Raw genomic sequence first — 57,671 nt, 5'->3', positions numbered from 1 at the left:
ATAATCGAATGCACCAAGAAAAAACAAACGGTTTTCTCGCTTTCCCGTAACCTCTCTTTCTCCTACTGCGACGTTATAATTAATTTCATTGGCACGCAGTAAAGATGGAAGCGTTGCAACAGGGTAATAACGAACTGTTTTTGTTCCGTTATTTTCTTCAACTGTCACCGTAATATCACCATTACTCACTGGTGATATATCTTTTAACTGATAGGCACCCGCAGGAACCACTTGTGAGCTTAAAATATACCCATTTTGCGATATGGTAATTTTCGCATTCGAATTAACAACGCCAGAAATAATAGGAGCATAGCCTCGCATTTCCCAAGGACGCATATCTCTTTCAGAGCGTAAAGACAAACCATAAAAAACAAAATTAGGTAAAATAGATAAAGATGTTAACGTCTTACCGACAATAAAACTGCCTTGTATTGGCTTAATTGCAGTAGATATAGTGGCTTCAGACGTTTCAGTTCCTGAATCATTAAGGTAACTACTACGGACATAGGCCACCCATCGGCCAATGTTAGAATATAAATCAAAATCACCATAAACTTGAGTTTTTTCAGAAGACGTTTTTGATATATATCCTGAATAATTCACCTTAATGCCTGGAATGCCATAATCCCATTCTTGCTGATTTTTAGTCTCATCCAAAGCAATTTGAGGTACACTAAAAGACAAAGTCTGCTTTGCGTTATCAAACAAAACTTCGGCGCCTGGGTACTGGCTAATCTTGTAGCAGTTTCTCGCCGCGTCAAAATTATTTGCAAGCAAAGTCAGGTTAATCGGTAATGATAACTCTGATATCCAGTCTGAGTTTAAGCATAAAACCTCTTTATCCTCTGGTAAAATAATGAGTTCTTTTCGATTAATAGAACGACGATTAAAAATGACTTCAACAATATAATGACCTGCAGGGTATTTAACACTTTCATCAAAAACGCTTGCAGCTTGCGGTTGAACTCCTCCATGTAAGAAGTCCATATTTAAATTTGCATCTGCGTAAAATGGACTTACTAACAGGGATAACATAAAAGCATTAATCGGTTTTAAACGCATTGATATTATCCATAGCTATTTGTAAGTTAAAATAAGGGTCAAAGACCCTTTTTATTTATTAATATTAATTACTTATATGCTACGGCATATGTTGCGCTTGAAATCACTGTACCTTCAGTCACAGTTTGACCTGTCGTCGCTAACATTCTTGCTTTGAATTTCATGTTTCCAATAGCATCAGTACCATTGCCAAAATCAACGGTTTGGCTGTTATACGTGACATCTTGGTTAGGCGTTGTCGAGTTGGTTGCTGTCAGTTGGATTGACACGCCATTAGCAGTCCCTTTCATGTTTGCAAGGCCTGAGTTAGTAAACCCTGCGCTCTGCCAACCCACTTGGCCGCTAGTTTTTTTCAAGCATTCATCAGTACGTGGGACTAAATCAAACTCAACATAATCACCATTTTTATCTGCAGTGGTCATTTGGCCTAGATCGATAGTTGATTTAACTAGCCCACCCACTTCTGTATCGATATCACAGGTTTCTGATGTCACTGCGCCAATGAACTGAACTTCACCGGTATTAGCAAAGGTATATCCACTGAATAGCGCGCCACTTACCATTAATGGTAATAATAATTTTTTCATTAAATAACTCTCCATATTTGTATGCATATTAATTTTTTAATTAATAATCAAACTACGAAATAAAAACTTAAACATTAAGAATTATCATTTAACTCATTAAATGATAAAAATTCTTCCCAAGATACATCTAGTATTTTCAATATGTCATTTAACATTGTAACGGTAATGTTTGTTATTCCATTCTCATACCGGGATACTTGCTGCTGACTCACATTCAACATAACACCTAAATCCTTCCCGGTTATGTCCATGCGTTTTCTTTTATTTCTAATAAAACATCCAATTTTTTTATTAAAAATATTTGGTCTTATAAAACTAGAGTATTCATTCATTCCTACCCCCTATTTAATTATAAAATTCAAATATTCAACATAAGTAGGATTTCGCATAATATATTGGCACATGATATTAGAGTAAAAACGTTTGTGCCGATCGATAATATAATATTGATAGTTACCACCTATCACAATAGATTATTTGATCGGAAATACCGATCATCTAAATAAATAAAACTCAATTAACTAACTGATAATAAACGGTTGCTTTATTTTTTGATAATATATTTAATGTTATATTTTTAATTTTTTAATTACAAAATTTAACATATAAATTGATATTTTAAATTGATTATGAAATATAATATTACATATAGTTACATTTATTTTTATATAGAAACATGGGAGAGAAATAATATTAAAATAAAACCAAATAGCATTTAAATCATATTAACAAGGATAAAATGACAATATTTTCCAATGTAAAATTAAATATCAAAGGAATACCAAACTCATAACCCATTTTATGGGTAATGTAAAAATAAAAAAATTAACTTATTAAATGAGTATATTTTAGATAAGTAAAATGGAATAGTGATGCATTTGTTTCATAATGAAAACAAATTAAGCTGTTACACGAAAATGAATATTATTAGTGATTACCATTCTATTAAATGATAATCACTAATAAAAACTACAATTTACAAAAAAATAACAGTACCGAAATCAAAATTTATAAGTGCACCCCAACATATCGCTGATAACGTATTGGCTTTAGCTTGGTTAAATCCACCAACACCAAACCATCGATACAATCATTGAATGATGGGTCTGTACCAAAATCCATAAATTGCACGCCACCAGGCTCACATAGCTCAGTGTACTGCTTATAAAGTGTCGGGATAGAACAACCGATGTTATTTAATAAGCTTTTGAGTTTTACCAAGTCTTCTTGGTAATTATCACCAGTGAATTGCGCTAACACCTGCGGTAAAGAGGCTGGATAGGGCTTGTGGGATTGTGCCATTGACTGTTCAGCAGAAAAATATAAGCGGTAAAAAGTGATCAATAAATCACGCGCGGCGATAGGCATCGCCCCCGAAATGGAGACAGGGCCAAATAGATAACGGTATTGGGGGTATTTGGCTAAATAGGCCCCAATGCCTAACCACAAATAATCCAACCCACGTTTTCCCCAATATTTCGGCTGAATAAAACTACGGCCTAATTCAATACCTTGAGCAAGAATGGGAAGCATGCCTTCGTCATAGTGGAATAAGCTAGAACTGTAGATCCCCGCTAACCCTTTGGTTTCAATTTGCTTTTCAGTGGGGATAAAACGATAAGCGCCAACGATATCGAGCTCATCGTCATCCCACAACACCAAGTGATAATAATCGTCATCATAGCTATCTAAATCACGGCGCTTGCCTGAACCTTCCCCTACCGCACGAAACGAAATCTCACGAAGTCGCCCTAATTCACGCAATATGGGCGAGCGAACTTCTTGATGCCGTTGATAAAGGTAAATCGCTTTGCCATCTGGCGATGTCCCCAAACGCTCACAAGCCGCCAATGCTTTTTTCAGCTCAAGTCGGTCTTCAGGTAATGCAATTGCCGCTTCACTGCTAAACAGCCCTTCTTTTTCTTTTCCTAATAAATAGACATGGCGGCGAAAGCGTTCTGCCAATTCGTGGGCTTTCGTGTGGCCATCATACCAATGACTAAAAGGAATACGCCCCCCAACACGAATTTTGAGTTTTTTACCCCGTTGCTGAAACATTTCTCTGACTAACATCAACGTGGACAAAGGCTTGTAAACCAATGATGCAAAATAAAACAAATGGCTATTTCGCCCCTGAATATGCATTGGCACAATCGCAGCGCGCGCTTTCGCGGCTAAGCGTAAAAAACCCGTGCGCCAGTGATTATCGCGAATGCCTTTACTACTGAGCCGTGAAACCTCCCCCGCTGGAAATACAATTAGCGCCCCGCGGTTATCCAAGTGCTGTTGCATTGCTTCCACTTGCTGGCGATTGGTTCGGTTGTTGATATTATCAACGGTAATAAACAAGCTTTTTAGTGGTTCAATATAGTTAAGAAACTGGTTTGCAACAATTTTCACATCAGGGCGTACGGTTGCCACGGTTCGTAATAATGCTAGCCCATCTAACGAGCCTATTGGATGGTTTGCCACTAAAACAACAGGGCCTTCTGCGGGGATATTTTCCAAATCACCATCCGTTAATTCACAGCGAATATTGAAATGCTCAATGACTTGTTCAATAAGATCCAACCCTTTCAAATGGGGGTAGTCTTGGGCAAATTGGCTAAATTCTTTTTCGAAAAGGAGGCGTTTTAATACACTGCGTTTCCATGCAGGTGGGGCTTGATGTGGGTATATATCGTGGAGTAAGGCATCGACACTAAACATCATGTTATCTCCATCCGAGCTGAGTTACTGCGAACTTAAGTCAGATGCATGACAACATGATGGTAGTTTTATGACAAAGTGATGAAACAATGAACAGACTACGCCTGCTGGCGAGTTGCCGCTAGAACGATCTCACGGATACACACCGATTGTGGCTGTTGATAAGCAAAACGAATGGTATTGGCAACATCCTCTGCTGACAACACAAGTCCCCCCATCTCTTTTTTCCACTCTTGGTAACCTGATTTAATCCCTTCATCTGTGGTATGGCTAAGTAATTCTGTTTCAACCGCTCCCGGTGCAATGGTGATCACACGAACATTATGCGGGGCAAGCTCTTCGCGTAAATTTTCAGAAATACCGTGAACAGCAAATTTAGTGCCCACATACGCCACATGGTTTGGAAAGGTTTTTCGCCCTGCAACTGAACTGATATTAATAATCGTGCCACTTTTACGCGCAACCATGCCATCCGCAACTGCATGAATGCCATTCAACACGCCTTTAATATTCACCTCCACCATGATATCCCATTGATTTGGATCTTGATTAGTCATGTCACCTAAAAGCATAACACCTGCGTTATTGACTAAGCCATCAACTGGGCCAAACTGCGCCTCTGCTTCTTTAACGGCATTCACAAATGCGGTTCTATCCGTAACATCTATAGATTTACATAACGTATTAGGTAAATTTAATGCCAACATTGGCTCAATACGGCGTGCCAGTAATAAAAGTGCATGACCTTCATTGGATAACATTTTTGCCGTCGCAAGACCAATACCTGAGCTCGCGCCAGTAATCACCACTAATGATTTTACATTTTGCATATTGCGTCCATATAAATTTAATTGATGTCTAAAACCATGAGCAGACTATATTTCATCCGTAAGTTACATTAAAATGGTTTATTCTTCTCACAGACATCAAAAAAATCTATGGATTATCGCCAACTTCACGCCTTTATCGCCGTTTTCGAAGAACGCAATATCACCACGGCTGCACGACGGTTATTTCTCACACAGCCTGCGCTCTCAGCAACGATCAAAACGCTGGAAGATAACCTAGGCACTCAGCTGTTTAAGCGCTTACCAAGAGGCGTTGATGTCACTGAAGATGCACGAATTTTATACCCTCACGCACAACGCATGGTGGCTGAACTAGACACGCTGGCAAGCAGCTTTAAACGTGAAAAAAACCGCCAGCCTCTGCAAATTGGCATTGAAGAGGATATCGCTAATCAGCACATTTGCGCGTTCCTAAAACAAGTTCAAGACCCTGATTTTCATTTATTAATTGTCCTAGAGTCGGGTTGCAAAGGGGATATCCGTCTTGCTTGCGAAGAAATGCGCTGTGAAGATGAGCTGTTTATTCCACTCATTAGTGAGCCCTTTGTTTTAGCAATGTCACCTGAGCACCCGCTCGCCAGTAAAAAGACCATGACATCCGCTGAGTTACACGGATTGTGTTGGGTTATGTGCCCTGAGCTCACTTGGCACCAGCGTTTTTTACCGATTTACGGCGCGACGGCAAACTCCCCTTCCGCCCATGCCAGCACCTTTTCCCTCGCGCTTGGTCTAGTCGCGCTCAACTTAGGCGTAGCAATCGTGCCGCAATCCCTTGCCAGTGAACATGCCAATATTGTTTTTCACCCTTTGCCAACTCATGCACTTTCTCGGCGTATTGGCGTATGTTATGCCATCCAATCATTATCTTCCCCTGCGGTAGAGCAGCTTATCAACCATTTAGCTCGTCAATAGCCGTCGACACTTTTGACGATCACGGAGTTCGCCAAACGCTACAAGACGATGCTAGACAAATCAAAAACAATAAATTCAATCAGTTAGATAACAATAAATTTACCTTAAAAATTGGCATAAACCCTGCATTAGCTTAAGTGTTAAGGCGGCAATGACCGCTACATAAAAACACAGGAGCAATGTTGATGGAAAAAGTCATCACCGTCTGCCCGTATTGCGCCTCAGGCTGTAAAATATACCTGAAGGTGGAAAACGGGAAGATCATCGGCGCAGAGGGCGCAAATGGTCACACCAATGAAGGGGAGCTCTGCCTAAAAGGTTATTATGGCTGGGACTTCATTCACGATACGAAAATCTTAACGCCTCGCTTAAAAAATCCGATGATCCGTCGTGAGCGTGGTGGCAAACTTGAAGTGGTTTCATGGGAAGAAGCCATTGAATTTGCCAGTTCTCGATTACTGGCAATCAAAGAAAAATACGGCCCTAAAGCCATCATGACGACAGGTTCATCCCGCGGTCCAGGGAATGAAGCCAACTTTGTGATGCAGAAATTTGTTCGAGCGGCAGTCGGTAGCAATAATATCGACTGCTGCGCACGTGTCTGACACGGCCCTTCGGTTGCAGGTCTGCAGCGTTCGGTCGGTAATGGCGCAATGAGCAACTCAATTGTTGAAATTGAGGATACCAAATGTATTTTTGTCTTCGGTTACAATGCCGCGGACTCACACCCTATTGTCGCTCGCCGAATTTTAAAAGCGAAAGAAAAAGGGGCTCAAATTATTGTTTGCGATCCGCGTTATATTGAAACTGCGCGCATTGCAGATATTCACTTACCTTTGAAAAACGGGTCAAACATTGCGTTACTGAATGCGTTTGCCCACGTGATCATCGAAGAAAATCTGTATGACAAAGCGTTTATTGATGCACATACTGAAAAATTCGATGAATATCGTACCTTAGTCGCACCTTATACTCCTGAATCAGTGGAAGAAACGACGGGTATCAAAGCAGAAGACATTCGCAAAACGGCTCGCATGTACGCCAAAGCAGAAAGCGCGACAATTTTGTGGGGCATGGGTGTCACCCAATTCTATCAAGGTGTTGAAACCGTTCAATCCCTTACTAGCCTTGCGCTATTAACAGGGAATTTAGGTAAACCACATGTTGGTGTTGGCCCTGTTCGTGGTCAAAATAACGTGCAAGGTGCCTGCGATATGGGGGCACTACCAAATACTCTGCCAGGCTATCAATATGTGTCGGATACCGCTGCACTGGAAAAATTTGCCAAATTCTGGGGGATTGAAAGCATGCCTGCAGAAAACGGTATTCCACTGAGCGAAGTACCACACTTTATTGATGAGGGCGTATTAAAAGCCCACTATGTGATGGGGGAAGACCCACTACAAACAGAGCCAGACCTTGCCACTATCCGCCGTACCTTCGATAAGCTCGAGCTGTTGATTGTCCAAGACATCTTCATGACCAAAACTGCGTCGATTGCCGATGTGATTTTCCCTGCCACCTCTTGGGGGGAACATGAAGGGGTATATACCGCCGCTGACCGTGGTTTCCAACGCTTCTATAAAGCAGTTGAGCCTGTCGGTGACGTGAAAACAGACTGGGAAATCATCAGCCTAATGTCAACGGCCATGGGCTACCCAATGCACTACAACAACACCAAAGAAATTTGGGATGAGTTACGTGAATTGTGCCCGATTTACTATGGCGCGACCTATGAAAAAATGGCGGACTTAGCCTATATTCAATGGCCGTGTAAGACATTAGAAAGCCCTGGCACGGAGTATTTGTACGAAGGTGGTCAATTCGACACGCCAAATGGCAAAGGCCAATTCTTTACCTGCGACTGGCGTCCACCGATTGATCAAGTCAGCACGGAATACCCAATGGTGTTAGCTACAGTGCGTGAGGTGGGTCACTACTCCTGTCGCTCAATGACGGGGAACTGTAAAGCGTTGGCAGCATTAGCGGATGAACCTGGTTTTGTGCAAATCAATACCGCAGATGCAAAAGCGTTAGGGATAAAAGATCAGGAGCTGGTTTGGGTGGCATCACGGCAAGGCAAAGTCATTACTAGAGCCAATATCAGTGACCGACCCAATAAAGGCGCGGTATATATGACTTATCAGTGGTGGATTGGTGCCTGTAATGAGCTCGTGGCAGAAAACCTCAGTCCAATCACCAAGACCCCTGAATATAAGTACTGTGCAGTGCGAGTTGAACCGATTGCGGATCAACAAAAAGCCGAGTACTTCGTTGTTCAGGAATACACTGGAATTAAACGTCGTTTACGCGAGGCCGCAGAAGGCCTTTAATTTGCGTTAAACAATCAATTAAGCCAATGGTTTCAATCAAACCATTGGCTTTTTTATTTAGTTAATTAATAATGAATATATTAATAAAATATTGGTAATTTGTTATTCAGTCTGATTTCAAAAAAATTAAATTATATTTGAATAAATTTAATCACAGTAGTGACTTTCAAATATAAATAATAATTAATTTCATTAAGGAAATTATTATTTATTTTCATATGACTACCAATTATACAAAAATAACAATAACCAGCCTGATAAATATAATCAAAAAATAAAGAATTAGAATAAATCTTGAACCGAGATCCCTAACCGCTGCATACGTGATAATAATGTGGTGCGTTTTAACCCTAAGCGAGTTGCCGCCCCCCTCGCCCCAGCGACCACACCGTTTGTTGCCCGTAACGCCGCAATAATTCGATCCCTTTCTTCATCATCACTTTCGGGGGCAGCTGTTTGCATGCGTTTTTCTATAGCGCTTGGTTTTTCAAAAGCATTTTTAAGGCGTGAAGGCTTTGGGATACTGAGTTCATGCAGTTGTAAATTCAAGGTATTTCCGCGGGTTAAAATCACTGCCCGCTCAATGACATTTTCCAACTCACGGACATTACCAGGCCATGGATACAACGATAGCTGCGCTAGTGCATCACGGGGGATACACTCAATTTTACGGTTCATACGCTGCGCAATTTTTTGCGTAAAATGGGTGGCAAGTAGTGGAATATCTTCAGGCCTTTCACGTAGCGGAGGAATCATAATCGGAAACACATTCAGCCGATAATACAGATCTTCGCGGAACTCACGCTCATCCGTCATGCCCTTTAAATCACGGTTAGTTGCCGCAATCAAGCGCACATCCACAGGAATGACTTTGTTACCACCAATACGTTCTATTTCACGTTCTTGCAGCACGCGAAGTAATTTTGGTTGCAATTCCAATGGCATATCGCCGATTTCATCTAAAAAAAGCGTGCTTTTATCCGCCATTTCAAAGCGGCCAATGTGCGTTGTCGTTGCCCCAGTAAACGCACCTTTGTCATGACCAAATAAGTCACTTTCCAACAAGCCTGAAGGGATAGCGGCACAATTCATTTTAATAATTGCACGGCGATGCCGGTCACTTAGCCTGTGAATAGCGCGAGCAATTAGCTCTTTGCCTGTCCCTGTTTCCCCTAAAATCAATACGGTACTGTCGCTGCGTGCCACTAAATCCACTTGTTCGAGCACATTACGCATGGCTGCACTTTGGAAAATAATTTCACTAAAGCTTTCATTGCCGTGAATTTGCTCATTCAGCCAGAGATTTTCATTTTTTAGGCTATCTTTTAAACGTGTAATTTCACCATATGCCGCTGCATTATCCACTGCAATCGCAAAACGCGCCGCAATCTGCTTGAGTAAATTGCAGTTATCGTCGGTGAAAATGCGGGTATCTTCATGGGATAATACCAAAACACCAAGGGGTTTATGGTTAAATGCTAACGGCAATAATAATGTTTCCGTCATCCCTTGAGCACACAGGTGCTGATACAGCGGGTCTTGGGTAGATTGGTCAAGAGTCAACCGCATAGATTGGTTATTTTCAAGTACTTGGGTTAAATCAGGATGTAATTCGTTTAAATGATATTGGGTCTTTTCAACGGGTTTTCCGCGGCAATAATAGCTTGAATAACAAAGGTATACCGCTGAGCTATAATTATCACACAGGGCGATACTAATTTGGCTAATACCGAAAAAACGGTAAATTTCCCGAGACACTTCTGCAACTAATCCATCCATTTCTAAGTGTGATAAAACGGAATTAGTAATATCTACCAGTATTCGATATTGGTCGCGTTCATGGCGTATACGTTCATTGCTTTCAGAGATCCCCACAAATACCCCATTCTTTTTAATCATTTCCTTGAGATGTTATAAACACTCAAACTAATGGCCATTGATATAATTGAACATCAATACGACACCAAATAAGATTATTGTAATGACTCTAAAGAAAAATAATATCATTGACTGATTTAACTTTGATCCAATCCCCTATTTTTTTCTGCAAATTAAAATGTAATATATTTTTTTATATAGCGATTAAAATTAAACGTCGTCATTATTGTCGAATGACGTGTCGAATATATTTTTCTCCGCAGATAAAACACCTCGTTATTTATTAATCTACTGATTTAACTGAATTTAATTATTCCATCAATTTGGCACGATCCATGCTTATAACTGAGTATCTAAATTGAAAACAATTACATCGGAACGTTGAATGTATTGTCTCATCTATCATTCAGGAGAGTAGGATGAACCGTTTCATCATTGCAGATCCAAAAAAATGCATTGGCTGCCATACCTGTGAAGTCGCGTGTGTGGTGTCCCACCAAGAACAAGAAACGGGGATCGCCACGGTCGTCAAAGATGAATTTTTCCCGCGTATTCATGTATTAAAAGGTTATACCGTCAGTACGGCGGTGGTATGCCGCCAATGTGAGGATGCCCCCTGTGCCAATGTGTGTCCAAATGGCGCGATTAGCCGTAAAGATGACTTTGTCTATGTTAACCAATCAAAATGTATTGGCTGTAAAACCTGTGTCATCGCCTGCCCTTACGGCACCATGGAAGTCATTAGCCGCCAAGTCGACCAGCAAGTGACCGCCCTCAATACCATTCCACAATACCGCGCTGAAGCCCATAAATGTGATTTGTGCCATACCCGCGAGGGCGGGCCTGCCTGCGTAGAAGTGTGTCCAACCGAAGCGTTAATGATTGTCGATAGAAACCGCATGGATGAAATCGTTAAAGAACGTCGACGCCGTGCTGCCTTTGAAATTCCCCCTGAAATCTTATTGTAAGGAGCGTGCCATGCATGAGGTCGCATTATGCCAAAATGCCTTTGAAATCATTGAGCAACACGCTAAGCAAAACCATGCACAGCGCGTCACAGGGGTTTGGCTCGAATTAAGTGCGGTCTCTTGTGTTGAAGAATCTGCGGTGCATTTTTGTTTCGACATTATTTGCCGCAATACCCTTGCGCAAGGGGCTATGCTCCATGTGTCTACCGTGCCCGCACAGGCACAATGCCGCGATTGCCAACGTACCGTGCAAATTACCCAATTTGAAGCGGGTTGCCCACACTGTGGTAGCCGAAACTTGCACGTAGACAGCAGCAGTAGCATGCAGGTCAAACAGATTGAAGTTGAATAATATTCTATGTAGGAGTTTGTTATGTGTTTAGGCATCCCAGGGAAAGTGGTCAGCGTAGGCGAGTCCCCAATGGATACCGCCCAAGTTGAAGTCTGCGGCGTCAAACGCGATGTGAATATTGCGCTGGTGTGTGAAGGGGAAACTGCTGCAATGGTTGGCAAGTGGGTGCTTGTTCACGTGGGCTTTGCGATGAGCATCATTGATGAGCAAGAAGCCAACGATACGCTAGCCGCACTCATGGCGATGGAAGAAGTCGAGGAAGATGTAGGCTACTTTTTACGAGGTAATGCTTAAGCCGAGGACAAATCGCAGCGCCTCACCGCACTGCGACCCTCCCCCCTTAGGGGCTGTTTATTCCCCTTCAAATAGGGTAAACCCACCTAACCCTTGCCACTGCGGCAGCGCGGCATACACTTGCTGAACAGCTGAAATCACTTTCTCGTTCATTGGCATATAAAAACCCACTAGATCGGGTTGAATACCTAAGAAAATAATCTCCTCAATATCCTCTTTTAATTGGTCGATTAAAAAATTGAGCGGCAAATTATGGGTGCTCATAATAAACATTTCAGCGATATCATCGGGATCAATAATTCGTATTTCCCCTGGGGCTAAACCAATATCGGCGGCATCCACAATCAACAAGCGCTGGGGTTTTAATGCACGTACTTGGTGAGACACGCTTTCAGGGCTGCTCCCGCCGTTAATTGCCTGCCAGCCCTCAATGGGGTTGGCTTGCATTAAATCAAATAGCATCGGTCCTGCACCGTCGTCCCCCATCATGCTATTCCCCACCGCTAACATTAAGTTTTGCACTGGTGATTGATTTTGCGAAGGCAATTGATTTTGCGAACGTAATGAATTCTTTGCAGAAGGCTCATCGTCGAATAACATCGAACTTTGTCGGGTTGTATGCCCCACGCCCTGCCGCTTCACAATCAAATAAATGGCGGGTTCCCGCTCAATTTCACCTAGCAGCTGAATCAGCGTTTCGCTCCACGCTTGGTAAGGGGACTGCGGGTCTTTGGCAAAACCATCTAATGCCAGCGCTAACATATTGGTATGGGTCGAGTCGATATTAATTTCGCCAAAGGTGATTAAGCCTTGTAACTTACGACGAGCCTCACCCTCTGGTAAGGCTTGAACCCATGATTGATAACCCGCTAGCGGACAAACTAACTCCGTTTTTAGGCAATCAATCATCCCAACGTGATGACCAATCGCCAACGAGTAATACATCACTTGCTGGGCATCTTCTGGAATGTCATCGTCACTGTCGACAAACTTTTGGCGCAAAGACCAAAAAAAGACTTCGCCTTCCGTTGGCGAAGGGCTAGCCGAAGCTGGACTACTCATGAATGCCTCCTTGCTTCAACACAGTGACTAAACGGTTAACAATGTCACGCAGACGAGGGTCTTGTTCTTCGTTAAGCCACGCTTGTAGCGTACTTTGCACTTGGGCAGGGCTTGCGCCATCCAATAAGGATAAAAATCGATCACTAATTTCACGGCCTTGGTAATAACCCGCTTGGCGGCGTGCTTCACGTTCGATCATCACCCGAGTGGCTAATGGAATTGATGGCAATAAAAGTTCTACTCGTTCACCATCAGCTTCATGGTGGTCTTGCGCTGATAATTTTTGTTTCAGTAAACCCAGTGCCACGGCAAAGCCATAAATGGTCGCCGCAGGTGTTGGCGGGCAACCAGGGATCCACACATCGATTGGCACGATGTGCTCGCTACCGCCCCACACGCAATACAGATCATGAAAAATACCGCCGCCGCAACCGCACGCCCCATACGAGATACAAATTTTTGGGTCGGGGGCGGATTCATAAGCCCGCAGTGCTGGCATGCGCATGGCGCGAGTCACTGCGCCAGTAAATAGCAAAATATCCGCATGGCGCGGGGAGGCAACCACTTTTATCCCAAAACGTTCTGCATCAAAAACGGGAGTAATTGCCGAGAAAATTTCGATTTCGCAGCCATTACAGCCACCACAGTCAACACGATACACATAGGCAGAGCGCTTGATGTCTTTGAGCAGCGTACTTTTCAGTTTAGCCACTTGCTCATCCAATTGGATAGGCTGGCTAACATGGTGATTAATAGGAATATCTGGCAGACTCATTATTTATCTCCCTCAATGTGCAAGCGGAAATTTTGGCGGCCATTGTTCAGCAAATTGTTTTTTTGTTTACAGGATGGACAGGTTTCATACATCGGGCGTAGCGCTTCAATACCGCTTTCTTCGATACCTGATGCCACCATTAACGCCATCGCGTAATCCACCGATTTTTTAGGGGCGAATGCTTCGCCACATTCGCGGCAATGTTGTAAGCGGAAAGTGCCTTTCATGTACAAATCAGCCTTGTTCATGACTGCTGTTTCAAATTCTTCCGTTAAATGGATAGCGCGAGTCGGGCATACCTCTTCACAACGGGCACAGTAGATGCAGCGCCCGAGGAATAACTGCCAACGACGCTCACCACTTGCTAAGTCAGTTTCCATGGTTAATGCATTGGCGGGACAAGCCGAAATACAAGCCCCACAGGCAATACACTGCTGTGGGTCATACTCGGGTTTACCGCGAAATCCGTGTGCCACTTCGAGGGGCTTGAACGGGTATTTCACCGTTGCCGTTCCTGCATTTTGAAGGGTTTTAAACAGTTTAAACATAATATGCCCTCCGCCTATTTCATTATCGACGTTTTACGGTCGATGCTGTGCTGCTCAAGTTCTTTGTATGCCACTGTTTTCGCTTTACGTTTTTTCACGTCCACCAGCGTCACACGGTCGGTACAAGAGTAACAAGGGTCAAGACTACCGATGATCAGCGGCGCATCAGAAACGGTATTGCCCTGCAGCATATAGCGCAGCACTGGCCAGTTGGCATAGGTCGCCGCACGGCAACGCCAGCGATACAGTTTTTGGTTATCCCCTAACATGCTCCAGTGAACATCTTCCCCACGCGGCGCTTCGGTATAGCCCAACGCAAATTTATGTGGTTGATAGGTAAAGCCTTCTGTGAGGATTGGCCCTTCTGGCATATTATCCAGCGCGTATTCAATCATCGACAAGGAATCCAGTGTTTCTTTAATACGCACCATCACCCTTGAATACACATCGCAGCCATCAAGACTGAATAAGGTTTTTGGTAAGTTGCCATAATCGGCAAATGGGTGATCAAAGCGCACATCACGTTTAAAACCACTCGCGCGGATCATGGGCCCGACAGGGCTGTAGTCACGGGCAACTTGTGGCTCTAAGCGACCAACACCCACGGTACGCTGCTCCATATTTGGCGTGCTCAGTAGCATATCCACTAATTGAGTAACGTCGCGGCGCATTTCTTGTACCAATTGAATAGTTTTTACGCGCTGTTCTTTGAGAAAATCACGGCGAACACCACCAATCAGGTTAGTTCCGTAAGTTTTACGCGCCCCTGTCAGCAACTCCGCCATGGTCATGGATTTTTCACGCACACGGAAAAACTGCATAAACCCAGTGTCGAACCCTGTAAAGTGGCTCGCTAGGCCAATATTCAACAAGTGGCTGTGAAGACGCTCAACTTCTAAAAGGACACTGCGAATGGTGTGCGCACGTTGCGGCACGTAGATACCAAGGGCATTTTCTACGGATGAGGTATACGCCACACTGTGAGTAAAGCCGCAGATCCCGCAGACACGGTCAGATAAAAACGTCACTTCGTTATAGCCCATGCGAGTTTCCGCAAGTTTCTCCATCCCACGGTGCACATAGAACATACGGTAATCCGCATCGACAATACGCTCACCATCGACGAATAAACGAAAGTGACCTGGTTCATCAGAAGTAATATGCAATGGGCCGATTGGCACAACACGGCTTTGGGTTTTGCTGTCGTTAATAAACTCGTAAGTTTCAGTGTCTGTGGTTGGCGCAGGGCGCTGGCGATAGTCCATCGTGTCTTTGCGCAGCGGGTATAAATCTTCAGGCCAATCATCGGGCAGCACTAAGCGGCGCTCATCAGGCAAGCCAACAGGGCGCAGGCCGTACATATCACGGATTTCACGTTCTCCCCACACTGCAGCAGGGACACGCGGCGTTACAGACGGGAACTCTTGGGTGATTGGGCTAACAAAGGCTTTCACTGTCACCCAACATTTTTCCCCTTCTTCCATCGAGAGTGCGTAATACACCGCGAATTGGCCGTTAAGTGGGCGTTCATCATTGCCCCATAAAACAGGCAGCCAACCGCCACAGCCGTAGTAAAGAAACTCTACCACGTCAGGTAGCATATCCGTTTTTACGGTAATGGTGAGCTGATTAGCGGTTTGCCACTCTTCATCCAGTACCGCATGGGGAAATTTCTCGCGGACTTGTGCCAGATAGCCAACGCCTTTACGAACGCCTTGAAGGGTATCTGTATAGTTCTGATAGCTCACGTTATTTCTCCTGCACTGATGCGGTAGAGGCGCTAACACCCCACGGCCATTGATAATGTAATTGAGTAGATTCTGTTGGTGCTGTGCTATCGGTTAAGACAATGGTGGCAGCATTTTCAAGTAAGCGGCTTACAGGCTGCGGAATATGCGTTCCCATCACTAACATCAATACGATGAGAATAGCCATTGGTAAGGTAGTTAAAATACCCAGCTCACCACGGGACACGCAATCAGGTTGCGCGCCAAATAAGGTTTTCGAAATCATGCGTACTAACCCACCTAACACGATAGTGATCAATACTAAAACCAACAGTGTTAACCAAAAATGGTCAGCTGCGATCCCCGCAACCACAATCATGAATTCACTGAGGAAAATATTGAATGGCGGCATCCCGCCAAGGGCTAATGCGCCTCCCGCAAATACCACTGCCGTAAATGGCATGGTACGCAGTAGACCTTTCACCACGGTGATATCTCGCGTACCGTATTTCAATAGAACATTCCCAGAACCACAGAACAGCAAGGTTTTACCCAAACTATGGTTCAAGGTATGCAACAGCGCTGCTAACACGCCAAGTGGGCCACCAATACCTAACGCCACCGCAATCAACCCCATGTTTTCCACGCTGGAATAGGCCAGCAGGCGTTTCATATCTTTTTGCACTAAGATAAAAAATGCCGCAACCGCCACAGAGAGCAAACCAAACACTAGCAGTAGCGTTTGAGTGAATTCACCGCCGATCGCCGAGGTTACAATGATGTAATAGCGAATGATGATCAGCAGCGCGCAGTTAAGCAGTACCGCAGAAAGTAATGCAGACGTTGGGCTTGGTGCTTCACTGTGCGCATCGGGTAACCAAGCATGCATTGGGAATAGACCCGTTTTGGTACCAAAGCCAATTAGCACAAAAACAAAGGCTAAGTGCATTAAGGTTGGGTCGAGTAATTCAGTGTATTTCAGCACTTCGGTCCAGAAAATGGCCAGTTCAGGGTTTGGCATCACATTGACCGCATTCGCATACACTAAAATTGTCCCGAACAGACCAAATGCAACGCCTACGCTACAAATAATGATGTATTTCCACGCCGCTTCCAGTGAAGAACGCTGCCCGTAAATACCCACTAAGAATGCCGAACTAAGTGTGGTTGCCTCCACCGCTGCCCACATTAAAATCAAGTTATTACTGGTGATCACCAACAGCATGGTAAATAAGAACAAGTGGAAGAAACCATAGTAATTACATAATGTTCCTACACTAATTTCACCATCTGCCACTTCATGATTCATATAGCCGATGGAATACAAACCCGTTAAGAATCCGACAATACCTAAGATGGCGAGAAATAACCCTGCAAGGCTATCCAAATGGATCCAATTCCCTGCCATCAGTAAATCACCAACCTCATTGATGGTATTGACCATCCACAATGACAAAACCAACAGCGCCACAATGCCGACGATATGCACCAGTGTGACAACTGGCTTTGCACCGTTGCCCAGCAATCGGCACGCAAAGGCCAGCAGTGAAATAACCAGCGGCGTTGCCATTAATAATGTTAACAACATACTTTGACTCATCTCATCACCCCTTCAGCGCGGTCAGTTGATCCACGTTCAGTGTGTTGAGCGTGCGATAGATTTTACGCGCCAGTACCGCCATGATAATCACAGCGAAAATCGCATCAGTAGCAATACCGATTTCCACTAGCTCAGGCGCTTTATAAGCAAGTAAGGCCAAGGTTAGGTGAGAGCCGTTTTCCATCAAGCAGTAACCAAACGCCTGTTTAAGGATATTGCGCTGCGTCACGATGCACAGTAGGCCTAACATAAAGTGACCGAGGGAGACTGCCAACGCAGGTTTAAGCTCTGTGGCAATCGGCAATTTGATAGGCTCGACTACAAACCAGCACAACACCACAATCACTGCTGCCGCTAGCATTAACCACGCAGGGCTGATCACCCCACCGTTGGCTGACGGGTCAGACAGCTTGCGAAATGCATAACCTAAAATCACAGGAACTAAAATGACCTTGGTGATAAAAGCCGAACCTGCCCACATGGCTAATTCAGGCGCATTGAGGGTCTGGGACAAGGTGCCAAAAATCGCCACTAACACCAGCGATTGCAAGGCATAGAACCAGCACGAGGTCACCGGGCGCTTCGCCCCGATAACCAACAGCGAGGTGATCATCATCAATCCCGCTAAATTATTCACAATCATGGAACCAGTCATACTTTCTCTCCCTTAATTGAGCCAGATGACGGCGATGACACTCGAACAGAAGGACATCACGATCAGCAAACCAATCACCCACTGCATTGCCCATGGAACCGCGCTACCATTCGCCACTTCCTCACTTGGCTCACCAGGCACCACTTTACCGAACCAGTACAACAGCCACGCAAAGCTCGCGACCGATTCAATCAACACCAGCACCATGATTGGTGTGAGTATCCAGAAGTGTTCAGAAAGGGCGAAGCCTGCTGCGAAGATAGGGAATTTACTGAAGAAGCCGTTAAGTGGTGGTACCCCTGCAATTGCCAGTGCGGCAACGCAGAACCCCACGCCCAACAGTGGGTAACGTTTTGCTAAGCCACGTAAACGTGGCAACATCCTTGTTCCACAGCTATAACTCAGCGCGCCTGCAACCAAGAAGAACAAGCTTTTGGCAAATGCGTGGTTGAAGATATAGGCGATCCCCCCTTGGAAGGCCTCCTTAGAGCCAAAAACAGATAACGATAAGGCAAGGAAGATATAAGCCAGTTGAGTAATGGTTGACCATGCAAGCAGACGTTTCATGTCTTTTTGTGGCAGGTACATCATAAAACCATACACCAGAGTGATGACTGCCATCACCACGCCTACCCAACCAATGATTTCAGGCACATGATCCGAAGACATCAAGCTACGGGCGAAGATATAGACCCCTACTTTCACCATTGATGCGGCGTGTAAGTAAGCACTCACAGGGGTGGGTGCTTCCATCGCATCGGGTAGCCAAGCTTGCAGAGGCAATTGGGCTGATTTCCCCCATGCCGCAAACAAAATTCCGCCAAACACAATCAAACTTGCAGACTCATTGAGCTGGCCAATGGCACTCAACGCGAATGTCCCTGTGTTGATAAATAAGGTGGCAGCAGCCAAGTACAGCCCTAACGAACCAATGTGGGTGATAAGCAGCGCTTTCATCGCACTGCGTTGGGATTTCTCGGTTTGGTAATAACCAATCAATGCCCAAGAACATCCCCCTGTAATTTCGAAGAAGACCAACTGACCTAAAATAGTGGACGATAACACCACGCCAGCCATTGCCCCGATAAATACCAGCAAGAACGCATAATAACGGCGGGTTGGCCCATGGGCGTGTTCACGGTTCCCCTCAGTTAAATAACCCGTTGAATATAAACAGATTAAAAAACCCAAGAACACCACGGCAAACGCAATCAGGGTACTGACACCGTCAATTGTGAAGCCAAATAGTTCGACCTCCCCTGCTTGAATGAGCGTCAGTGAGGTAGCGGTTTTGCCACCCAATAAATACAACCAGCCGAGTATCCCTGTGCCGATTGAAGCAATCAATGCAACAATGGTGCTCAGCCACGGTGCCATGCGGGTGGGTAAGCTACTCACCAGTAACGCGCCAATAAATGGAATAAGTAGCGTGGCGAGTGCAATATTTTCTAACATGCTGTGTCGCTCCTTATAGGCCAGTGAGGTAAAAAACGAATCCGAGTGCCGCAACACCGAATCCTAGCCAAGTCACATGGTGTGTCAGTAAGAAACGCCCACGCGCCAAACTGTTTTCCACCAGCGACGCCAGCACAAAAATCACCAGTAATTTCACCAGCAACAGCACTAACGCAATCAACAAGCTTCCCACTGTCAACACACTGGCATTACCAAATGGGAAGAAGATGGATAAAAACAGCACCGCCACAATCACTTGTTTGAGGCCAATGCCCCATTTCACTAACGCTAAACCTGAACCTGAATACTCCGTTAATGGCCCTTCTTGTAGCTCTTGCTCTGCTTCTGCCACGTCAAACGGGATTTTCCCCATTTCAATAAAGGTGGCAAAACCACACGCTAACAGTGCTAAAAAAGTGGCGGTGGGCGAAATCCAGCCTTCGCTCATCACTGAACTAATGGTGCCGATATTGGTTGAGCCGGCAATCAGCGCCACCACCAAGAGGCCAAGGAATAGAATTGGTTCGACTAACACCCCAAGGGTAAGCTCACGGCTTGCGCCAATTCCTGCAAATGGACTGCCAGTATCCAAACCTGAAAGTGAAAAGAAAAAGCGGAAAAGGGCAAAAATGTACAGCACGATGATTAAGTCGCCCGCACCACTAAACAACGAGTTCAGGGTGAAAACGGGCAAAGCCATCGCTAACAGCAGCATACTGCCAAGCAGCACATACGGCATGATGCGAAATATAGCCCCTGAGTCACGTGGCGCAACAGATTGGCGTTTTAGCAGTTTGGTAATATCGCGGTAATCCTGCCAAATACCAGGGCCTTGGCGCGAGTGCATTTTGGCGCGAATTTGCCGTGAAATACCCGTAAATAGCGGGGTTAGCAGCAGCAAAATAACAGCTTGAATTACGGCAAAGAAGCCCATCATCAATGTCGGTGTTTCTTGAATTGTCATGATTTCTCCCCTTACGCCGCGATCACGACGAGCAGCACCACCAACGCAGCAACGACATACAGGCAATACAGTCTGAAGTCCCCACCTTGTAAGCACTGCATGCGCTTCGCAATTCGATTGATACAACGGACGAATGGGTAAATAATTTTTTCATCCCAGAAAGGCTCGACTTGCCCCGCCCCTGCTTTCGTCACTTCTAAGGTTTGTGCTAACCGTGCCGATGGGTCGAGTTGTTCACGCATGCGATATAGTGGCGCAAACATAGAACGCAGCGGTTGAGTGAAGCCCCCCGCAGATACAGACATGTCTTTTTCCCATGCATAACCACATGCCCACGCATCGCCTTTGCGGCGAAAGCCCATTTGCTTGCCTTTGAATACCAAGTAAATAATGAACGGAATAAGCGGTAAGGCGAGCAACAAAACGAAGGTCATCGCTGGGGAGATCATCGCTTGTGCCGCGCTATCAGGCATTAACATCGCTCCTTGGGCGACGGTAATATCCGTTGCGCTAGTTAATGACATCGCCACATTTGCCAATACTGGAGCAATCACGCTGGCACCCACGCCTAAGATCACGCAGATAACCGCTAAAATCAGCATCGCCGCGGTCATTGTCCAAGGCACTTCCCGTGCTTTAGTGGCTTGTTCGCTGCGCGCGCCTCCACAAAAACTGACACCGTACACTTTCACAAAACACATCGCCGCCAACGCCCCTGTGATGGCTAACATTACAATGGCGATAGGGCCACTGATACGCATGATGAATGTGCCTTCATGGCTCATTGAGAAAAGGGATTGATAGGTGTACCACTCACTGACAAAACCGTTTAAGGGTGGCAACGCTGAAATCGCCATACAGCCGATTAAAAAGGCCGTTGCCGTTAGTGGCATGAGTTTCGCTAACCCACCCATTTTCTCCATATCACGGGTATGAATGCGGTAAATCACCGCCCCAGCCCCAAGAAATAACAGCCCTTTAAATACCGCGTGGTTGAGCAAGTGGTAAACCGCACCGAGCAGGCCAATGGTCGCCAGTACTGGCATATTATTTGCCATACCGACCATGCCAACACCAACCCCCATCAAGATGATCCCGATATTTTCAACGGTATGCCAAGCGAGTAAGCGCTTAATATCGTGCTCTGCCAGTGCGTACATGACTCCAAGGACAGAAGACACAGCACCGAAGGCCAACACCACAATACCCCACCAGCCTTGGGTTGCACCTAATAGGTCGATACCCACTTTGATGATCCCAAAGATACCGATTTTCACCATCACCCCTGACATCAAAGCGGAGGCGTGTGACGGTGCTGCGGGGTGAGCTTGCGGTAACCAACTGTGTAATGGGAGCATCCCTGCCTTGGCGCCAAAGCCAAAAAATCCCAATAAAAACACGACGGATGCCATGGTTGGCGAAAGGGTGAGTTGGCGGAAGGAATCGAAATCTAAGCTGCCACTTTGTCGCCACATTAAGAAGAACGCTATCATGATCAGAATCGACCCTGCGTGGGCGATAAAGAAATACAGCAGGCCAGCACGAATCGATTTATCGTCTTGGTCAGCAATGACGAGAAACCAAGATGCGAGTGACATCATCTCAAATAAGATAATGAAATAAAACGCATTATCCATCACCACCAAGGCCACCATCGAGGCGATAAACAGATTGAGGAAGAAGCCCATGCTCCACGCCCCACGTCCGCAATATTCTTGAACATAGTTCAATGAATACAGAGCACTAACGGTAACCAGCAACGAAATCACCATCACCATAAAGGCGGCTAAGCTATCCATCCGCACCACAAAATGGGCAAACGGGAATGGCCCTTGCGCCATATACGTCAGAACCTCACCGTTCATTAAGACAGGGATGGCGCTGCATAGTCCCAATAATCCACCAATGATTGCCGAAATCCCCGCCACATAAATAGCGATTTTTTCTTGGCGCTTAAACAGCAGTGAAGCAAACCCACCGACGGTATATAAGGCAATTGACCACAAAAGTAATTGAAGCGCTGTCATGTTAAAGGTTCTCCTGCCGTGAGACAAAAATGTCGAACTCAGGCGGCATCGCATCGACAGACGCATTGCGGCGTTTCGCACTTTCGTGTTCCAATTGGTTTTCCTCAACCAGATGGAGGGCATCGGTTGGGCAAACCTTCACACATGCAGGGCCATCTTCGCTAAAGTCACATAAATCGCATTTCACGGCGATATTGCGAATACCCGCATTCCACGCTAAGAATGGGTTCATGGTCGGCAAACTGTCTGGCACATCGAGCAGCATTTCTTTTGGCACATATTGCTCAAAGAAATCAGGCATATCGACAGGTTTACTGCCTGATGGCGTAATCGCCCCAAACGGACACACTAAACCACAGAGCTTACACCCGATGCACAGGCTTTCATTCAATACGATCATGTCATTTTCATGTGTAATCGCATTCACTGGGCACACCCGCGCACACGGTGCATCGTCACACTGACGGCACAGCATCGGGGCGGTTAGCTCTCCTACTTTCACCACACTCAGTCTCGGATGTGATTGTAATCCCTGTGCTTTATGTGTTTCTGAGCATGCAGCCATACAGGTATTACATCCGATACAGAGTTGCGGGTCGGCAATCACAAAGCGATTCATTCGCCTTACCCTCCAATCAAATTGGTCGAATTATTAATATTGATAGGATGGTATTAGCATATTTCATGCCATGATTATTTTTGTTATTTATCAATTAATTAAATAAAAAACATTAAAAGTTCGACACTAATGACGATGAAGTTAGGGGGGTAAATAGCCATTATCGACACACATCTGCAATCGCAAAGATTTTCGAAGGAAATGAATTTTAGAAGAGAATTTACTGACTGAATCATTTTTAACGATTTTTCGGTAATAAGATAAAAATAATTCACTATTTTTACATCATTATTTTTAGTTCACGCTTTATTTATTTCTTTATTTGATTCATTTTAAATATGCATTTAATTTGCAATAAACATAAAACCTGACTTAAATTATATTGAGATTGGTTAAATTTACTTAATTTATTTGAATTAACAGCAAAGTCATCATTAATGACCAGTCAGCAATAAATGATAATTTCAAATAAAAATAAAATCACGAAAATAAATATAATTCAATAAAATCAGCAAACTACAACAAACAAAAGACGATAAAAATATATTTTATTCTTATTGATAGGTAAATCTTATTTCAGCAATCGATTAAACCAATGGTTATCATTGATAAAAATCAAGAACCATTGCGCTTTATTTATCCATCATAGTCCAGCTATAGAATTATATTAACTAAAAATATTTAATTATATTTGACCGCAATCTTCCAAGGATAGTGTAATGAAAAAACTTACTCGCATTACGGTCGCTGTCATATTTTTGCTTTTACTCGGTTATTTTGGGTTATCGGGATATGTGTGGTACCACGATGATCAACGAAGACAAAATAATGACATTCAGACATCTAAAATTGCAGAAAATAATCAAGTCCTCCAATTCTTTGCCGAAAAAGGATGCGATTACTGTCACACGCCGTCAACTGACTTACCTGCTTATGCCTCATTTCCAATCGCTAAACAACTGATGGAATACGATATCCAGCTGGGTTATAAATCCTTTAACCTTGAAGCCGCTCGCGCTGCGTTAATTGCGGGAGAACCCGTTCCTCAGAGTGAATTGAATAAAATTGAGTGGGTGATGCAGAATCACACCATGCCACCAACACGCTATGTCGCACTGCACTGGGCAAGTAGCGTGAGTGATGAAGAACGCACCAAGTTACTCAATTGGATTGCGAAGCAACGTGCTGAGCATTATGCCACTGAAGACACTGCTGCGGAGCACCGCAATGAACCAATCCAACCTATTCCAAAATCGATGGAAGTGGATGATAAAAAAGTCGCACTAGGCTTTCGCCTTTACCATGACGCTCGCTTATCGGGAGACAGCACCATTTCTTGTGCTCACTGCCATGCGCTAAACGCAGGTGGAGTTGATGGTCGTAAAACTTCTATCGGTGTTGGCGGGGCGGTAGGTCCAATCAACGCACCAACCGTATTTAACTCCGTGTTTAACGTTGAGCAATTCTGGGATGGTCGTGCCCCTGACTTACAAGCACAAGCCGGTGGTCCGCCATTAAACCCAATTGAAATGGCGTCCAAATCATGGGATGAAATCATTGTAAAACTGGATAAAGACCCGGTATTAAAACAGGATTTCAATGCGGTTTACCCTGAAGGATTCACAGGAGACAACATCACTGATGCCATCGCGGAATTCGAAAAAACCTTAATCACCCCTGATTCACCGTTTGATAATTGGTTACGTGGCGATAGCACTGCACTGACGGCGCAACAGTTGCATGGTTACCAATTATTTAAAGAGAATAAATGTGCGACTTGCCACGGCGGCGTGATCCTCGGTGGTCGTTCTTTCGAACCGTTAGGCTTGAAGAAAGACTATGAATTCGGTGAAGTCACTGCACAAGATATTGGCCGTATGAATGTCACCTCTGAAGAGCGCGATAAGCTGCGTCAAAAAGTCCCAACACTGCGTAATGTTGAGTTAACCGCGCCGTATTTCCACCGTGGTGACGTAGCAACCTTAGATGAGGCAGTGAAACTGATGCTGCGTTATCAAGTCGGTAAAGAGCTACCACAAAAAGATGTCGACGATATTGTTGCTTTCTTGAAGAGCCTAACAGGTGTTTACACACCGTATGTCCCACAAAGCGAAGCGCAACAATGATTGATTGAATAATCGTTGCATAGCACCGTTGGCTTAGGCTACGGTGCTATTTTATTTGCCTCTCCCCGCTATTTTTACTATATTTCGAGCTGTGCATCTGCCATGCATCCATCCGCGGAAAGAGCCCTGCTCAGGCTAACTCACTTATTCATTTATCTTACGGCCCTACCTGAATGCGGATATCGGTAATCAAGGAGCTCGTATGCCAAAATTTCCTGTTAATAACGGGTTAATCAACCTAAATTTTTTTCGTAAAAAAGCCAAAAAGCTACTGCAACAAATGAAAGCGGGGCAAGCTTCAGAGCAACGTTTATTGCTTGAGCAAACCCATCCTCACGCTGATATCACTTTAGCATCTGCACAATGGTTGGTTGCCAATGAACTTGGCTTTTCAAGCTGGCCAAAGCTAAAAGCCCATGTCGATACGGTTTTATTTGCCGCAAATAACCCAAACTTTAGCGCCGATAATGAAAGCCAAACAACGCATTGGCGCTGCGGTCATGATATTGAACATAAACTGCGGGTGGCGGGTTTTACTGGAGCTTTTGTCCCATTTACTGACCCCTTTTGCCTTGGTCCCGTCCCTTCTCTGCCTTTTGATCAGTATCGTTCGTTGCGAACTCATACACTTAGCCAATATTTTTCTATCCCACTTAAGAAAATTACCCAGCAATTTGATCAAGAATACCATGCTCTATCTCAGCTAGCGGAGAGCGAAAAAGTCATTTTCTGGTGTGAAGCAGACCCATATGATCAACTGTTTTTAATTCGTGTTCTGGGAAACCTCAACCCGACTTATCCTTCACTTGAACTGATTGATATAGCTAGCATTCCTGGCATAAAACGCTTTGTCGGCTTCGGCCAGCTTTCGCCTGAGATTTTACCTTGGCTATGGGCACAACGAAGAACTATCGGACGGACAGAAATTGAGATTGCCAAGCACGTCTGGGCAGCATTTACCGATGAGAACCCAACAAATTTTGCCAAAGCCGCGCGGCAGCATTACCCCACTCTACCACTGCTTGCGCCTGCATTATTCAGAATGTTGCAAGAGTATCCCAATAACCAAACAGGGCTGTCCCTCACAGAATCCCTAGCACTGCATTATCTCCGTGATAACCCTGGTGCGACCCTTGAGGATACGTTTAAAACCCTTATTGAGCACCTGGAACCTTTGCCATTTTTAGGGGATTTGATGTTTTATTGCCTACTCAAACCTTGTTTAATCGGTGCCACACCACTATTAACATCAAACGACCAACAACGACCTTTTGAAAAACAACCTTTATTCCTTAGTGATATAGGCGAAAACGTACTTAATGGTCACGCCTATGCACTCAATTACATTGAAGAAACACGATGGGTTGGCGGAGTGAGTTTTTCAGGAAAAAAATCACATTGGACGATAGATAACAGGCAAGAATTGGTTTGGCGGTTGGTTTAACGGTCCAAAAGAAAGAAAGCCAAAAATTTGGCTTTCTTTTCAGGTATTACTCCGGCGCATTCCCTTTGTAATACACCGTTTTTTGCATAACGGGTAAAGATAATTGCTTTTGAATTCCCGCTAGCGTTTCTTGCGTTAGCATGGCGAGCCCACGGTAAAAATTGCTATTGGCTTGCGTGGCGAAAACATCAAGAAAATGTGCCGACCAAGGTAGCAAGTGCCACGCTAGCAATTCCTCAAGGTCATTTCGCCTATCTTGTTCCGCCAGCCAGGCGGCTAACATCAAAATCAAACCGATATGGTCTTCAGGCTCTTTTTGCGTTGTGGCAGGTTCAATCCCTTTTGAACGCATCCATTGGCGCAGCTCAACGGTAGAATCCCCAAAAATAATATTTTCTTTATCTAACCACACAGAGCCCCAAGGTGGTGCAGGTAAGGCATAGGGGCCGATAAATAACCGCTGCCACGCTTCATCAAGTGGCTCATTTTGTTTTGTTGAATCTGCAAATAATGCGTTAATTTCATTGAGTGATGCCAACGAAAATGGCCACTCTTCATGCCATGTTGGCTCTCGCAAAATCGCGATGAGCTCCGCGTTATTTTCACTGTCTGGAGCAAAATAAAATAAAGAACCCAAAACCCGCCCCGTTACAGCAACGTGTTCAAGAAATTGCGCATCATGCATATTGATTGTCTCTGCGTTTTCAACGTAGGGAAACTGGCTCCCTACGTTGAGATGTTTTACCGATTAGGCGACTGCCATTCCTACTGTCATATGTAGACCATAGAACAGCCCGCGTCCAATTAATTCGCCGAACAACACCAACAATGTGCCGATGAACAAACTGATAACGGATGGCTGGTTTTGCTTCATTAGCGGTAAAATCCATAACATCAAACCAAGGCTTGTTGCCACTAAACGCACCATTTGCAGCGAACCAAAATCAGGAACTAAAGCACTCGCACGTTGTACCGATGATGCTATCAGTGCGATTTCACCACTTTGCACCAGCACAGAGGCAATCGTAATCACATACGCCACAATACTGATCAGTGCGAGCCGCCCACTGTGGCACGGAAATTTAGCAATACGTAATAACAACGTACCTAAAATCGGCCCAACGACAAAGGCAGTCATAAAGAAGCCAATCGTGGTATGTGGCGTGTTCCATGTCGGTACTGTGCTTATCATATAGACACGAGTCATCGCCCAGACGAATAACAGTCCCATCGCCATGGTGAGAAGCAACCAAATTTTACCGAGCCCTTCAGGCATTTTCTTCAGCACAGCCAGCAGCCACCATAAGCCCCCCAGTGCAAAAAAGAGGGAGCCAAACAGCACTTCATTACTCAGTGATGATGAAAAAACACGGTTCATTGAGTTAAATGCACGTAACGGCGACCCCATATGCATCATGGACGCCAAAAAACCTAACCCCATCAGCACCCACAAAGCCAGCATTGCATTCACAATACGCTGTTTTTGCTGTTTATCATCTGTCGATAACCACGCAAGGCCAGTCACAATCACTGCCCCCGCAATACTTTGTCCTAATACTGTAAACAGGATCAGCGGCCATTCATGTAATCCGTTGCCCATCTTATACCTCCCTTGGGTTAGCTAAGTGACCCGTGGTGTCGTTCACAGGGCGGCTATTCGCATTCGGCTTAATAACAATATTTGGCTTGGTGTAATGCGCTTCAGGCAATGGCGCTATCTCCGCCAAGGTGCCATACGTTTTGCGCAGCTCCTCGATTGGGCCAAAATCCAATGCACGCAACGGGCAAGATTCAGCACAAATCGGTTTTTTCCCTTCGGCCACACGTTCATAACAGCCATCACATTTTGTCATATGCCCTTTTTCAGCATTAAACTGTGGTGCACCATATGGACAAGCCATATGGCAGTAACGGCAACCGATACAGACACTTTCATCCACCACCACAAAGCCGTCTTCACGCTTGTGCATCGCCCCGCTTGGGCACACTTTGACGCACGCGGGGTCTTCACAGTGATTACACGAAATTGACAGGTAATAACTGAAAACATTTTGGTGCCAGACGCCGTTATCTTCTTGCCAGTCACCGCCTGTATATTCATAAATACGCCGAAAATTCACTTCGGGAGATAAATTTTTGTAGTCTTTGCACGCTAATTCGCACGTTTTACACCCCGTACAACGGGCTGAATCAATATAAAAACCATATTGTGTTGTCATAATTTATCTCCTCCCTATACCCGAGCCACTTCAACAAGATTGCTGTGCTGCGGGTTGCCTTTTGCCAGCGGCGACGGGCGCTGCGTGGTCAGGACATTAAGGCTTCCCCCGTGGTCTATCTTGTTTTCATCTGGCGCATACCATGCCCCTTCCCCCATTGCCACAACACCTGGAATAATTCGTGGCGTCACTTTCGCATTGATATGCACTTCACCACGGTCATTGAATATACGTACCATATCGCCATTTTTAATATTACGGCGCGCAGCATCAATTGGGTTGATCCACATTTCCTGTAGGCAAGCGGCTTTAATCACATCTACGTTGCCATATGTAGAGTGAACACGGGATTTATAATGGAAGCCACTCAGCTGCAGTGGGTATTGCTTAGTCAGTTTATCCTCATGGCTTTCAAAGCCAGGGGAATACATCGGGATAGCCGAAATAAGATCCCCTTCTTCAAGAGTCCATGTTTTAGCGATATCGGCTAGACGGTCGGAGTAGATCTCAATTTTGCCTGATGGGGTATTTAATGGGTTCGCAATCGGGTCTTCGCGGAACGCTTTATGTGCCACCACGTGCCCCTGCGGGTTCATTTTTTTGTAGATCCCTTGCTGCTGGAAGGTCTCAAAATCTGGTAACTCAGGCAGTTTTTCCCTTGAAATTTCATATAAATGGCGCAGCCATTCTTCTTGAGTGCGCCCTTCAGTGAACTTTTCTTCAACCCCCATACGGCGTGCGATTTGCGTACACATCTCATACACAGTTTTACTTTCAAAACGTGGCTCAATGGCTTGGCTGGCAAAAATCACATAGCCCATATTACTCGCAGCACCATCGAGACAGAAATCCATTTGCTCAGAAGCCGTGCAATCGGGCAGAAGGATATCCGCGTATTTTGCCGATGCGGTCATGTGGTTATCAATGACCACAATCATTTCACATTTTTTATCATCCTGAAGAATGTCGTGAGTCTTATTAATATCAGAATGCTGATTAATCAAGCTGTTACTAGCGTAGTTCCAAATAAATTTAATCGGTACGTCCAGCTTATCTTTACCACGCACACCATCGTGAGTTGCGGTCATTTCAGGGCCACGTTCAATAGCATCCGTCCATAAGAACACCGAAATACTGGTTTTAACTGGGTTCTCAAGGGTTGGCATTCGCTCAAAGGGGATATCGTAATTTCCTTCACGCGCCCCTGTATTACCTCCGCTGATCCCCACGTTCCCCGTTAAAATCGGCAACATAGCAATCGCACGTGCGGTTTGTTCCCCGTTAGAATGGCGTTGTGGCCCCCAGCCTTGGCTAATATAAGCAGGTTTCGCACTACCGATTTCTCGTGCTAATTTGATGATTTTATCGGCTGGAATACCCGTAATTTTTGCTGCCCACTGAGGTGTTTTTTCAATGCCGTCATCCCCTTGCCCTAAAATATACGCTTTATAATGGCTATTTTTAGGCGCATTCGCGGGGAGTGTTTTTTCATCATATCCAACACAATATTTGTCTAAAAATGGCTGATCAACCAAATCTTCAGTGATCAACACATAGGCAAGCCCTGCCACTAATGCGGCATCAGTACCTGGACGAATAGGGATCCACTCATCTTCACGCCCTGCGGCAGTGTCAGTATAACGAGGGTCGATAACAATCATTCGTGCGTTAGAACGTTCACGGGCTTGCTCTAATTGATAAGTGATCCCCCCACCGCTCATCCGTGTTTCCGCAGGGTTATTTCCGAACAACACCACCAATTTTGAATTTTCGATATCGGACACGCTATTACCCGCACCACTGCCATAAGTATATGGCATTGCACAACTAATTTGTGCTGTGCTGTATGTTCCGTAATGGTTTAAATAACCACCCGTGCAGTTCATTAAACGCGCAATTGGCGAGTTTGCTGGCGGCCATGAACGCGCAACTGTCCCCCCTAAAGTACCTGTACCGTAGTTTAAATAGACCGCTTCATTACCGTAATCTTTAATAATGCGCTTGAGGTTACCACTAATTAGGTCGTAAGCTTCTTCCCAAGTGATTTGCTTGAATTTTCCCTCCCCTCTCGCGCCCACACGCAACATTGGGTATTTTAAACGATCAGGGTTATACACGCGGCGGCGCATAGAGCGACCACGCAGGCAGGCTTTCACTTGGTGTTTATCGCCATACACGTCATCACCCGTGTTATCGGTTTCAACGTATTTAATTTCCCCCTCCACCACATGCATACGCAGCGGGCAACGGCTTCCGCAGTTAACGGTACACGCACTCCAGACAATTTTTTCTTCCGGGGTTGGCGTCGCTTCATTGGCATTGGCAACATTGCTAAAAGGTAAACTTAATGCACCGCTAGCAAGCGCGAGCCCGCCCACCGTACTGGTTTGCACTAGTTTTCGACGGCTGATCTCCGATTGGAGTAATCCATCAGATAATGCTTTATCCATATCTGCCTCACTTAACATTGCTTCTTAATGTTATAAATAATTTTTTTTGAAATTTATTTTTGGTATTTTTCACTTCTCTGATTTCAATAGTTATTTTATAGCGGGCATATAGATGGGTATTGTGCGCGATCAATAATGTATGACAAAAGTAAGGAGGGTGACCTTGATTCAGAAATTAACATTAAATAATTTTATTTCAATAAGTTACATAGAAGCCGTATTTTAAAATGATTGTGCCTCTAGTAACCGACTGAGCTAATAGGAGTGATGAAGAAAAAATGGGAATCGACCAAGAAAATAGCGATGTTCAAAACCCCTTTATGTGAAGGCGACAAAGCAGCAGCCGAGCTGCTAGGCTTTAATGAACCTGCTGAAAATCTAGCCTATGGTCTTATTGATTTAGGTATATTAGTTTTAGGTAATTAAAGCTAGCTTCAAAGCCAGATGAATACGGTAATCCAAATAAACGTTCATTCAAAAAATATGTGAAAAATGATTTTACAAATATTAAATTTAGTTAATTAGACTTTAATTTCTGAATGAGTGGATAATAAATAACTTTTTATTTCACTGGTGGAATAAAATCATTATATTTATCTAAAAAATGAATGTGTTAGGCTGAATAATTTAGATATGATTGGCTTTTTCTGACTAAAATGGGAAATGTTCATGTCCACTCGTAAATATTTAACTCACCAAGAAATATCTCGTCTTTTAGCTGCTTGTCGTTTATCTCGCCATCCCGAACGTAATTCTTGCTTAATTTATATGTGCTTTATACATGGATTAAGAGCAAGCGAAGCTCTATCGCTAAAGTTATCTGATCTTAACTTAGAAAGTAAAGAGCTATATGTACATCGCTTAAAGAACGGTTTTTCTGTTAATCACCCACTGATTGATGAAGAGATCCCGCTGATTAAAGCTTGGTTAAATGTAAGGCGTACATGGAAAGGAGAAGAAAATCAGTGGTTATTTTTATCTGAAAGAGGGACTGCCATGACTCGCCAGCGCTTTTATCAACTATTTTCACGACTCGGTGAGCTAGCTAAGCTGACTTTAGGTATTCATCCTCATATGTTACGGCATGCATGCGGTTATGCATTAGCGGATAAAGGCGCCGATACACGTTTAATTCAGGATTATTTGGGACACACGAATATACAACATACAGTGCGATATACAGCAAGTAACCCAGCAAGATTTCGGGGGGTATGGTAAGAGAAAACCACTAGAAGAGTTGTCAAAATGCACCAAATTGACAAACGTAACGAATTAGGTGCATCTTAAGTTAAATGAAAATACTCGTCAAATACGTAGCGTGTAAATAACGCTATGTATATATTACTAAAATCAAGTACACCTCATTATGAAAAATCATTGAATTCATTAATTTTTTCATCTATTTAAACTCTTCGTAACACTCCAAGCTTACACGCTGTAATATTTTGAAATAATTTTTTTGAATTATTTAACCAATAATTCATTAAATAAAAAATTAAATACAAAATAATAATCAATATTGAAAATATTACTCTAACAAAGCATTACTGTTGTCAATTTGGTGCATTTTGACAATAGTTAAACAACCGTTAATAGATAACTTATTTATTTCACGGAGAGAATTTTATGCCATCTAACTTATCTCCTAAGGAAATTGTTGGGAGCAATATACTTAGAGCCCGTAGAGCAAAAGGCTTAAGTGGTTCTGATCTAGCTGATTTACTTTTATGCTCACAACAACATGTGTCACGTATTGAGCGTGGAGTTATTCGGCTGCATTTAGAACAAATTCAGCAAATTGCTAGCTCGCTTGATATCGATATTAATTATTTATTAGATGGCGTTGGATTTCAAAATAGCTCAATAAATTATATCCATAATATGGAGTGTTATTTTAAATCTGAAGGGTTGTTTTCCCTATCTAGTCAATGTCTGAAATAGGTTTGACATTATGTTAATAATCACAAAAACACAAAAATTTAATATTATTGTCGGAAAGAAAATAAAAAAATATAGAAAGGAAATGAAATTAACCGCTGAGGAGTTAGGGCAATATATTGGCGTAAGCCAGCAACAAATTTCTCGTTATGAATCAGGCGCAAACCATATAAACATTGATTTTCTAGCTCAGTTTTCAGAGTTATTTAAGGTGCCAATTCAAGTTTTTTTAACAGACGACTAAATATATTTTTTGATTTTAATTTTTAATTAATAACTCAATTTTATTTATTAGGATTTGATTTTTTTGAATCAAGTCCTCGGGCTTTGCTTTTTCCAGTTCATTGCAAATAGAGTGTCTGCAATGAGCAATGAAAACTGACACTCATTCTTTATTTAACAAAAACATAGGACTTTATATTCATGAAAATGAAATCTATTGCAATGGCAACTTTTATGGCTCTGGGATTAGCTTCTGCAGCAAATGCAGCAGATCAAGGTCACGGTAAAGTAACGTTTAAAGGCGCTATTATCGATGCTCCATGCTCAATCTCTCCTAACTCAATCGACCAAACTGTTGAATTAGGCCAAATTTCTAATATGGCATTAGTTGATGGTGGTAAATCAACGCCACGTCCATTTGAAATTACTTTAGAAAACTGTGATATCACGAAACTGACTAAAGGCGTTCAATTAACCTTTAGTGGTGCTGCTGCATCTTTCGACAATACCAATAAAACATTAGGTATTGTTGGTACTGGTGCTGGTGCGGGGGTTCAGATCACTAATGGTAGCGGTAATGTGGTGACTTTAGGAACAGCGGCACCATTCCAACAAATTCAAAATGGTAATAACACCTTGAATTTCGCAGCTTACTTAAAAGGTAATGGTGGCGATATCAGTACGATCACTGCTGGTGACTTTAGCTCAGTAGCGGATTTCACTCTGTCTTACGAGTAATTCATCCTGAGCCAACAAAATTCATTTGTTGGCTCATTTCGACTGAATTGAGTGTAAGAGAGGAAGCAATGAATAATTCGATAACCTTTGGAATGTTTTCATTGATCTTAAGTTTAAGCCTGTTAACCGCGGTATCAACTGCAAAGGCTCAAGGCTCAGTGAATATGAATGGAAGCATTATTGAAACAGCATGTGCTATTGATGTCGGCAGCCGTGATCAAACTATTGATATGGGAAGTATTGCACTGACTCAAATTCGCCGTGATGGGCAAGGACCTGCTCGCCCTTTTGTTATCCGATTAGTGAATTGTGTTCTTGAACGCCAAAATCCTGATAAGCCGAATTGGCAATACTTTCGTATAACATTTGATGGCTCCCATGATAGAGGGTTATTTGGTGTTAACGGACAAGCTCAAGGTGTTGGATTACAAATTCAACGTGAGGGGGATGGTGAAATTGCCATACCAGGCCAAGGAATGTCCGTGAATTCACTGACGGCAGGAACAAAAGATCTCACCTATCGGCTGCGATTGGTGGCGAATAATCGCCCATTAGCATCAGGTCAATACTACAGTCAATTACGTTTCAAACTGGATTATGAATAGTCGGTTCCTCTCATCAATGAAGATCGCCTTTAACAGGTGAGCTTCACGAGCGAAATGACATTACGGATAAAAGAACGCAAAAGAAGGTCGAGATGATGACCCTGAATTTCATTCACACGCCTGTGTTACGGATAACTCGGCCTTGCAGATTAGGGCTTTTAGTCGCATTGGCAATTAGCTTTGGTGGTCACGCATCCGATATTAAATTTAATATGGAAATGCTAGACGTCAATGATCGTAGCAACATTGATTTAAGCCAATTTTCACGCCCTGGCTACCTCATGCCTGGCGAATACAGTTTTACAGTTTTCTTAAATAAGCAAAGTATGCCTGAAGAAACTGTCTTTTATTATGCACCTGAAGATAAATCGGATGAAAGCCTACCTTGTCTGAGCCCCACTTTAGTTGAAAAATTTGGTATCAAGCCTGAGTTGATGTCGACATTAAAGTGGTGGCACGATGGGCAGTGTTTATCACTTGAAAGTTTACCAGGAACTGAGGTTAAAGCTGATCTTGCGACATCCGCTATGTACATTAGTTTGCCGCAAGCCTACCTCGAATATACCGCTGAGAATTGGGATCCCCCTGCTCGCTGGGAAGAAGGCTTACCTGGTGCACTATTTGATTACAACCTCAATGCCCAAGTCGGCCAACAAACTCGTTCAGGACAACAAACCAACTACAGTACCAGCGGTAATGGTGTTGCTGGTGTTAACTTGGGCGCTTGGCGTGTTCGTGCAGACTGGCAAATGCGCATTGATAAGCAACAAGGGCAAAGTACAACTACGTCCTTAGATTGGACTCGTTATTATGTCTACCGAGCCATCAAATCATTAGGCGCAAAACTCACCTTAGGTGAAGATTATTTAACCTCTGATATTTTTGATAGTTTCAGATTTACAGGGCTTAGCTTGGTTACTGATACCAATATGCTACCGCCTAATCTGCGTGGATACGCACCAGAAATTACTGGGGTCGCAAAAAGTAATGCGACAGTTATTGTGAGCCAGCAAGGACGAATTATTTATCAAACTCAAGTCGCTGCGGGCCCATTTCGTATCCAAGACTTGAACGATGCATTAGCTGGGCAAATCGATGTTGAAGTTAAAGAACAAGACGGTTCAACACAGAATTTCACTGTAAATACTGCAAGTGTTCCCTATTTAACACGACCAGGACAACTGCGCTACAAATTAGCCGCTGGACGCCCAACAAATTGGCGTCACCATGTGAGCGGCGATACTTTTGCAAGTGGCGAATTCTCTTGGGGGGTTAACAACGGCTGGTCACTGTATGGTGGTGGAATTGGTGCGGAAAACTATGCATCCGCAGCTATAGGGATTGGTCGTGACTTAATGGTATTTGGTGCATTATCATTTGATATCACTCATGCCAGAGCACATTTAACCAACTTAAGTGATATTGGAAATAAAACGCATCGAGGAAGTTCATACCGTTTAAGTTACTCAAAGCGTTTTGACACTTATAACAGCCAAGTGACATTTGCAGGATATCGATTCTCTGAACAAGGTTTTATGAGTATGTCTGAGTATTTGGATGCGCAGGAAACAGGTGCTCGCCAATACAACAGCAAAGAAATGTATACCATCTCTTATAACCAACAATTTTCAGAGTTAGGGCTAAGTGCATTTATCAACTATTACCATCAAACCTATTGGGATCAGCCTGATAATGACCGCTATAGCATTTCATTAGCGCGCTATTTTGATATTGGTAAATGGAAGAATCTTAGCCTCAACTTGACGGCATATCGAAATCGTTATCGTGAAAGTAATGATGATGGCGTATATGCGTCACTCACGGTGCCTTGGGGAGAAAAAAGCTCTGTTAGTTACAACAGTAGCTGGGATAAAAATGATAACTCACAGCGTGTGAATTACTACAGCACTATCGATGAAAGAAATAATTATCAACTAAGTACGGGGTGGGCGCGTTCAGGTGCACTCGTGAGTGGCTATTACACCCATCAAGGAGATTTAACACAGCTCAATGCGAATGCAACTTACCAGCAAGACCGTTATCGGTCAGCGGGATTCTCTTTACAAGGTGGCTTCACAGCAACGGAAAAAGGCGCCGTACTACATCGTAGCAGCCAAATTGGCGGTACTCGCATATTTGTTGATACCGATGGTGTACCTAATATCCCGTTACGTGGTTATGGCTCTATTGTACGTACTAACCGCTTTGGACAAGCCGTTATTAGTGATGTGAATAGTTACTACCGTAATCAAGTTAGTGTTGATTTGAATGCATTACCAGATGAAGCGCAAGTCTCCCAATCAATAAAGCAAGGTACTTTAACCGAAGGGGCGATTGGTTACCGTCAATTTGATGTTGTCGCTGGAAGCAGTGCAATGGCGTTGTTAAGGCTGTCGGACAATAGCACACCGCCTTTCGGAGCAATCGTATTAAATGGCCGTGGCCAACAAGTCGGTATGGTGGGTGATGATGGAAATACCTATCTCACTGGTTTAAAAGCAAAAGATACCTTGCAAGTCCGTTGGGATGACCAAGTGCAGTGTGAAATCACACTCCCTGATACCTTGCCAGAAGATGAATATTTACAGGCAAGCTGGTTATTACCGTGCCATAAACCGGGAGCAAAAGCCGCATCGCCAGCGACCATAAAGACACCATCAGCCAGCCGTGCATTAGAAGCAATGCCGAAAGCAGCAGAACTTGTTGTGCCTGTTGTTGAAAGAACTGCGCCAAAGTCATCAGGTCGCTGGTTACAAAAATAATAAAAATGGTGGTACGCAAAGAGAGATGAATGCTCCTTAACCATAGAAGATAACAATATGATGAATAACATGATGAAAAATAAAATGATGAATAAAAAAAATGCCCATAGAACAGCATTAGCGTTGGTTGGCGTTGTATTAACTTCAGCAACGCTATCTTCTGCTCAAGCGGCGGTTGCATTAGACAGAACTCGAGCGATTATCACGGGAGATGAGAAATCGATCAGTTTAAATATCAGCAATGAAAACAAACAATTACCTTATCTCGCTCAAGGTTGGGTGGAAAACGAGAAAGGTGAAAAAATAAGCGACCCATTTACGGTATTACCACCAGTGCAGCGTGTTGAACCTGGCGCAAAAAGCCAAATCAAAATCCAAGCACTGCCAAGTGCTGCTTCACTGCCGCAAGACAGAGAATCTGTGTATTACTTTAATTTGCGTGAGATTCCACCAAAAAGTGATAAGCCGAATACGCTGCAATTGGCATTACAGACACGTATCAAATTGTTTTATCGACCAAAATCAATTATTCCAACACGTGAACAAATGGATAACCCATGGCAGGAAAAAGTGACTCTTACGCGCCAAGGTAACCAATATACGATTAATAATCCAACTGCGTATTACGTTTCTTTTGTCGATGCTGTCCCCAACAAAAATGGACAAACGGTCGCAGGATTTGAGCCAGTGATGGTTGCTCCCAAAAGTAGCAAAGCACTGAACGTCAGTGCAGATGCATTAGGTAATAAACCTGTGCTGACCTATATCAATGATTATGGTGGTCGTCCAACGTTGTCGTTTACATGTCAGGGAAATAGCTGCCATGTGGTACCTGAAAAAAAATAGACTGATTTGAAATGCGCGATGAGATAGCAGGAGAATATCATGGCAAACACAAGCAGGATGCTCCGTTATGTGGGCTTAGGAAGTTTAGCGCTGAATTTATTCAGTAGTATGGCGATGGGAACCGCCCTAAATAAAGTTGATAACTGGGATGTCGATGGTTCACATGGCACGCTATATGTCCATGGAGCCCTGACGGAAAGTGCATGTCGTTTAGCAATGTCATCAGCGTATCAAACTATTAATTTAGGTACTGTGGGAACAGGACAGCTTCAACATGTCGGGCAAACAGGTAACCCTGTTGCGATTGAACTGCGTTTAGAAGATTGTCTAAGTGGCGAAAGCCGCAGCCGCACTGCACAGGGGAATTTGTTGTGGAGCCAGCAGATGCCAGCGATGAAAATTCGCTTTTTAGCGCCTATCGATATTCAAGACCCGCGCTTGGCAGAGGTTATTGGTGTTCAAGGAATTGGCCTGCAATTAAGTGATGCCTCGCGTTCACCAATTAACTTAGGTGAGTACAGTACACCACAGTTGATTTCACCTGGGCAAAACCAATTAACTTACTATGTGACGCCAGTGCGTACCTCCGCCCAACTAAATGCAGGGGCTTATCAGGCGTTAATTAGATTCCAGGTAAGTTATGAATAGGGGCATGAAGATGAGAGAAGCTTATTTTCTTACGATATGCTTTAAAGCGCTTGCCCTCTCAGGGGTAATACTCTTTGGTGCTCTGATTTCACTCAGCTTTTCTTACAAAGTTATCGCTGCAAACTTAAGCACTAATATTCAAATTCGTGTGACAGTATACGGTGAGCCAGAATGCACCCTTGGCGGTGCAACAACGACTTCTGTAGATTTTGGCGATATACATCAGGCAAAGATTGACGGCACTTATGGGCGCTCACCTATTAATTACAATTTGGTATGTAATGGCTTATATAAAAATACATTAAAGATGACGCTGAAATGGACTGATAGGCAAATTAATGGTGCCTCATCGGTGACCACCAATCTCCCAGATTTAGGTATTGCCATTTACCGTGATGGAACCCGACTCAGTAATGGCGCGACACTCAATTTTAATTATGGGAGTTCACCTTCTTTATATGCCGTCCCCGTTAAACCTACAGGGGTAAACTTAACATCGGGTGGTGATTTTACGGGCAATCTTACGATGGTATTGGATTACCAATAGGATGATATCAATGAAATTATTCCGTTATCTTCTCTCGGTCTGCATGATGCTTAGCCTGTTTGGCCAAAGCCAAGCATCAACACTTAGTATCCAGCTAAAAGGTCGATTATTGGTGACACCGCCCGAGTGCATTTTGAATAACAACCAACAAGAAGCTATACATTTTGGCGATATATTGCTCCCACGTATCGATGGAATCCAATACAAGCGTATTGTACCGATGAGACTCAGCTGCACAAACCTAGCGAAAAACGCTATAAAGCTCACGCTTATCGGTGATGATACATCATTTAATAGCAATGGCGCATTGAAAACGAGTAACCCAAAACTAGGGCTTTCCTTTTATGTGAACAATGCTAAGCAAGTTATTAACCAGCCTTTCAATGTGTTATATACAGCGCTGCCAACCTTGGAGGTTGCGCCGGTAAAAAACAGTAACGCCGATTTTACGAATACCGATGGCGGATTTTTTACCGCGCTGGCAACACTGAAAATAGAGTATCAGTGAGAATGATTATGTGGAATAACAAGCAAATTAAGCATTGGATGGCAGGGTTTATAATGGTGATGTCCATATCTTCAGCGCAAGCAAATTGGGCATTTGATGGCACGTTAATTATTCCTCCTGTTTGCCAATTAAGCCATGACGACCCGATAAAAGTTTCATTCGGTAAAGTGGGCGTACGAAAAATCAATGGTACCGCCTTCAAGCAACCTATTCCTTTTCAATTAAATTGTGTTGGCGATATGACACAACCGTGGGATATCAGCTTGATATTCGGAGGAACACCGGCGGGAAGTGGATTTGATAATGCGACATTAAGAACGGTGACACCGTTGAATAATGGCAAATTAGGAATTCAAATTCAGAAAAATGGCCAACCTCAGCCATTGAATGAAGCTTTTTTGATTAATGCAGCTTCTCTGCCATCCCTTTCAGCGGTTCCTGTTATGCGTTCGGGAAGCGAACTCGTTGGGGATAATTTTACTGCATCAGGCACATTAACCATTATTTTTGAATAGGAGGCAGCTGTCATCACTATGAATATTAAACGTAATATGAGCTTTGCCTTTGGCTTATGGTTTTTGGGTGCCACCACCGCATTTTCTGCAAATGTGGAATTTGATGGTACGTTGATTGAAGATGCTTGTGACGTTTATCCAGGCGACGAATCGATTGAATTAGATTTCGGTACGATAGTGGATAAATACCTGTATCTGAATACTCAAACAAATAGCCAACCTTTTACCATTCGATTAATTAATTGTGATTTAGCATTAGGCCATGAAGTAAAAGTCACATTTATTGGCGCAGAAAGTTCGGCTTTGCCTGGTTTACTAGCGCTAGATGCAGGAAGTCAAGCATCCGGAGTGGCAGTTGGTATTGAAAGTATTTCTGGCGCAGCTATCAAAATTAACAGTGGTAGTTATACCCAAGGGCTGTATGCTGGAAATAATAATGACCTTAGATTTCAAGCGTATGTAAGGGCTGAGCCAGTTGCATTGCAAAATAAATCAATTGTGCTCGGTTCATGGGCTGCGAGTGCCACATTCAAATTAGATTATGAGTAAATCATTATGTATGCGAAAAAAACAAAAATATACGGAATGTTAAATACAAGCCGTTTGAGTATTTTATTATTAATCATCGCGTTAGCATCTCTATTCCCATCTCGCCCAGCCAATGCGATCGCGTATGTAATGCCTGTAAGTATGACCTCTGGAGCTTGGCCTCGTGTTGAGATGGATATTCTTTCTTGGTCTGAAGCAAGTGGTGTAACTAACCCTTGCTATGGGTCAACAGAATGCTGGATAGGCCCAGATGTTCTGTATGCATCTGGCGCACCATCGTTGAGTGGTTCTTGCTTAGATTATGGTAACTGCATTCGAATTAACCAATATCGAACAGCGCAAGAAGTCGCTGAGGCTTTTCGATCTGCAAAAGGGATCCCTTATCGTGCATCATTTGTTATTGATAGCCCAAATGCAACTTGTATAGGATTATTCTATGTTAACCATAGACCAACTGCGGGTGTTAGGAATGCAATCCAATGGCCTGGTAGTGTCTGTGGTAAAATTCCACCGACAAATCAAACATGTAGTATTTCTTTACCTTCTTTTGTTAGTCACGGGGCACTCAGTAACACAAGCTTAAATGGTAAGAGAAACTCAGTTTCTGGCAATATCGCCTGTACACAGGCTACAAATATCAACTTATTTGCTCGTTCAACGACGGGTGAGCGTTATGTATATTTAAATTCGACTCCTAACTTTTATTCAGACCCATTAATTAACAATCAAAGTGGCTGGAATGGGGCAAACATGAATATTTCTGGAAATAATGCGGCGAATTCATTTACATTCACGTCTGAATTACATGCATCAGGAACGGTAACTCCTGGATATTACACTGGCAATGCCGTAGTCATCATTGCATTTAATTAGTTAATAAGAAACTTAAAACCCAACCATTCACCAACTTGATATTTGAGCAGCGTATTTTACTTAAAATACGCTGCTTTTATGTATATTAATAAGTTGTAGTCATTTTCAGCTCAGCAAAATTTTTATTCATTTAGACATTAAAATTTCAGATATAACTCTAAATTCGTAGAAAGCTTGAGGTTAGTTAGTGTTTACTGAATTGATGGCTATTCGCCCCACGGGAAATAGAAATAATAGAATTTAAATAAAGCAATTCTAGACCCGAACAAAATCCATATATAGTCTAAGATTTATATTATAGAAGATCATAGCAATTCTAAAAACACCTATAGTTTCTTCATACTATTTTATACTCTAAACCCTACAATACATATACTATTATCTTACTCAAAAGACAGACGACACTAAGAACAATCTCACTCTAATGTACAAGTAAAATAAACTTAACGTTATAGTTTCCACTGTAATTAATTTAAAATGCAACAATATAATTATGAAACAAAATACACTATACATGTAACAAAATGTTTATATCTAATACGGAAATTGTAATAATAAATAAATCAATAATAGCCACACTCGAAATTAACAATTTAATATTCATTAAAAAAATAGCTATAAAATCATATTGTTATCTTCTTAAAATAGTAGTTATAACCACATATTGATCCGTTTTAGCGATCAATAACTGCCATTTGATAGGCATAAGCTATCAAAAATAACTAATCGATCGATATAAACATCTTTAAATAATGAAAAATAAAAGCTAGATTGAATGAACATTAAATGAGTAATGAAATATATTTCAGCTAGTTTAATTATAATAAATTATTGAGGCATTTATTATGGTTAGTTCAGAAAAAGAATTTTTTGTTAAAGATGTGAATTTAGAAATTGGTAATTTTATAAGAAAAATACGAATTGAAAATGGGTTAACTGGCGCACAACTAGGTAAATTAGTTGGTGTGAGTCAACAACAAATATCACGTTATGAACGAGGCTCAAATGGCCTGTCATTACCAGATTTAGTATTCATTTTATCAATTATGAATGTATCATTTTCAGACTTCATTTCATACTCATCATATTTAAATGATACAAAATCTTTTAATGTATAAGTACGAATAGTACCTTACTGCGTAATAATCGTATATGTAGAGAGCGTATAAGTTTTTATACCTGTCTCACATTCCTGTATAAGAAAGATATTTAAAAAATTAAAATTCTTTCTTATACAGGTATAGCTATCTGTGTTAGGTAATGAAATTACATTAATTTAATCCACATAAATATTAAAATATTAAAGATATTAGGAATATAGTATGAAATCAAATAAATATATGTCTGTACTAGCGGCTGCAATGTTAACTGCTTCATTTGCTTCACTTGCAGATACTAATACTGGTACTGTTACTTTCAAAGGTGAAGTTCGTGATACACCTTGTAACTTAGATGCAGGGCAAGGTGGTACTGCTACAATAGTTGATTTTGGCCAACTGTCATTAAGCCAATTAAATGATGGTGATTCTAAGTATAAAAACTTCGATTTAAATCTGAAAGGCTGCAAATTAACGTCTATTGATAATAGTGATCCACAAAACCCAACTACAGTAACTAAAACAGCAACGATTACTTTTGATGGTGTAAGTAAAATCGCAGGTCAAAACCTTTTAGCAACTACAGGCAGCGCTGCAAACGTTGCAGTAGGTATTAAAGATATTACCTTTGGTACCCCAGCTAGTTTAAATCTGCGTGATGGCGACAACACTTTAACTTACGCTGCTTTTGTTAAAAAAGCAGGTACTGCTGCTGTAACAGCAGGTGATTTCACAACTATTTCTACTTTTGAAATCGCATACCAGTAAGTTATATACGCTCCTCCACTGTTATGTGGAGGAGCATATTACCTGAAAAAGAATATTATTATGAAAAACTTGTTAATTATTGCCATTTTTTTTGCTCATTTTTTTAGCATTCCAGCATTTGCAGCAATGAATTGGGGACAGGCGACGGTTAAAGGTGAAATATTAGCGTCAGGTTGTTCTATGCAACTAACAAGTAAAAACCAAATTATTGAATTTGGTGATTACCCTTTAAGTAGAGTTGAAGAAGAAAAGATAATAAAACCGTTTAAAATAATATTAAAAAACTGTCAGCTATCAAATTCTTATTTTGAGGATGAGAAGTCACCTATAAGAATCAAATTTTCAGGTTCAGTAACAAACAACTTTAATGGATTTAAATTTAATGATGCCGATGGTTTGGCTATTTACATATTAAACGGAAATAACATTGTCAAACCTAATGAATATTATCCCATTTATGATTTAAAAAGAACCGCGGGCAAAACGAAATCAGTCAATGAACAACAATTAGATTTTTTATCTGAAATTGTTTTTGATGATGGGCTTAAGCCACAAGTAGGAGAATTTTCGAGTATCATTACATTTGATATTGATTACTATTAATTTAATGAGTATTTACGATGTTATCAATAAAAGAAAAAATGACCATTTTAATGGTGTCGATGCTTTGCTTTACCAAAGTATCCTATTCTGTAGAGTTCAATACAGATATACTTGATAGCACAGATAAAGCTAATATTGACGTATCAAGGTTTAAAAACCCAAATTTTATTCTTCCTGGGACTTACTTTTTCAATATAATTATTAATAGTACTCAATTAACTCAATCCGCTGCCCCTATTAAAATTATAGGCAATGATAACGATGATTCTGTGAGTGATATCTGTATTGATAAAAACTATATTAATAGTTTAGGTCTTAAAGAAAAATATATAAAAGAGCTGACCTATTGGAATAATGGAGAATGTATTGATTTCTTGCCTTTGAAAGGTGTTAGTGTTACTCCAAATTTACCTGAGGGAACCGTAACTCTAAATATACCTCAATTATATTTAGAGTATATGGACGTGAACTGGCTACCTAAAACCCTTTGGGATGAGGGTATTAGCGGGTTATTATTAGATTATAATGCCAACTATCAATATAGCGATAATGACAGCTTAAAAAACCAAATTGCATCGATCAGTGGATATATTGGTGCTAATATGGGAGCTTGGCGCCTACGTAGCGAATATTATGGTAACTATCAAAAACAAGAGTCTAATAGCCAAACATCGACAATTCGCAACTTCTTATTTAATACTATTTATTTATATCGAAATATTAAAGCATTAGATGCTAAATTAGTTATCGGTGAAAGCACAACACCATCACAAATACTAGAACCTTTTAGATTTACAGGGTTATCTTTATTTACAAACGACTCAATGTTACCTCCTAGACTAAGAGGATATGCACCTGAAATTACAGGAATAGCTAAAACCAATTCTCGTGTGGTTATTACTCAATTAGGAAGGGTAATATATGATGGCAATGTACCTGCTGGTCCATTTAAAATTCAATCATTGAATAGTGGTACTCGTGGTGAATTACTCGTAAAAGTTATTGAGCAAGACGGATCTGAACAACAATTTATTGTTAATAGTTCTAATGTGCCTTATTTAACCCGCCCTGGGACTACTCGATATAATGTAACTGTAGGGCAACCTGTTAAACGAGACCATTCAGTATACCGAGGTGTATTTTTCTTCAGGGGAGAAGCTTCACATGGCTTAAATAATAATTGGTCATTAAACGCTGCTTCAGATATAAGCCAAGGTTATCAACAAGTTTCAGTAGGCTTTGGGCGATTTATGAATCAATTTGGTGCGTTATCTTTAAATGTAGCTCGCTCTTTTGCTCAGTTAGATCACGATAGCCCATCAGGTAACTCATATAGTATTAATTACTCTAAAACTTTTGATGCTTACGATATGGATCTAACTTTTGCAGGGTATCGCTTTACTGATAGAAAATTTTATACCATGTCTCAATATTTAGATTTAAGAAATGATAAATTTATTGATAATGAAAAAGAACGCTATCAAATAAGTCTTTCAAAGCGTCTAGGTGAGTTTAATATAAATTTAAATTATCAATTACAACAATATTGGGATCGAGGACAAACACACCAATATGGTCTAAATATAGGTAAGAGCGTTAATATTCCTTATTTAAATTTACAAGGAGGAAGTATAACGCTATCAGCAAATAGAAGTTACTATCAAAATAAATATGATGACCAAATTAGCTTGATGCTTTCAGTTCCATTTGGTAAGCAGTTCTACACTTTTGATACAATGAAATATAATGATACCTATAATTCGCGGGTTTCTGTGTCTACCTTAACTGAGGATAATGATTACTATAACTTAAGTGCATCAACGAGCTATGGTAAGGATGCTAAAAAGCAAAGTACGTTAGCAGGTATGTATGATTTATCAACTCGTTACGCGTCTTTAAATAGTAATATTTCAATCTCAGATAAAGGCGATTCTAGCTTAGGTATGGGGTTAAATGGTGGCGTAACATTAACACAGCATGGTGTTGCTTTACATAGCTCATCATATTCATCTGCGGCTAGGTTAATGATAGATACAAATAATATCGCTGATGTTCCTTTAAATAATGGTACAACAGTAACAAATGGAATAGGCATAGGCGTTATTCCAAATATGACTAGCTATTACAAAAATAGCTATAATGTTGATATGAGTAAACTACCAGATAATATTGAGTCATCAAATACGATATATGACATCGCATTAACAGAAGGTGCAATTGGATACAGAAAAATAAGTACCGATAAGGGATTCAAATTATTTGCAACTATTAAAATGGCAGATAATTCTGGTTCTCCTCCATTTGGTGCTCAAGTACTGAATGAAAAAGGTAGAGAAGTAGGGATAATTAGCGATAATGGATTAGTATGGTTAACAGCTGTTCAATCTGAAGAAAATTTAAATATTAATTGGTCTAATAAAAATCAGTGCAATACAACATTACCCAATCTAGATAATGCAAACCAAATTATTTTAATTTGTAAAAAGTAGAGAATTTTATGAAAAACAAATTTTTATTAATTCCGCTATTATTGATAGCACAAAACAGCATAGCGGCAGTATCTCTTGATAGAACAAGAGCAATAGTTGAGGGTGATTCTACTCCTGTAATTATTAATATCGAAAACCAGAGTGATACTTTACCGTATTTAGCTCAAGCTTGGATTGACGATAAAGATGGAAATAAAATTACAACAGGACCATTAATTGCAACACCGTTAGTTCAGCGCTTAGAGCCGAATATAAAAAGTATGATTAGAATTTCAACTACGGATGTATCTAAATTACCTAAAGATAGAGAGTCTATTTATTATTTTAATTTAAGAGAGATACCACCGAAAAGTGATAAGCCAAACGTAATGCAAGTTGCATTACAATCAAGAATTAAATTATTTTATCGCCCAACATCTATTTTAGATAAAGCAAAAACTGATTGGGCCTTAGATCTAGAACTGAATACAGTAAATGATGGGTATATTATTAAAAATACCTCTCCATTTTATTTAACAGTCATTGGATTAGCTGGTGATAAAAATAAATCTGAAAACGGTGCATTTGACTCATTTATGATTGACCCTTTTGGAAGTCATCAAGTTAAAACTACACACTTCCAGAAACCATACTTAACCTATATAAATGATTACGGTGGTAGGCCAACAGTTTCCTTTAACTGCAAATCATCAGTATGCAAAGCTGATAGCCAACAATAGCCAGTTATAAAATGAGGGTACAATGAAATATTTTCCTGTAGTATTTTTCTCACTTTTTATTTCATTAAGCAGTGTAGCTAACCAATATGATGAAAATCGTTATTTTCCATCACATGATGCAACATCAGCTAACAATATGGATGGTTTAAGTGGGGAACTTCATTTTAAAGTAGGATTAATGTACTCTCCGTGCGTTATTTTGGATGATGAATATCATAATGGTATTTTTTTAATTGAACTAGAACAATGTTTAGTAAACAATCAAAATATAAAAATTCCTTTACAAGCTAAGGCTAGATTGCTCGAAAAAAACAGCATAATAACTACAGCATATGATATTAATCATCCACTTTATTCTGGTAAAAATATACTTTATATACAAACTAAAAATACTAAAAGTAGCTCAGCTATCATGGAGTTAAATTATGATTAAAATCATATTTTCTATATTAATTATTATTATGGCTCCTATTGCTTTTTCGAGCGATTTGCTTATTAATTTCAATGGAAATCTAGTTGATAAAAAATGTGAAATTAAACAATCAGAGATTACCATTCAATTTATTCCTTATTCACTAGGTTATATTGAAGTTAGCGGTAACATTTCAGATAAAAAACCATTAAAAATTGAATTTGAAAACTGTACGCCTACCATGATGGATAAAATAATAAAAATTTCATTATCTTCTACAAATATATATACACAAAATGGAATTGATTATTTAACGACACAAGGAGGCACAGGACTAATCGTTGGTCTTGAGAGCCTTAGTGGCGAACTAATTTCGTTCAATCAACCTCTTGAAGTTAGAGTAAGTTCAGAAAATAAAGCAGAGTTAGTACTGAATACATATCTAAAAAAAGGTGACTTTGCTAAACCTGGTACCGTACATGGAACTGCAAGCATTATGGTAAATTATAACTAATAATAGGAATTTATATAATGAAAATAAGAAAAGCGTTATTATTCTTATTACTCTTTTCTGGGGTAGCAACTGCTGCTGATTTTAATAATGGCCGTGCTGATGTCCTAATTAATATTACAGCAACTATAGTTGCTCCGGTTTGCACTATTTTAGGTGAAAATAATGAATCACCTTTATTTGTGAATTTTGATAATGTTGACTTCTCTGAAGTTGAAAATGGAACAGCCTATAAGGATATTCAGTTAAAATATAACTGTACAGGAAGTTCAGTTCCAGCTAATAAAGTTATGAACTTATATTTATATCCAACCAGATATGGTGTCTATACACAAGTAGGTAATAACGTATTACGAACATCAATGAATGGACTGGGTATCTCTTTAACCAAGAGTAATACTAATCTTGATTTAAATAAGTGGATCCCTTTTGGTCGTAATGATCTACAAGGTTCATTTATCCTTCGAGCTTCGTTGATTACCCCTAATAAATCACTATTAACCGAAGGTAGCTTCGATAGTACTGTTGCTATCTTAATGAGTTATTTATAACTTGGACTATATTTTATGATGAAACCCGCTTTTTATTTATTACCTGTTTCGCTACTAGCTATTTCAAGTCTTAGCTTCGCAGCAGGTGATCCAGATGACTGGACTGTCATGGGGTATAGTGGTACTCAATTTACAGCAAATACGACTTGGACTGGCGCTAACTTTAATGGTGTTAATTTAACATTGATTGCGATGCTAAATAGTTCAGGTGGTAAAATGACTGAGTATGCATGGGGGCCCCGTGCATGTCCTCCATATGGTAATACCCCTGGTTCAACTAACGAGCAATTTGTAATCGCACCAAATGAAGCAGAGTATATCGACCCCATTACCAATGAAAAATTTACTTTTCGAATTGTATTACCCAATTCATTAGGTACAGTTTCTGGATATCCAAACACACAATACGCAAAGATTGGTCAAAGTACAGGTAATGTAGGCCGCGCGACGTGCTCGGGAGTACCGTATACCCCACGAGCATTTAATGGGCAAACACCTATTACGTTAATGAGTAATACCAATCTACCGATTAGAAATACGCCACATGAAATTAAAGTAAAGACGACATTATTTGGTGTCAGAAACGCACAAGTACCATCTAAATGGCTAAGCTCTGTTGCACTTATTCAACCTAAAAACTCTGCTGAACTTACTTTTTATGTAAAAGTTGTCAATACATGTCGTGTAGATAAGACCCAACTAGATTTTAATTTTGGCGCTTTACCACAAGCAGTAGCCGAGGGAATAAATCAAACTAAAAATATAACTGTTAGCTGTGTTTATCCTGGGAATATTAAAGTAACTTATCAGCCATCAAAACCTATCGATAGTGCAAATCCAACTCGTACAAGTTTAGATTTAGGTAGTGTGGCATCTGGCTGGTACGGTGAATTATCCGTTGATGGCCAAAAACAATTAACCACAACGCTTCAAAGTATTACGAGTAAAACATTAGATATAGGGGTAACCTTAGGAAAAAGTCGCGCTAATACATCTTTTGGTAATATCAGTGGTGGTGGCGTACTAATTTTTGAATATATTTAATAAATACATCCTAATCAGTAAGTTTTTTATAAATACCTTACTGACTAGGATATAAAAACAATTATAGATTCACACTACCAAACCACTTGTCTAAACTGTCTATGATTGAAACCTTTTTAGCATATTAGATTTACTATCACCATCTAGGCCATTCACATTTTCTGAGCCATTTTTTAGTTTCAGCAGGGTCAATTCCATCCACTATCAATTCCATCCACTAATAGCTTTTTGGCTTCATCCCGTTTTTTCGCACATCAGCGAGTGAAACTAGTGGCAAGATCCTATCAAATGCCACATTTGAAAAATAAGTGGCTCATAACAAATTTATTAATGAAAAGTGTCAATCATTTCAGATTAATCTTTTTTATGTCGAATTCATCAAATTATTTCATGCTTTCCCTGCTCCTTCACCACCCTTAATGTTAGCTTAACTCAAATATATCACATTTGATTTGGCGGAGCTTTAGGTTTGGTTATCCAGCGTAGCCATGAAAAACCGCAAAAGGACATTCAATGAGCTTGATAGATTCGGTTAAACGTACGTTTTACTCCCATAATCGTTATCACTTAAAAATACAAGATTGCCAAGTTGCGCTGGATGTTGAGCATTTTATCGGCCGAGAAGCGATTAGTGAAACCTACCGTTATCAAATTACGTTTACTTCACCCACACAAAATCTCCAAGCACAACAGTTTCTTCGCCGCACAGCCCACTTTACTTTTTCATCTCCTACCATCCCATTGGTCGCTTTAAATACATTGAATGAGCCGCAAAAGCGTGTTCATGGGGTGATCACCCATTTTAAACGGCTTTCCGGTTCTGCCGATGAAGCCCAATACCAAATTGTCATAGAACCGTTTGTCTCTCTGCTACGCCACCAAATGCGCTCTCACCGTTTTTTCCTCAATAAATCCGTGCCGGAAGTCATTGACCTCATTTTGCGTGAGCATCAGATGCAGGGCTGGGAATTTGAATTTAACTTGCAGCGTCAATACCCCAAGCGGGAACAAATCAACCATCTTAATCTCATGATCAACTACACTGTAGTGGCATAGTTTTCATGAGACCCATTCATTTTTCATAGACAAAACTCTCCCTATTTCATAGAAATATATCAAGGGAGAGTGAGCAGTATAATATATTATTTGTCTATCACTGAACCTATACTCAAATTCTAAAATTTACTTAGTAATTTCCAAACCCAAACGCCCCCACATGCCCTACCCTATTCGCATCCAAATAATCAGCCCACCATTGCACCATCAATCGCCGCTCCTCAATATGCTCAGCCTTATGAATATAAGCAGCTCTTACTGAGTTGCGTTCTTGGTGGCTCATCTGCCTTTCTACTGCATCCTTCGACCATAATCCTGACTCAATCAACGAACTACATGCCATCGTTCTGAAACCATGACCACACACTTCCGTTTTAGTGTCATAGCCCATCACACGTAATGCATTATTCACTGTGTTTTCACTCATGGGTTTTCTCGGGTTATGATCGCCGATAAAGATCAGCTCGTGGTTACCGCTGAATTGATAGATCTGCTTTAAGATCTCAATAGCTTGTCGGCTTAAAGGAACTAAATGAGGAGTACGCATTTTTGATCCGCGATGAGAGTGCTTAACTCCTTCTATCGCTTCGCGTTCAGCAGGGATCGTCCACATGGCATTATCAAAATCGATTTCATCCCAACGAGCGAAACGTAATTCACTGGAACGAATAAAGACTAATAAGGTGAGTTTGACTGCAAGTTTAGTTAAAGGCCTTCCCTTATAATCATCGATGCGTTGTAAGAACTCAGGGAGGCGTTTAAGCTCTAATGCGGCTCTGTGAACTCGTTTACCCGTGGCAACTGCGCCAGCCATATCTTGCGCTGGGTTATAGTCGATTAAACCGCTTTGTACTGCATAACGCATAATAGCAGTCACACGTTGTTGTAAACGTGCTGCCACCTCGAGACGTCCAGACATCTCTACGGCTTTAATCGGTTCGAGGAGATCGCGAGTTTTTAGTTCGGCAATATTGCGTTTACCAATAGCAGCAAAAATATTGTCTTCTAGGCTTTTGAGGACTCGATGGCTATGTCCTTCTGACCATTTCTTATTCGTTGCGTGCCAATCGCGAGCAACCTTCTCAAAGGTATTGAATTCCTTTTGCTGTTCTTCTTTTACTTCTTTGCGTTTCTCGCTTGGATCAAATCCATTAGCAATTAACTTTCTGGCGGCATCTCTTTTCTCTCTGGCTTCTGCGAGTGAGATTTCAGGATAGATACCCAGAGCTAACATTTTTTGCTTACCGCCAAAGCGGTACTGCAAACGCCAATATTTTGAGCCGTTGGTATGTACCATCAAGTGCATACCATCACCATCGGTCAATTTATACGATTTATCCAAAGGCTTGGCAGCCCTGGCTTTAGCATCAGTAAGAGCCATGATTTATCTCCTTCTGTTGGTACAAACTATTATCGAATCGAGAGATACCAACACATATACCAACAGCAGGTACTTGATATGGGTTGACCTTAGTATACTTGGGAAGACTGAAAAGCGGGGAAAAGCCTTGTAAACTTAAGATTTCAGATACAAAAAAAGACGTCGGTTGACGTCTCTTGATGTTCTTATGGTGCCGAAGGCCGGACTCGAACCGGCACACCCGAAGGCGGTTGATTTTGAATCAACTGCGTCTACCAATTCCGCCACTCCGGCACTGAAGTGATGTGTTTCTTGGAAAACGCTGCCATTATACTTGCCTTGTGTCTACTGGCAACACTTATTCGTGCAAGGAGCGATTGTTCGATTAAAAATAAAGCATATTGAACAATAATATCGTGTGCGAGTAGGAAAGCTTCTTTTGTTTATATATTCATTTATGGGTATGTTAGTTTTTTGCTAATTATTTTTATCGTATCCATGCTTGGGTGGCTAGCGATAGCCTATTATTTTTGTTAGTTTAACCGCAATCTAGTGCAATGTTGAAAGGCTTTATCATGGGTTTTGTTGGGTGGATAGCAACAGGTATCTTTATTGGCATCTTAATTGGTGTGGTGATGAAGATTTTCGCTAAGAAAAAATAAGATTGGCTGAAAAGCCACTTACAAACAATCATATCGGCTGGCTCCAAACATGAAGAAATCATTTCTAAAAATTCTGTCTGTATCTGCGTTGTCCCTTGCTTTAATGGCATGTTCAACCAAGACAGAGAAAACACCTAAGTTTTTACAAGGTAATGATGTTGAATCCTCAGATTGGCAGGTTTTTGAGGGAGATAGAAGGACTTACGAGCGCGTCGCTAAGATTGTCGATTTATATGCTAATCGTATTTTTAATGAAAGTGATGCGCGAGGTATGGCGATTATTGTTATCGATAATAACCAAACGTTATCTCGTTATTATGGGGAAACTGCACCGGGTAATGGAAAAAAACCTGGCCCAAATTCATTAATTCGCATAGCATCAATTACCAAATTAATGACAAGCGAAATATTAATTAAGCTTGAACAAGACAAAAAACTGCTAATTACAGACCCACTACAACAGTATGCTTATCAAGGTGTTACCGTGCCTGATAACGCCAGTGGGCAGCCAATTCGCTTATATCATCTTGCTAGCCACACCAGTGGTTTGCCGCGTGAACAACCTGGTGGGAAATGGGGTCGCCCTGTGTTTATTTGGCCGACACAAGATAACCGCTGGACATGGCTAAAAACAGGCAAGTTAGATGCAACACCAGGAACAGAAGCCTCCTATTCCAACCTTGCTTACGACTTATTAGCTGACGCGATGATAAAAGCCACTGGACAGCCATACCCGCAATTATTTAGCCACTATGTCACCTCACCTGCAAAAATGACAGAAACCACCTATACCCCAAGTAATGCGCAATGCGCCCGTTTAATGGAAGGGACTAAACCAAGTCCTTGTCATAACACCCTTGCGGCGGCTGGCAGTGGCGGTGTGTACTCAACCCCTGCGGATATGCAAAAGTGGATGCAACAGTTTTTATCCACTGATACTAACCTGCGTAAAGCTACAGCTGCGCGAGAACAGGGTATTTATTTCCCTCGTGAAAAGCTGTTAGAAATTAAAGGAATGGATGTTGCGGGTCATGCTGATGGGTTAGGCCTTGGTTGGGTGTATATGAAACCGAAAAATGGCATTCCTGGCATTTACCAAAAAACAGGTGGTGGTGGTGGGTTTAATACCTATATGGCGATGATTCCACAACAAAATATTGGGGTCTTTGTGGTGATGACGCGCAAGGATAGCAGTAAATTTAGTAAGTTAACTATTGGCGTCAATGACCTGGTCGCATCCCTCTCATCTAACCATGCGTATGGAAAACATTGAAAGGGTACCGTCGACGCTTTGCAGGCAATGGCGAGCTATACCCCTACCCTAAAACGCGGGTTTACCCGAGTTCTCACGTTAATTGCAACAACAGCCTGAGCCATTCAGGCTGTTTTTCCTTTCAGCGTTTTGTATAATACCTCGTCCAATCTAAACGATATTCTTAAAACCTCTTCGGCCACAAAAGACAGGATTTAAGATGAAAATCGCATCTTTTTTATTACCTCATGTACTCCGCCCCAGCGCCACTAAGCAAGGAAACGTCTCTGAATTAGCGCAGCAGCTCAGAAAGATCTGCAATCACCAAATGGCTTTTCCTGCCCCTAAGAAACCCACTAGTATCGAAATAGACCTTAACCAATTAAATTGTCATCAATTAAAAACATATAAAATTAAGCTGGAAGACACTAAAGAATATAAGCAATTGGTCAGTGATACACGCCAACAAGTACAGAAAGAATTTGCAAAAAAAGAGTGGGAAAATGCCTATCGTATACAGCAATCCTACACAGCCAATGGTGGTATTTTCTCTTATGCGCAGCAATTAGCCAATAGAAGCGGTTCGAACGTTATTGGCGTTAAAGGGGAATATATCAGGGCAACGGAAGGAAATAAGCAGCAATACATCTTGTTTCGGCCACAAACTAAATTACTCGAACTCATCAGCAACTTGGGTAATTATTTTCTGAGTAAATGGCAATAAAAGAAAAAGGCTGTGAAATCCGAAGACCCACAGCCTTTTATCAATAACAAAACGATTATTTTCGTTTGACTAATAAGACAATACTGACAATTAAGAACAGTAAACTTGGCAAGATAGCAGCAATAATGGGTGGAACCGAATAGACAAGGCTCCAGTTACCAAACCCTTGGTTTAGCACGTAAAATAAGAAACCGCCGACAATCCCCGATACGACTCGCACACCCATGGGTACGGTACGTAATGGCCCAAAAATAAAGGAAACCGCCATTAACATCATGACCGCCGCAGACAATGGAGCTAAGATTTTTTTCCACAAACTCAGCTCATATACCGCCGCCACTTGGCCGCTCTCTTTAAGGTATGAGACGTATTGATACAGTCCGCGGATTGATAACGAATCCGCATTCAGAGAGACAATTCCCAGTTTTTCAGGGGTCAGATTCGTTTTCCAATCAACACTAAGTCGTTGTGAACCTGTGATTTTTTTCTCACTGCTTAAAATTGACTCATCCACTTGAGATAACACCCACTGCTGATTAGCGGTATCATACTCACCACTTGAAGCAAACATCACCGATTTTAATTTTTGTTGTTCATCAAAGCGATAAACAGAGATGTCTTGGATCGATGTTGAATTGTTAATGCGCTGAATATGGATGAAGTCACGACCATCTTTCGCCCACATTCCTTCATCTGTCACGACTAACGAGTTACCGACAATTTTTTCTGCACGGTAATTTCGCGCCCATTGCTCACCCGCGGGCGCAACCCACTCGCCAATAAACATCGCGACAATCACCAGAGGAATAGCCGTTTTCATGACAGACAAGGCGATTTGCAAGCGTGTAAAACCCGAGGCTTGCATAACGACTAACTCACTACGCGAGGCCAATGCGCCAAGTCCCATTAAAGCACCTAGTAACGCAGCCATCGGAAAGAAAATGTCGATGTCTTTTGGTACGGTCAAGAGGGTGAACACCCCTGCACTCAACGCAGTGTAATCACCATCACCGACTTTGCGAAGCTGCTCGACAAATTTAATGATCCCAGACAGCGAAACCAATAAAAATAGCGTCACCAAAATGGAATTTAGGATGGTTCGCCCGATATATCTATCTAAAACTCCAAACATCAAGCTGCCCCTTTACTCAATTTAAGACGCATACGGCGCATTGGGACTGTATTCCACGTATTGAGGATCACCGCCAAGACCAAGTAGCCTAAATTCACCGCCCACATAGTATAACGCGGGTCAATATCACCCTTATCTGCACTATTACGTAAGGTACTTTGCAGCAAGAAGAAAATTAAATACAGCAACATTGCAGGCAACATACTGAGCACGCGCCCTTGACGCGGGTTCACTTCACTTAATGGCACCACCATCAAGGCCATGACCACCACAGAGAAAACAATCGTCAAGCGCCAGTGAAACTCTGCATTGACTTCTGGGGTATTTTCCTCCCACAGTTGCAGCATATTTTTTTGCTCAACACGGTCATTACGTGTTTCACCTGATTGATGATCCACAATTGCTTGATAATTCACAAAATCTGTAATACGAAAATCTCGCAGCAATGCCGTTCCTTCGTAGCGAGTTCCTTCATTAAGAACAACCACTTGGCGACCGTCTGGATCTTCTTTCATATAGCCGCTATCTGCCACGACAACTGAAGGGCGCTGTTCGTTCGCCGCACGTAACTGGGCGAGGAAAACATTTTTAAAGTTGCTTCCTTTAACATCACCAATATACAGCACATAGTTGCCATCTTTTGTGGTTTTAAATTGCCCTTCCACCATTGCCGCAAGCCCTGGATTTGCTTTTGCATCCGCAAGCACTTGTTCTTGATATTGCGATGACCATGGCAACATCCATGTAATATTGGCAATCGCGACCATGGCGGTGATCGCGGCAAGAACTAACGCGGCTTTAATTAACACACTTTTGCCCAAGCCACAGGCATGCATCACCGTAATTTCGCTTTCAGTGTAAAGTTTACTGTATGTCATCAATAGCCCAAGAAATAGGCTTAAAGGCAAGATAAGCTGCGCCATTTC

General features: G+C 41.9%; 55 protein-coding genes, 1 tRNA gene and 2 pseudogenes (2 of these 58 cut by a window edge). 33 read left to right on the top strand and 25 right to left on the bottom strand.

The annotated features are described in order from the left end of the window. The 5 genes from pefC to AABS66_RS06545 all read right to left on the bottom strand — a co-directional run. A protein-coding gene (gene pefC, locus AABS66_RS06565; protein WP_206083336.1) for a PefC/AfrB family outer membrane usher protein crosses the window boundary here: on the bottom strand, positions 1–1,062 show its start. Its footprint begins 1,311 nt before the window's first position; only the first 1,062 of its 2,373 coding nucleotides appear in the window; it begins with the start codon at positions 1,060–1,062; its stop codon lies off the left edge, out of view. 68 nt (positions 1,063–1,130) lie between these two features. Then, the gene (locus AABS66_RS06560; RefSeq protein WP_206083335.1) at positions 1,131–1,649 is read right to left on the bottom strand and encodes a fimbrial protein; all 519 of its coding nucleotides are present in this window, start codon (positions 1,647–1,649) and stop codon (positions 1,131–1,133) included. A gap of 74 nt (positions 1,650–1,723) precedes the next feature. Further along, the gene (locus tag AABS66_RS06555; protein ID WP_272681500.1) at positions 1,724–1,981 is read right to left on the bottom strand and encodes a helix-turn-helix domain-containing protein; all 258 of its coding nucleotides are present in this window, start codon (positions 1,979–1,981) and stop codon (positions 1,724–1,726) included. Between the two features lie 676 nt (positions 1,982–2,657). Further along, the gene (locus tag AABS66_RS06550; RefSeq protein WP_349415602.1) at positions 2,658–4,358 is read right to left on the bottom strand and encodes a lysophospholipid acyltransferase family protein; all 1,701 of its coding nucleotides are present in this window, start codon (positions 4,356–4,358) and stop codon (positions 2,658–2,660) included. 98 nt (positions 4,359–4,456) lie between these two features. Beyond that, on the bottom strand, positions 4,457–5,188 hold the full coding sequence (locus AABS66_RS06545) for an SDR family oxidoreductase (protein ID WP_206083333.1): 732 nt from the start codon (positions 5,186–5,188) through the stop codon (positions 4,457–4,459). Positions 5,189–5,296: 108 nt separating this feature from the next. Here AABS66_RS06545 and AABS66_RS06540 point away from each other — a divergent pair, with 108 nt between their 5' ends. After that, positions 5,297–6,118: a LysR family transcriptional regulator gene (locus AABS66_RS06540; protein ID WP_206083332.1), complete on the top strand. Its 822-nt coding sequence runs from the start codon at positions 5,297–5,299 to the stop codon at positions 6,116–6,118. Positions 6,119–6,303: 185 nt separating this feature from the next. Then, positions 6,304–8,451 (top strand): formate dehydrogenase subunit alpha, encoded by a 2,148-nt coding sequence (gene fdhF, locus AABS66_RS06535; RefSeq protein ID WP_206083331.1) that lies wholly within the window; start codon positions 6,304–6,306, stop codon positions 8,449–8,451. 282 nt (positions 8,452–8,733) lie between these two features. Here the strand turns inward: fdhF and AABS66_RS06530 are convergent, their stop codons facing one another. Then, entirely contained in the window at positions 8,734–10,350 is a 1,617-nt protein-coding gene (locus AABS66_RS06530) for a sigma 54-interacting transcriptional regulator (RefSeq protein ID WP_241016806.1), read from the bottom strand. Between the two features lie 398 nt (positions 10,351–10,748). Between AABS66_RS06530 and hydN the strand changes: the two genes are divergently transcribed. From hydN to hybG, 3 genes are read left to right on the top strand one after another with little or no spacing between them, the layout of a single operon-like run. Next, entirely contained in the window at positions 10,749–11,297 is a 549-nt protein-coding gene (gene hydN, locus AABS66_RS06525; protein WP_206083330.1) for an electron transport protein HydN, read from the top strand. A 10-nt stretch (positions 11,298–11,307) separates the two neighbouring features. Beyond that, the gene (gene hypA, locus AABS66_RS06520) at positions 11,308–11,649 is read left to right on the top strand and encodes a hydrogenase maturation nickel metallochaperone HypA (protein WP_206083329.1); all 342 of its coding nucleotides are present in this window, start codon (positions 11,308–11,310) and stop codon (positions 11,647–11,649) included. Positions 11,650–11,670: 21 nt separating this feature from the next. Beyond that, on the top strand, positions 11,671–11,943 hold the full coding sequence (hybG, locus tag AABS66_RS06515; protein ID WP_206083328.1) for a hydrogenase maturation factor HybG: 273 nt from the start codon (positions 11,671–11,673) through the stop codon (positions 11,941–11,943). Between the two features lie 57 nt (positions 11,944–12,000). On the opposite strand, the gene hycI is transcribed toward hybG, so the two are convergent. From hycI to AABS66_RS06460, 11 genes and pseudogenes are all read right to left on the bottom strand, one after another. Continuing rightward, positions 12,001–12,453: a hydrogenase maturation peptidase HycI gene (gene hycI, locus AABS66_RS06510; RefSeq protein ID WP_241016816.1), complete on the bottom strand. Its 453-nt coding sequence runs from the start codon at positions 12,451–12,453 to the stop codon at positions 12,001–12,003. A 180-nt stretch (positions 12,454–12,633) separates the two neighbouring features. After that, a pseudogene (locus tag AABS66_RS06505) lies at positions 12,634–13,005 on the bottom strand (formate hydrogenlyase maturation HycH family protein); the annotation flags it as partial. Then, on the bottom strand, positions 12,998–13,780 hold the full coding sequence (locus AABS66_RS06500) for an NADH-quinone oxidoreductase subunit B family protein (RefSeq protein ID WP_206083326.1): 783 nt from the start codon (positions 13,778–13,780) through the stop codon (positions 12,998–13,000). The gene AABS66_RS06500 and the pseudogene AABS66_RS06505, both read right to left, overlap by 8 nt. Next, positions 13,780–14,328, bottom strand: a complete 549-nt coding sequence (gene hyfH, locus AABS66_RS06495) for a hydrogenase 4 subunit H (RefSeq protein ID WP_206083325.1) — start codon at positions 14,326–14,328, stop codon at positions 13,780–13,782. The genes AABS66_RS06500 and hyfH overlap by 1 nt, the downstream gene beginning before the upstream one ends. A 14-nt stretch (positions 14,329–14,342) precedes the next feature. Then, the gene (locus tag AABS66_RS06490; RefSeq protein WP_206083324.1) at positions 14,343–16,076 is read right to left on the bottom strand and encodes an NADH-quinone oxidoreductase subunit C; all 1,734 of its coding nucleotides are present in this window, start codon (positions 16,074–16,076) and stop codon (positions 14,343–14,345) included. Position 16,077: 1 nt separating this feature from the next. Further along, positions 16,078–17,655 (bottom strand): hydrogenase 4 subunit F, encoded by a 1,578-nt coding sequence (locus AABS66_RS06485; RefSeq protein ID WP_206083323.1) that lies wholly within the window; start codon positions 17,653–17,655, stop codon positions 16,078–16,080. 4 nt (positions 17,656–17,659) lie between these two features. Then, positions 17,660–18,310, bottom strand: coding sequence for a hydrogenase 4 membrane subunit (gene hyfE, locus AABS66_RS06480; protein WP_206083322.1), 651 nt, complete (start codon positions 18,308–18,310; stop codon positions 17,660–17,662). Positions 18,311–18,322: 12 nt separating this feature from the next. After that, positions 18,323–19,765, bottom strand: coding sequence for a hydrogenase 4 subunit D (locus AABS66_RS06475; RefSeq protein ID WP_430224708.1), 1,443 nt, complete (start codon positions 19,763–19,765; stop codon positions 18,323–18,325). Between the two features lie 13 nt (positions 19,766–19,778). Beyond that, positions 19,779–20,729: a respiratory chain complex I subunit 1 family protein gene (locus tag AABS66_RS06470; protein ID WP_272516206.1), complete on the bottom strand. Its 951-nt coding sequence runs from the start codon at positions 20,727–20,729 to the stop codon at positions 19,779–19,781. Positions 20,730–20,740: 11 nt separating this feature from the next. Then, positions 20,741–22,756: a hydrogenase 4 subunit B gene (gene hyfB / locus AABS66_RS06465; RefSeq protein WP_206083320.1), complete on the bottom strand. Its 2,016-nt coding sequence runs from the start codon at positions 22,754–22,756 to the stop codon at positions 20,741–20,743. A gap of 1 nt (position 22,757) precedes the next feature. Beyond that, the gene (locus AABS66_RS06460) at positions 22,758–23,375 is read right to left on the bottom strand and encodes a 4Fe-4S dicluster domain-containing protein (protein WP_206083319.1); all 618 of its coding nucleotides are present in this window, start codon (positions 23,373–23,375) and stop codon (positions 22,758–22,760) included. 719 nt (positions 23,376–24,094) lie between these two features. Here AABS66_RS06460 and AABS66_RS06455 point away from each other — a divergent pair. Next, the gene (locus tag AABS66_RS06455) at positions 24,095–25,501 is read left to right on the top strand and encodes a cytochrome-c peroxidase (protein ID WP_349421964.1); all 1,407 of its coding nucleotides are present in this window, start codon (positions 24,095–24,097) and stop codon (positions 25,499–25,501) included. 202 nt (positions 25,502–25,703) lie between these two features. After that, positions 25,704–26,945: a DUF1835 domain-containing protein gene (locus AABS66_RS06450; RefSeq protein ID WP_430224706.1), complete on the top strand. Its 1,242-nt coding sequence runs from the start codon at positions 25,704–25,706 to the stop codon at positions 26,943–26,945. A 46-nt stretch (positions 26,946–26,991) separates the two neighbouring features. Here the strand turns inward: AABS66_RS06450 and dmsD are convergent, their stop codons facing one another. The 4 genes from dmsD to AABS66_RS06430 form a co-directional block, all read right to left on the bottom strand. After that, complete coding sequence (gene dmsD, locus AABS66_RS06445) at positions 26,992–27,630, bottom strand: Tat proofreading chaperone DmsD (protein ID WP_272539374.1); 639 nt, start codon at positions 27,628–27,630, stop codon at positions 26,992–26,994. A gap of 63 nt (positions 27,631–27,693) precedes the next feature. Next, complete coding sequence (locus AABS66_RS06440) at positions 27,694–28,545, bottom strand: DmsC/YnfH family molybdoenzyme membrane anchor subunit (RefSeq protein ID WP_206083315.1); 852 nt, start codon at positions 28,543–28,545, stop codon at positions 27,694–27,696. Position 28,546: 1 nt separating this feature from the next. Continuing rightward, a complete protein-coding gene (locus AABS66_RS06435) occupies positions 28,547–29,164 on the bottom strand; it encodes a DMSO/selenate family reductase complex B subunit (RefSeq protein ID WP_206083314.1) in 618 nt (205 codons plus the stop codon). A gap of 14 nt (positions 29,165–29,178) precedes the next feature. Further along, on the bottom strand, positions 29,179–31,614 hold the full coding sequence (locus tag AABS66_RS06430) for a DMSO/selenate family reductase complex A subunit (RefSeq protein ID WP_272539375.1): 2,436 nt from the start codon (positions 31,612–31,614) through the stop codon (positions 29,179–29,181). A gap of 264 nt (positions 31,615–31,878) precedes the next feature. On the opposite strand from AABS66_RS06430, the gene AABS66_RS06425 reads away from it, so the two are divergent. The 24 genes and pseudogenes from AABS66_RS06425 to AABS66_RS06310 all read left to right on the top strand — a co-directional run. Continuing rightward, positions 31,879–32,040: a hypothetical protein gene (locus tag AABS66_RS06425; protein WP_430224705.1), complete on the top strand. Its 162-nt coding sequence runs from the start codon at positions 31,879–31,881 to the stop codon at positions 32,038–32,040. 243 nt (positions 32,041–32,283) lie between these two features. After that, positions 32,284–32,832: a tyrosine-type DNA invertase gene (locus AABS66_RS06420; RefSeq protein ID WP_206083311.1), complete on the top strand. Its 549-nt coding sequence runs from the start codon at positions 32,284–32,286 to the stop codon at positions 32,830–32,832. A gap of 408 nt (positions 32,833–33,240) precedes the next feature. After that, the gene (locus AABS66_RS06415; RefSeq protein WP_430224704.1) at positions 33,241–33,555 is read left to right on the top strand and encodes a helix-turn-helix domain-containing protein; all 315 of its coding nucleotides are present in this window, start codon (positions 33,241–33,243) and stop codon (positions 33,553–33,555) included. A 10-nt stretch (positions 33,556–33,565) separates the two neighbouring features. After that, the gene (locus AABS66_RS06410) at positions 33,566–33,796 is read left to right on the top strand and encodes a helix-turn-helix domain-containing protein (protein WP_206083309.1); all 231 of its coding nucleotides are present in this window, start codon (positions 33,566–33,568) and stop codon (positions 33,794–33,796) included. Between the two features lie 179 nt (positions 33,797–33,975). After that, a complete protein-coding gene (locus AABS66_RS06405; protein ID WP_206083308.1) occupies positions 33,976–34,512 on the top strand; it encodes a fimbrial protein in 537 nt (178 codons plus the stop codon). Between the two features lie 68 nt (positions 34,513–34,580). Beyond that, entirely contained in the window at positions 34,581–35,117 is a 537-nt protein-coding gene (locus AABS66_RS06400; protein WP_206083307.1) for a fimbrial protein, read from the top strand. A gap of 92 nt (positions 35,118–35,209) precedes the next feature. Then, positions 35,210–37,879, top strand: a complete 2,670-nt coding sequence (locus tag AABS66_RS06395) for an outer membrane usher protein (protein ID WP_430224703.1) — start codon at positions 35,210–35,212, stop codon at positions 37,877–37,879. A 57-nt stretch (positions 37,880–37,936) separates the two neighbouring features. Beyond that, complete coding sequence (locus tag AABS66_RS06390; protein WP_206083305.1) at positions 37,937–38,725, top strand: fimbria/pilus periplasmic chaperone; 789 nt, start codon at positions 37,937–37,939, stop codon at positions 38,723–38,725. Between the two features lie 39 nt (positions 38,726–38,764). Continuing rightward, the gene (locus AABS66_RS06385) at positions 38,765–39,373 is read left to right on the top strand and encodes a fimbrial protein (RefSeq protein WP_206083304.1); all 609 of its coding nucleotides are present in this window, start codon (positions 38,765–38,767) and stop codon (positions 39,371–39,373) included. 10 nt (positions 39,374–39,383) lie between these two features. Next, a complete protein-coding gene (locus tag AABS66_RS06380) occupies positions 39,384–39,920 on the top strand; it encodes a fimbrial protein (RefSeq protein ID WP_241016804.1) in 537 nt (178 codons plus the stop codon). A 10-nt stretch (positions 39,921–39,930) separates the two neighbouring features. Further along, on the top strand, positions 39,931–40,428 hold the full coding sequence (locus tag AABS66_RS06375; protein WP_241016803.1) for a fimbrial protein: 498 nt from the start codon (positions 39,931–39,933) through the stop codon (positions 40,426–40,428). Positions 40,429–40,430: 2 nt separating this feature from the next. Then, positions 40,431–40,943 (top strand): fimbrial protein, encoded by a 513-nt coding sequence (locus AABS66_RS06370; protein ID WP_206083786.1) that lies wholly within the window; start codon positions 40,431–40,433, stop codon positions 40,941–40,943. 18 nt (positions 40,944–40,961) lie between these two features. Further along, the gene (locus AABS66_RS06365) at positions 40,962–41,492 is read left to right on the top strand and encodes a fimbrial protein (RefSeq protein ID WP_430224702.1); all 531 of its coding nucleotides are present in this window, start codon (positions 40,962–40,964) and stop codon (positions 41,490–41,492) included. A 6-nt stretch (positions 41,493–41,498) separates the two neighbouring features. Continuing rightward, a complete protein-coding gene (locus tag AABS66_RS06360; RefSeq protein ID WP_430224701.1) occupies positions 41,499–42,365 on the top strand; it encodes a hypothetical protein in 867 nt (288 codons plus the stop codon). Positions 42,366–43,210: 845 nt separating this feature from the next. Further along, positions 43,211–43,483 (top strand): helix-turn-helix domain-containing protein, encoded by a 273-nt coding sequence (locus AABS66_RS06355; protein ID WP_349421946.1) that lies wholly within the window; start codon positions 43,211–43,213, stop codon positions 43,481–43,483. 204 nt (positions 43,484–43,687) lie between these two features. Continuing rightward, positions 43,688–44,230, top strand: a complete 543-nt coding sequence (locus AABS66_RS06350) for a fimbrial protein (RefSeq protein ID WP_349421944.1) — start codon at positions 43,688–43,690, stop codon at positions 44,228–44,230. 60 nt (positions 44,231–44,290) lie between these two features. Next, complete coding sequence (locus tag AABS66_RS06345; protein WP_349421942.1) at positions 44,291–44,833, top strand: fimbrial protein; 543 nt, start codon at positions 44,291–44,293, stop codon at positions 44,831–44,833. A 17-nt stretch (positions 44,834–44,850) separates the two neighbouring features. Continuing rightward, the gene (locus AABS66_RS06340) at positions 44,851–47,322 is read left to right on the top strand and encodes a fimbria/pilus outer membrane usher protein (RefSeq protein WP_349421941.1); all 2,472 of its coding nucleotides are present in this window, start codon (positions 44,851–44,853) and stop codon (positions 47,320–47,322) included. A gap of 8 nt (positions 47,323–47,330) precedes the next feature. After that, a complete protein-coding gene (locus tag AABS66_RS06335; RefSeq protein ID WP_349421940.1) occupies positions 47,331–48,041 on the top strand; it encodes a fimbrial biogenesis chaperone in 711 nt (236 codons plus the stop codon). 22 nt (positions 48,042–48,063) lie between these two features. Then, positions 48,064–48,474 (top strand): hypothetical protein, encoded by a 411-nt coding sequence (locus tag AABS66_RS06330; RefSeq protein ID WP_349421939.1) that lies wholly within the window; start codon positions 48,064–48,066, stop codon positions 48,472–48,474. Next, positions 48,467–48,967, top strand: a complete 501-nt coding sequence (locus tag AABS66_RS06325; RefSeq protein WP_349421938.1) for a fimbrial protein — start codon at positions 48,467–48,469, stop codon at positions 48,965–48,967. Before AABS66_RS06330 ends, AABS66_RS06325 begins: the two co-directional genes overlap by 8 nt. A gap of 17 nt (positions 48,968–48,984) precedes the next feature. Beyond that, positions 48,985–49,515: a fimbrial protein gene (locus AABS66_RS06320; protein ID WP_349421937.1), complete on the top strand. Its 531-nt coding sequence runs from the start codon at positions 48,985–48,987 to the stop codon at positions 49,513–49,515. 15 nt (positions 49,516–49,530) lie between these two features. Further along, positions 49,531–50,559, top strand: a complete 1,029-nt coding sequence (locus AABS66_RS06315) for a hypothetical protein (protein ID WP_349421936.1) — start codon at positions 49,531–49,533, stop codon at positions 50,557–50,559. Positions 50,560–51,072: 513 nt separating this feature from the next. Then, positions 51,073–51,585 (top strand): annotated as a pseudogene (locus AABS66_RS06310) (contractile injection system protein, VgrG/Pvc8 family); the annotation flags it as partial. Positions 51,586–51,745: 160 nt separating this feature from the next. Here AABS66_RS06310 and AABS66_RS06305 read toward each other — a convergent pair. Continuing rightward, entirely contained in the window at positions 51,746–52,996 is a 1,251-nt protein-coding gene (locus AABS66_RS06305; protein ID WP_430224700.1) for a tyrosine-type recombinase/integrase, read from the bottom strand. A 188-nt stretch (positions 52,997–53,184) separates the two neighbouring features. Beyond that, positions 53,185–53,269 (bottom strand) — tRNA-Leu (locus tag AABS66_RS06300). 417 nt (positions 53,270–53,686) lie between these two features. Between AABS66_RS06300 and ampH the strand changes: the two genes are divergently transcribed. After that, the gene (gene ampH / locus AABS66_RS06295) at positions 53,687–54,910 is read left to right on the top strand and encodes a D-alanyl-D-alanine-carboxypeptidase/endopeptidase AmpH (RefSeq protein WP_206083283.1); all 1,224 of its coding nucleotides are present in this window, start codon (positions 53,687–53,689) and stop codon (positions 54,908–54,910) included. A gap of 199 nt (positions 54,911–55,109) precedes the next feature. Then, complete coding sequence (locus tag AABS66_RS06290) at positions 55,110–55,613, top strand: hypothetical protein (RefSeq protein ID WP_430224699.1); 504 nt, start codon at positions 55,110–55,112, stop codon at positions 55,611–55,613. A gap of 55 nt (positions 55,614–55,668) precedes the next feature. Here the strand turns inward: AABS66_RS06290 and lptG are convergent, their stop codons facing one another. Continuing rightward, positions 55,669–56,745 carry an LPS export ABC transporter permease LptG gene (gene lptG / locus AABS66_RS06285; RefSeq protein WP_206083281.1) on the bottom strand — a complete coding sequence of 359 codons (1,077 nt, stop codon included), beginning with the start codon at positions 56,743–56,745 and terminating at the stop codon, positions 55,669–55,671. Continuing rightward, on the bottom strand, positions 56,745–57,671 hold the 3' portion of the coding sequence (gene lptF / locus AABS66_RS06280) for an LPS export ABC transporter permease LptF (RefSeq protein ID WP_206083280.1). Its footprint extends 171 nt past the window's final position; 927 of the gene's 1,098 nt are visible here — the last part of the coding sequence; the start codon falls outside the window, past its right edge; its stop codon occupies positions 56,745–56,747. Before lptF ends, lptG begins: the two co-directional genes overlap by 1 nt.

It is taken from the genome of Providencia sp. SP181, from assembly GCF_050446505.1.
Classification (GTDB): domain Bacteria; phylum Pseudomonadota; class Gammaproteobacteria; order Enterobacterales; family Enterobacteriaceae; genus Providencia; species Providencia vermicola.
The sequence above is the reverse complement of the archived record's forward strand: the minus strand, read 5'-3'. Positions and strand labels throughout refer to the sequence as shown.

Coding starts and splice junctions, on each gene's coding strand:
- AABS66_RS06560 (WP_206083335.1), bottom strand. CDS start 1,649: ATGAAAAAATTATTATTACCATTAATGGTAAGTGGCGCGCTATTCAGT.
- AABS66_RS06380 (WP_241016804.1), top strand. CDS start 39,384: ATGAGAGAAGCTTATTTTCTTACGATATGCTTTAAAGCGCTTGCCCTC.
- AABS66_RS06390 (WP_206083305.1), top strand. CDS start 37,937: ATGATGAATAACATGATGAAAAATAAAATGATGAATAAAAAAAATGCC.
- AABS66_RS06475 (WP_430224708.1), bottom strand. CDS start 19,765: ATGTTAGAAAATATTGCACTCGCCACGCTACTTATTCCATTTATTGGC.
- AABS66_RS06410 (WP_206083309.1), top strand. CDS start 33,566: ATGTTAATAATCACAAAAACACAAAAATTTAATATTATTGTCGGAAAG.
- AABS66_RS06350 (WP_349421944.1), top strand. CDS start 43,688: ATGAAATCAAATAAATATATGTCTGTACTAGCGGCTGCAATGTTAACT.
- AABS66_RS06470 (WP_272516206.1), bottom strand. CDS start 20,729: ATGACAATTCAAGAAACACCGACATTGATGATGGGCTTCTTTGCCGTA.
- hydN (WP_206083330.1), top strand. CDS start 10,749: ATGAACCGTTTCATCATTGCAGATCCAAAAAAATGCATTGGCTGCCAT.
- AABS66_RS06305 (WP_430224700.1), bottom strand. CDS start 52,996: ATGGCTCTTACTGATGCTAAAGCCAGGGCTGCCAAGCCTTTGGATAAA.
- hypA (WP_206083329.1), top strand. CDS start 11,308: ATGCATGAGGTCGCATTATGCCAAAATGCCTTTGAAATCATTGAGCAA.
- AABS66_RS06555 (WP_272681500.1), bottom strand. CDS start 1,981: ATGAATGAATACTCTAGTTTTATAAGACCAAATATTTTTAATAAAAAA.
- AABS66_RS06440 (WP_206083315.1), bottom strand. CDS start 28,545: ATGGGCAACGGATTACATGAATGGCCGCTGATCCTGTTTACAGTATTA.
- AABS66_RS06370 (WP_206083786.1), top strand. CDS start 40,431: ATGATTATGTGGAATAACAAGCAAATTAAGCATTGGATGGCAGGGTTT.
- AABS66_RS06430 (WP_272539375.1), bottom strand. CDS start 31,614: ATGGATAAAGCATTATCTGATGGATTACTCCAATCGGAGATCAGCCGT.
- AABS66_RS06290 (WP_430224699.1), top strand. CDS start 55,110: ATGAAAATCGCATCTTTTTTATTACCTCATGTACTCCGCCCCAGCGCC.
- AABS66_RS06405 (WP_206083308.1), top strand. CDS start 33,976: ATGAAAATGAAATCTATTGCAATGGCAACTTTTATGGCTCTGGGATTA.
- lptG (WP_206083281.1), bottom strand. CDS start 56,745: ATGTTTGGAGTTTTAGATAGATATATCGGGCGAACCATCCTAAATTCC.
- AABS66_RS06335 (WP_349421940.1), top strand. CDS start 47,331: ATGAAAAACAAATTTTTATTAATTCCGCTATTATTGATAGCACAAAAC.
- dmsD (WP_272539374.1), bottom strand. CDS start 27,630: ATGCATGATGCGCAATTTCTTGAACACGTTGCTGTAACGGGGCGGGTT.
- AABS66_RS06385 (WP_206083304.1), top strand. CDS start 38,765: ATGGCAAACACAAGCAGGATGCTCCGTTATGTGGGCTTAGGAAGTTTA.
- AABS66_RS06330 (WP_349421939.1), top strand. CDS start 48,064: ATGAAATATTTTCCTGTAGTATTTTTCTCACTTTTTATTTCATTAAGC.
- AABS66_RS06500 (WP_206083326.1), bottom strand. CDS start 13,780: ATGAGTCTGCCAGATATTCCTATTAATCACCATGTTAGCCAGCCTATC.
- AABS66_RS06530 (WP_241016806.1), bottom strand. CDS start 10,350: ATGATTAAAAAGAATGGGGTATTTGTGGGGATCTCTGAAAGCAATGAA.
- AABS66_RS06315 (WP_349421936.1), top strand. CDS start 49,531: ATGATGAAACCCGCTTTTTATTTATTACCTGTTTCGCTACTAGCTATT.
- AABS66_RS06345 (WP_349421942.1), top strand. CDS start 44,291: ATGAAAAACTTGTTAATTATTGCCATTTTTTTTGCTCATTTTTTTAGC.
- AABS66_RS06545 (WP_206083333.1), bottom strand. CDS start 5,188: ATGCAAAATGTAAAATCATTAGTGGTGATTACTGGCGCGAGCTCAGGT.
- AABS66_RS06550 (WP_349415602.1), bottom strand. CDS start 4,358: ATGTTTAGTGTCGATGCCTTACTCCACGATATATACCCACATCAAGCC.
- hyfH (WP_206083325.1), bottom strand. CDS start 14,328: ATGTTTAAACTGTTTAAAACCCTTCAAAATGCAGGAACGGCAACGGTG.
- AABS66_RS06375 (WP_241016803.1), top strand. CDS start 39,931: ATGAAATTATTCCGTTATCTTCTCTCGGTCTGCATGATGCTTAGCCTG.
- AABS66_RS06320 (WP_349421937.1), top strand. CDS start 48,985: ATGAAAATAAGAAAAGCGTTATTATTCTTATTACTCTTTTCTGGGGTA.
- AABS66_RS06485 (WP_206083323.1), bottom strand. CDS start 17,655: ATGAGTCAAAGTATGTTGTTAACATTATTAATGGCAACGCCGCTGGTT.
- hycI (WP_241016816.1), bottom strand. CDS start 12,453: ATGTTAGCGGTGGGGAATAGCATGATGGGGGACGACGGTGCAGGACCG.
- AABS66_RS06365 (WP_430224702.1), top strand. CDS start 40,962: ATGAATATTAAACGTAATATGAGCTTTGCCTTTGGCTTATGGTTTTTG.
- AABS66_RS06460 (WP_206083319.1), bottom strand. CDS start 23,375: ATGAATCGCTTTGTGATTGCCGACCCGCAACTCTGTATCGGATGTAAT.
- AABS66_RS06455 (WP_349421964.1), top strand. CDS start 24,095: ATGAAAAAACTTACTCGCATTACGGTCGCTGTCATATTTTTGCTTTTA.
- hybG (WP_206083328.1), top strand. CDS start 11,671: ATGTGTTTAGGCATCCCAGGGAAAGTGGTCAGCGTAGGCGAGTCCCCA.
- AABS66_RS06435 (WP_206083314.1), bottom strand. CDS start 29,164: ATGACAACACAATATGGTTTTTATATTGATTCAGCCCGTTGTACGGGG.
- AABS66_RS06540 (WP_206083332.1), top strand. CDS start 5,297: ATGGATTATCGCCAACTTCACGCCTTTATCGCCGTTTTCGAAGAACGC.
- hyfE (WP_206083322.1), bottom strand. CDS start 18,310: ATGACTGGTTCCATGATTGTGAATAATTTAGCGGGATTGATGATGATC.
- AABS66_RS06340 (WP_349421941.1), top strand. CDS start 44,851: ATGTTATCAATAAAAGAAAAAATGACCATTTTAATGGTGTCGATGCTT.
- ampH (WP_206083283.1), top strand. CDS start 53,687: ATGAAGAAATCATTTCTAAAAATTCTGTCTGTATCTGCGTTGTCCCTT.
- AABS66_RS06450 (WP_430224706.1), top strand. CDS start 25,704: ATGCCAAAATTTCCTGTTAATAACGGGTTAATCAACCTAAATTTTTTT.
- AABS66_RS06360 (WP_430224701.1), top strand. CDS start 41,499: ATGTATGCGAAAAAAACAAAAATATACGGAATGTTAAATACAAGCCGT.
- AABS66_RS06420 (WP_206083311.1), top strand. CDS start 32,284: ATGTCCACTCGTAAATATTTAACTCACCAAGAAATATCTCGTCTTTTA.
- hyfB (WP_206083320.1), bottom strand. CDS start 22,756: ATGACAGCGCTTCAATTACTTTTGTGGTCAATTGCCTTATATACCGTC.
- AABS66_RS06325 (WP_349421938.1), top strand. CDS start 48,467: ATGATTAAAATCATATTTTCTATATTAATTATTATTATGGCTCCTATT.
- AABS66_RS06400 (WP_206083307.1), top strand. CDS start 34,581: ATGAATAATTCGATAACCTTTGGAATGTTTTCATTGATCTTAAGTTTA.
- AABS66_RS06355 (WP_349421946.1), top strand. CDS start 43,211: ATGGTTAGTTCAGAAAAAGAATTTTTTGTTAAAGATGTGAATTTAGAA.
- AABS66_RS06395 (WP_430224703.1), top strand. CDS start 35,210: ATGATGACCCTGAATTTCATTCACACGCCTGTGTTACGGATAACTCGG.
- AABS66_RS06415 (WP_430224704.1), top strand. CDS start 33,241: ATGCCATCTAACTTATCTCCTAAGGAAATTGTTGGGAGCAATATACTT.